Source organism: Candidatus Lernaella stagnicola (assembly GCA_030765525.1).
Lineage (GTDB): Bacteria > Lernaellota > Lernaellaia > Lernaellales > Lernaellaceae > Lernaella > Lernaella stagnicola.
The window spans coordinates 288,358-346,028 of sequence record JAVCCK010000038.1 but is presented as its reverse complement, the minus strand read 5'-3'; the positions used below and the strand labels follow the sequence as shown (position 1 = coordinate 346,028).

48 protein-coding genes (1 of these 48 running past the window's edge) are annotated in these 57,671 nt (G+C 61.8%); 18 read left to right on the top strand and 30 right to left on the bottom strand.

What is annotated here, in order from left to right; translation table 11 throughout:
• Positions 1-359: 359 nt before the first annotated feature.
• From P9L99_18540 to P9L99_18525, 4 genes are all read right to left on the bottom strand, one after another.
• Positions 360-827 carry a hypothetical protein gene (locus P9L99_18540; protein MDP8225367.1) on the bottom strand — a complete coding sequence of 156 codons (468 nt, stop codon included), beginning with the start codon at positions 825-827 and terminating at the stop codon, positions 360-362.
• A 49-nt stretch (positions 828-876) separates the two neighbouring features.
• Complete coding sequence (locus P9L99_18535; GenBank protein MDP8225366.1) at positions 877-1,506, bottom strand: DUF1566 domain-containing protein; 630 nt, start codon at positions 1,504-1,506, stop codon at positions 877-879.
• 45 nt (positions 1,507-1,551) lie between these two features.
• Positions 1,552-3,276 (bottom strand): acyl-CoA dehydrogenase, encoded by a 1,725-nt coding sequence (locus P9L99_18530; protein ID MDP8225365.1) that lies wholly within the window; start codon positions 3,274-3,276, stop codon positions 1,552-1,554.
• A gap of 112 nt (positions 3,277-3,388) precedes the next feature.
• Entirely contained in the window at positions 3,389-4,237 is an 849-nt protein-coding gene (locus P9L99_18525; protein MDP8225364.1) for a hypothetical protein, read from the bottom strand.
• Positions 4,238-4,528: 291 nt separating this feature from the next.
• Between P9L99_18525 and hydG the strand changes: the two genes are divergently transcribed.
• Together hydG and P9L99_18515 are read left to right on the top strand one after the other, a co-directional pair.
• Positions 4,529-5,926, top strand: coding sequence for a [FeFe] hydrogenase H-cluster radical SAM maturase HydG (gene hydG, locus P9L99_18520; protein MDP8225363.1), 1,398 nt, complete (start codon positions 4,529-4,531; stop codon positions 5,924-5,926).
• A 123-nt stretch (positions 5,927-6,049) separates the two neighbouring features.
• Positions 6,050-6,523: a GNAT family N-acetyltransferase gene (locus tag P9L99_18515; GenBank protein MDP8225362.1), complete on the top strand. Its 474-nt coding sequence runs from the start codon at positions 6,050-6,052 to the stop codon at positions 6,521-6,523.
• A 21-nt stretch (positions 6,524-6,544) separates the two neighbouring features.
• On the opposite strand, the gene P9L99_18510 is transcribed toward P9L99_18515, so the two are convergent.
• Complete coding sequence (locus P9L99_18510) at positions 6,545-6,946, bottom strand: AhpC/TSA family protein (protein ID MDP8225361.1); 402 nt, start codon at positions 6,944-6,946, stop codon at positions 6,545-6,547.
• A 220-nt stretch (positions 6,947-7,166) separates the two neighbouring features.
• On the opposite strand from P9L99_18510, the gene P9L99_18505 reads away from it, so the two are divergent.
• Positions 7,167-7,613 carry a GNAT family N-acetyltransferase gene (locus P9L99_18505; protein ID MDP8225360.1) on the top strand — a complete coding sequence of 149 codons (447 nt, stop codon included), beginning with the start codon at positions 7,167-7,169 and terminating at the stop codon, positions 7,611-7,613.
• Here the strand turns inward: P9L99_18505 and larA are convergent.
• Both larA and P9L99_18495 read right to left on the bottom strand, forming a co-directional pair.
• A complete protein-coding gene (larA, locus tag P9L99_18500) occupies positions 7,603-8,871 on the bottom strand; it encodes a nickel-dependent lactate racemase (GenBank protein ID MDP8225359.1) in 1,269 nt (422 codons plus the stop codon). The genes P9L99_18505 and larA overlap by 11 nt on opposite strands.
• Entirely contained in the window at positions 8,868-9,665 is a 798-nt protein-coding gene (locus P9L99_18495) for an SDR family oxidoreductase (protein MDP8225358.1), read from the bottom strand. The genes larA and P9L99_18495 overlap by 4 nt, the downstream gene beginning before the upstream one ends.
• Before the next feature lie 82 nt (positions 9,666-9,747).
• Here P9L99_18495 and P9L99_18490 point away from each other — a divergent pair, with 82 nt between their 5' ends.
• From P9L99_18490 to P9L99_18460, 7 genes are all read left to right on the top strand, one after another.
• Positions 9,748-9,966 (top strand): hypothetical protein, encoded by a 219-nt coding sequence (locus P9L99_18490; protein ID MDP8225357.1) that lies wholly within the window; start codon positions 9,748-9,750, stop codon positions 9,964-9,966.
• A 202-nt stretch (positions 9,967-10,168) separates the two neighbouring features.
• Entirely contained in the window at positions 10,169-13,516 is a 3,348-nt protein-coding gene (gene ileS, locus P9L99_18485; GenBank protein ID MDP8225356.1) for an isoleucine--tRNA ligase, read from the top strand.
• 131 nt (positions 13,517-13,647) lie between these two features.
• Positions 13,648-15,273 carry a hypothetical protein gene (locus P9L99_18480; GenBank protein ID MDP8225355.1) on the top strand — a complete coding sequence of 542 codons (1,626 nt, stop codon included), beginning with the start codon at positions 13,648-13,650 and terminating at the stop codon, positions 15,271-15,273.
• 34 nt (positions 15,274-15,307) lie between these two features.
• On the top strand, positions 15,308-16,708 hold the full coding sequence (locus tag P9L99_18475) for a C45 family peptidase (protein ID MDP8225354.1): 1,401 nt from the start codon (positions 15,308-15,310) through the stop codon (positions 16,706-16,708).
• A gap of 150 nt (positions 16,709-16,858) precedes the next feature.
• Entirely contained in the window at positions 16,859-18,940 is a 2,082-nt protein-coding gene (locus tag P9L99_18470; GenBank protein MDP8225353.1) for a hypothetical protein, read from the top strand.
• 115 nt (positions 18,941-19,055) lie between these two features.
• Positions 19,056-20,369, top strand: coding sequence for a heparan-alpha-glucosaminide N-acetyltransferase domain-containing protein (locus P9L99_18465; protein ID MDP8225352.1), 1,314 nt, complete (start codon positions 19,056-19,058; stop codon positions 20,367-20,369).
• 45 nt (positions 20,370-20,414) lie between these two features.
• Positions 20,415-22,577 (top strand): GDSL-type esterase/lipase family protein, encoded by a 2,163-nt coding sequence (locus P9L99_18460; GenBank protein MDP8225351.1) that lies wholly within the window; start codon positions 20,415-20,417, stop codon positions 22,575-22,577.
• Here P9L99_18460 and P9L99_18455 read toward each other — a convergent pair.
• Positions 22,574-24,022 carry a radical SAM protein gene (locus tag P9L99_18455; GenBank protein MDP8225350.1) on the bottom strand — a complete coding sequence of 483 codons (1,449 nt, stop codon included), beginning with the start codon at positions 24,020-24,022 and terminating at the stop codon, positions 22,574-22,576. The two genes, P9L99_18460 and P9L99_18455, sit on opposite strands and share 4 nt — an antisense overlap.
• A 102-nt stretch (positions 24,023-24,124) precedes the next feature.
• On the opposite strand from P9L99_18455, the gene P9L99_18450 reads away from it, so the two are divergent.
• The gene (locus P9L99_18450) at positions 24,125-24,832 is read left to right on the top strand and encodes an isoprenylcysteine carboxylmethyltransferase family protein (protein ID MDP8225349.1); all 708 of its coding nucleotides are present in this window, start codon (positions 24,125-24,127) and stop codon (positions 24,830-24,832) included.
• Here P9L99_18450 and P9L99_18445 read toward each other — a convergent pair.
• The 3 genes from P9L99_18445 to P9L99_18435 are packed head-to-tail and all read right to left on the bottom strand — an operon-like array spanning position 24,829 to position 26,269.
• On the bottom strand, positions 24,829-25,317 hold the full coding sequence (locus P9L99_18445) for a hypothetical protein (protein ID MDP8225348.1): 489 nt from the start codon (positions 25,315-25,317) through the stop codon (positions 24,829-24,831). The two genes, P9L99_18450 and P9L99_18445, sit on opposite strands and share 4 nt — an antisense overlap.
• On the bottom strand, positions 25,314-25,718 hold the full coding sequence (locus P9L99_18440) for a hypothetical protein (protein ID MDP8225347.1): 405 nt from the start codon (positions 25,716-25,718) through the stop codon (positions 25,314-25,316). Before P9L99_18440 ends, P9L99_18445 begins: the two co-directional genes overlap by 4 nt.
• Complete coding sequence (locus P9L99_18435; GenBank protein MDP8225346.1) at positions 25,703-26,269, bottom strand: hypothetical protein; 567 nt, start codon at positions 26,267-26,269, stop codon at positions 25,703-25,705. Before P9L99_18435 ends, P9L99_18440 begins: the two co-directional genes overlap by 16 nt.
• Positions 26,270-26,385: 116 nt before the next feature.
• Here P9L99_18435 and P9L99_18430 point away from each other — a divergent pair, with 116 nt between their 5' ends.
• Positions 26,386-28,155: a hypothetical protein gene (locus P9L99_18430; GenBank protein MDP8225345.1), complete on the top strand. Its 1,770-nt coding sequence runs from the start codon at positions 26,386-26,388 to the stop codon at positions 28,153-28,155.
• Here the strand turns inward: P9L99_18430 and P9L99_18425 are convergent.
• Complete coding sequence (locus tag P9L99_18425; GenBank protein ID MDP8225344.1) at positions 28,149-29,747, bottom strand: HEAT repeat domain-containing protein; 1,599 nt, start codon at positions 29,745-29,747, stop codon at positions 28,149-28,151. The genes P9L99_18430 and P9L99_18425 overlap by 7 nt on opposite strands.
• A gap of 108 nt (positions 29,748-29,855) precedes the next feature.
• Between P9L99_18425 and P9L99_18420 the strand changes: the two genes are divergently transcribed.
• Both P9L99_18420 and P9L99_18415 read left to right on the top strand, forming a co-directional pair.
• Positions 29,856-30,866, top strand: a complete 1,011-nt coding sequence (locus tag P9L99_18420; GenBank protein MDP8225343.1) for a GDSL-type esterase/lipase family protein — start codon at positions 29,856-29,858, stop codon at positions 30,864-30,866.
• Positions 30,866-31,396, top strand: coding sequence for a gamma carbonic anhydrase family protein (locus P9L99_18415; protein MDP8225342.1), 531 nt, complete (start codon positions 30,866-30,868; stop codon positions 31,394-31,396). Before P9L99_18420 ends, P9L99_18415 begins: the two co-directional genes overlap by 1 nt.
• A gap of 3 nt (positions 31,397-31,399) precedes the next feature.
• Here P9L99_18415 and P9L99_18410 read toward each other — a convergent pair whose 3' ends face one another.
• Complete coding sequence (locus P9L99_18410) at positions 31,400-32,467, bottom strand: saccharopine dehydrogenase NADP-binding domain-containing protein (protein ID MDP8225341.1); 1,068 nt, start codon at positions 32,465-32,467, stop codon at positions 31,400-31,402.
• A 281-nt stretch (positions 32,468-32,748) separates the two neighbouring features.
• Between P9L99_18410 and P9L99_18405 the strand changes: the two genes are divergently transcribed.
• Positions 32,749-34,044: a TrpB-like pyridoxal phosphate-dependent enzyme gene (locus P9L99_18405; GenBank protein MDP8225340.1), complete on the top strand. Its 1,296-nt coding sequence runs from the start codon at positions 32,749-32,751 to the stop codon at positions 34,042-34,044.
• A gap of 87 nt (positions 34,045-34,131) precedes the next feature.
• On the opposite strand, the gene P9L99_18400 is transcribed toward P9L99_18405, so the two are convergent.
• From P9L99_18400 to recA, 14 genes are all read right to left on the bottom strand, one after another.
• Entirely contained in the window at positions 34,132-35,520 is a 1,389-nt protein-coding gene (locus P9L99_18400) for a YdcF family protein (protein ID MDP8225339.1), read from the bottom strand.
• Positions 35,521-35,664 (bottom strand): hypothetical protein, encoded by a 144-nt coding sequence (locus P9L99_18395; protein ID MDP8225338.1) that lies wholly within the window; start codon positions 35,662-35,664, stop codon positions 35,521-35,523.
• A gap of 31 nt (positions 35,665-35,695) precedes the next feature.
• Positions 35,696-36,871 (bottom strand): iron-containing alcohol dehydrogenase, encoded by a 1,176-nt coding sequence (locus P9L99_18390; GenBank protein ID MDP8225337.1) that lies wholly within the window; start codon positions 36,869-36,871, stop codon positions 35,696-35,698.
• A gap of 29 nt (positions 36,872-36,900) precedes the next feature.
• The gene (locus P9L99_18385; GenBank protein ID MDP8225336.1) at positions 36,901-37,452 is read right to left on the bottom strand and encodes a hypothetical protein; all 552 of its coding nucleotides are present in this window, start codon (positions 37,450-37,452) and stop codon (positions 36,901-36,903) included.
• 152 nt (positions 37,453-37,604) lie between these two features.
• Positions 37,605-38,069, bottom strand: coding sequence for a S41 family peptidase (locus P9L99_18380; protein MDP8225335.1), 465 nt, complete (start codon positions 38,067-38,069; stop codon positions 37,605-37,607).
• Between the two features lie 12 nt (positions 38,070-38,081).
• Positions 38,082-39,017: a hypothetical protein gene (locus P9L99_18375; GenBank protein ID MDP8225334.1), complete on the bottom strand. Its 936-nt coding sequence runs from the start codon at positions 39,015-39,017 to the stop codon at positions 38,082-38,084.
• Positions 39,018-39,107: 90 nt separating this feature from the next.
• Positions 39,108-39,503: a VOC family protein gene (locus tag P9L99_18370; GenBank protein ID MDP8225333.1), complete on the bottom strand. Its 396-nt coding sequence runs from the start codon at positions 39,501-39,503 to the stop codon at positions 39,108-39,110.
• Positions 39,504-39,531: 28 nt separating this feature from the next.
• Entirely contained in the window at positions 39,532-40,521 is a 990-nt protein-coding gene (locus tag P9L99_18365; GenBank protein ID MDP8225332.1) for a SurA N-terminal domain-containing protein, read from the bottom strand.
• Positions 40,522-40,524: 3 nt separating this feature from the next.
• Positions 40,525-41,430, bottom strand: a complete 906-nt coding sequence (locus P9L99_18360; GenBank protein ID MDP8225331.1) for a peptidylprolyl isomerase — start codon at positions 41,428-41,430, stop codon at positions 40,525-40,527.
• Positions 41,431-41,511: 81 nt separating this feature from the next.
• Positions 41,512-42,519, bottom strand: a complete 1,008-nt coding sequence (locus P9L99_18355; protein ID MDP8225330.1) for a peptidylprolyl isomerase — start codon at positions 42,517-42,519, stop codon at positions 41,512-41,514.
• Positions 42,520-42,598: 79 nt separating this feature from the next.
• Positions 42,599-46,117, bottom strand: a complete 3,519-nt coding sequence (gene mfd / locus P9L99_18350; GenBank protein MDP8225329.1) for a transcription-repair coupling factor — start codon at positions 46,115-46,117, stop codon at positions 42,599-42,601.
• A gap of 63 nt (positions 46,118-46,180) precedes the next feature.
• The gene (locus P9L99_18345) at positions 46,181-47,056 is read right to left on the bottom strand and encodes a decaprenyl-phosphate phosphoribosyltransferase (GenBank protein ID MDP8225328.1); all 876 of its coding nucleotides are present in this window, start codon (positions 47,054-47,056) and stop codon (positions 46,181-46,183) included.
• A 36-nt stretch (positions 47,057-47,092) separates the two neighbouring features.
• Positions 47,093-48,304: a type IV pilus twitching motility protein PilT gene (locus P9L99_18340; protein MDP8225327.1), complete on the bottom strand. Its 1,212-nt coding sequence runs from the start codon at positions 48,302-48,304 to the stop codon at positions 47,093-47,095.
• Positions 48,305-48,310: 6 nt separating this feature from the next.
• Positions 48,311-49,384 (bottom strand): recombinase RecA, encoded by a 1,074-nt coding sequence (recA, locus tag P9L99_18335; protein MDP8225326.1) that lies wholly within the window; start codon positions 49,382-49,384, stop codon positions 48,311-48,313.
• 125 nt (positions 49,385-49,509) lie between these two features.
• Here recA and P9L99_18330 point away from each other — a divergent pair, with 125 nt between their 5' ends.
• A complete protein-coding gene (locus tag P9L99_18330; GenBank protein ID MDP8225325.1) occupies positions 49,510-50,322 on the top strand; it encodes a class I SAM-dependent methyltransferase in 813 nt (270 codons plus the stop codon).
• Here the strand turns inward: P9L99_18330 and P9L99_18325 are convergent.
• Complete coding sequence (locus tag P9L99_18325) at positions 50,304-52,013, bottom strand: metallopeptidase TldD-related protein (GenBank protein MDP8225324.1); 1,710 nt, start codon at positions 52,011-52,013, stop codon at positions 50,304-50,306. The two genes, P9L99_18330 and P9L99_18325, sit on opposite strands and share 19 nt — an antisense overlap.
• A 123-nt stretch (positions 52,014-52,136) precedes the next feature.
• Here P9L99_18325 and P9L99_18320 point away from each other — a divergent pair, with 123 nt between their 5' ends.
• On the top strand, positions 52,137-52,985 hold the full coding sequence (locus P9L99_18320) for a hypothetical protein (GenBank protein ID MDP8225323.1): 849 nt from the start codon (positions 52,137-52,139) through the stop codon (positions 52,983-52,985).
• Entirely contained in the window at positions 52,979-55,114 is a 2,136-nt protein-coding gene (locus P9L99_18315; protein ID MDP8225322.1) for a tetratricopeptide repeat protein, read from the top strand. Before P9L99_18320 ends, P9L99_18315 begins: the two co-directional genes overlap by 7 nt.
• Before the next feature lie 78 nt (positions 55,115-55,192).
• Here P9L99_18315 and P9L99_18310 read toward each other — a convergent pair whose 3' ends face one another.
• Positions 55,193-56,536 (bottom strand): neutral/alkaline non-lysosomal ceramidase N-terminal domain-containing protein, encoded by a 1,344-nt coding sequence (locus P9L99_18310; protein MDP8225321.1) that lies wholly within the window; start codon positions 56,534-56,536, stop codon positions 55,193-55,195.
• A 96-nt stretch (positions 56,537-56,632) separates the two neighbouring features.
• A protein-coding gene (locus P9L99_18305) for a hypothetical protein (protein MDP8225320.1) crosses the window boundary here: on the bottom strand, positions 56,633-57,671 show its 3' portion. It continues 530 nt past the right edge of the window; 1,039 of the gene's 1,569 nt are visible here — the last part of the coding sequence; its start codon lies beyond the right edge, outside the window; the stop codon is at positions 56,633-56,635.

The window sequence follows — 57,671 nt, the reverse complement described above, 5'->3', positions numbered from 1 at the left end:
GTCAGTCTGACCTCAACGTGGGTCATCTTGCAGTGGCTGCCCGCAGATAGTTGCCAACAGCCCGATGATGTTGACCAAGGGATCAAAGAAAATATTACATTAGCATGCCGCGGCGATCAACTTGCAACGCGAGAAAGTGCAAATTCCGGGGACAGGGGAAGGGGGTCCGGGGACAGTATATAGAAATTCATTGACCTTCCCGAAACCCGGAGACAAAAAACATCCCCACAATCATTGACCCGCCCTTTAGCCCACCAAGGCGATCGAGTGCAACGGCGGCTTGATTGCGGGTGTCGGGTTCTTCTGGCGGCGATAACGATACGGGTTTTGGCGGGCCGCCGCAAACAAAAGCCCGCGACCTACGGGCTTGCCGACCAACCCGGCGAAGACGGGCTCAGCACGCGTTGCAGCGGCGCGGCCGTCACCCAAATTTCCTTTTCGCCGAGTTGCGCGTGCAGGTATTCCTTGAAATCGGCCGCCGGTTTCAGCCACTCCTGATTGCGGGCGGGCAGATCAACAAAGAGAATCTCAATGTGATCGCGGGCCACCGCGCCGGTGTCTGCATTCAGCCAGGCGCCCTCGAACGTGGTGGGGTCACCGGGGCTTTTTGGGAACGTGGTTTTTGTGAAGCCGTCGGGGAAGCGCCGGGCGAACTCGGCGACCACGCCCTCGAGTTTGGCAAAGGTTGCCGCCTTGACCGGAATGAAAAACACAACGCGCACGCGCGGTTCGAGGCGCGCCTCGGTGGAAGGTTCGGCGACGGCGAGCGCCACCAGGCATGCAGCCAGCAGCACCCCGCAAAGTAGAGCCGGGACAAATCGTTTCATGGGATCACCTCACGCAAAATGGCGAGGCGATTGTAGCAAAGCCCGCGTGTTAGTTCAGGTCCCGCACCGCCAGGGCGCGAATGCGGTCTTCGGCTTCCCGGTGCATGATCGTCAGGTCGCCCTTGCTGAAGCCGACGGTCCAGGACATCTCGTCCCACCATGAGGCGACGTCGGCGACCCACACGTGGGAGCAACTCAGGTAGAAGGGCTCGGCGATGTGCACCGGAATGTAGCAACCGCTTTCGATGGTGCGGGATTCGTCGTAGAGCGCGGCCAATTCCCATTTGGTCGGCAGGCGCCAATCGTTTTTGCCGTCGAAGTGGAGATTCTGCGCCCAGGTTTGGGCGACGTAGTGGTTGATGTCTTCACCGTTATCGCATTGGGTCCATTCGAGGTCGCCGCGGATGACGGTGCCGCATTCGACGGGTGTTGAATCGTCGTTATCGTCATCGTCGGTTGTGTCATTATCATTGTCGTCGTCACTGAATGTGTCGTCATCATCATCGTCGGCGACCGAATTTGTGTCGTTATCGTCATCAATTGGTGTCGTATGGGTGTCGTCGTCCCCGGTTTCGCTGTTGTCATCATCGTCGTCACCGCAGGCGAAGGGCGGCAGTAGCAGGACAAGCACCACGAACAAAGCAACTCGACCGAGGCGGTTCGAGATTGGCGGCTTCATTTTCTACATCCATTCCGACGCGGCGAACAAACGCGCCGCGCCCGCCTAATCAGTCATCGTGTAGGCGTCCTTGAGCGGATACACCCAATTGTTCCACATGCGGCCGTAGCGGTCGGCATCGACCACCGGTTTGCGGATCATTTTCATGCAATAAGCCATTTGAGCTTCGGTGCTGCTCGGCTTGTTGTGCACTTGCAGGGCGAACTCCGAAAAGTCTCGCACCAGGAAGTCGAAGATCTGGTCGACGTGGTCGTCGTCGAGGCCGTGGATTTTCGCGTTCTCCAGAATGAGGTGCCCGTAGACCACCAGGGTGAACAGTTCGCCGATGGCCAGCAGGAAATCGATGTCCATCTTTTGCGCATCGGTGGGCCCGGCGGCGAAGAGGGACTCTTTGAAGATTTCGATTTGCTCTTTGAAAACGCGCAGGTTGGGCGTGTCGTAAAGCACGTAGGCTTTTTGGTAATCGCCGAACTGAATTTTCCCCAGACCCTTCGCCGGCCCTTGGTCGAAAAGGAAATCGTCGCTGGTGGTTTGGTCCTGCGTGTCCAGCGGCGGGAAATCTTGCGGGTTGAACAGGTAGTTGGGCATAAACTTCAGGATGAGCGCGACGTTGACGTGCACCGTGCCTTCGAGTTTGGGCAGGGCGCGGATGTCGCGCGCGGCCATTTCGAAGTAGGTGTCTTTTTCGAAGCCCTTGGCGGCGATGACGTCCCAAAGCAGGTCGATCACATCTTCACCCTGCGTGGTGACCTTCATTTTTACCGCCGGGTTGAACAGCATGTAGCGACGATCTTCGGGCGAGGCGACGCGCATGTAGTCGGCGGTGCGCAAGGCGAAAAGCTTCATCGCCACGAGGCGCGAGTAGGCGTCGACGAAGGCTTGTTTGACGTGCGGGAAATCGGTCACCCACATCCCGTAGAGGTTGCGGTTCGCGGCGTGATGAACGGCCTCGTAGAGCGCGTGGGTGCAGATGCCGATGGACGCCCAGCCCAGGTTGTATTTGCCGATGTTGACGGTGTTGAGCGCGCAATCCCAGGCGAAGGGGCCGCGAGCCAGGATGTCCTCTTCGGTGATCGGGTAGTCGTTGAGGGCATACTCGGACACGAAATTCTGACTATTGACCACGTTTTGCACGCAGTCGTAGTTCTCGTGGTCGTAATAGGCGGCGAAGAAAACGTATTCCGAATCTTTCTTGATCGTGCCGTCGGGCTCGGCGATGCGGCCGAAGGTCGAGACCATGGCGGCTTCGTTGCCGTTGCCGATGTAGTACTTACGGCCGCTGGCCAGGAAGGTTCCGTCCGGCTGGGGCACGAGTTTCATCTCGGTGGAATAGATATCGGCGCCGTGGTCTTTTTCCGACAGGCCGAAGGCGAAGATGGCGCCCTCGTCGATGAGTTTGGCGGCTTTCTTCTTCAGCGCTTCGTTTTTCGTCATCCAGATCGGGCCGAGGCCCAGGATCGAGACCTGCCAGGTGTACCAGTAAGGCAAACCGTAGAACCCGAGAATTTCGTTGAATTCACAAATGCGGTAGGTATCCCAGCGTTTATCAGGGTCGCCGTCGGCGTAGTCGGCCGGCGTCAGCAGGGTGGCGAAGAGTTTCTCGTCCCGTTGAAAATCGAGGAAATCGCGATACCACACACGCTGGTGATCGTCTTGCTTGATTTTGGCCAGGCCCTTGCGCTCGAAGAAATCGATGGTTTTAAGCATGATTTCGCGCGACTTTTCATCCGGATACGCGCGGGTGTGTTTCTTGGGGTTAAGCAGAATCATGGTCGTCCCTATCCCTTCCAAACGGCTAATTGATTGGTCATTTCACGGTTAACGCCGGACCGCACTTTAGCATGAATTCCTTCGTCGATGAAACTCCGGCCACGCGGCGGACTCAGCAACCACAGGCTCCTTGGTCATCGTCATCGTCGTCGTCGCTCGCTCTGTCGTTGTCGTCGTCATCCACCCCGTCGCTATCGTCGTCCACGCCGGCGCTGTCGTCGTCGTCGGTCGTGTCATCGTCGTCGATTGTGTCGTCGTCGGCCGTATCGTCGTCGGCGGTGTCATCGTCGGTGACGTCGTCGTCGAAATATGGTTCTTCGTCTTCCAGATCGCAGAAGCCCGGCGGCATGATATCGGCCGTCCACGTGGACTCGCCGACCCATTCCCAGCTTTCGTAATCATCTTCGTCGACGTCGGGCCAGCATTCCTCGCATTCCAGGAAGGTGAAGGAGCCCGTGAACTGCGAGATAACGCCCTTCTCATCGACTTGCGATGCCGCGCCCTCCACGAACGTGGCGAAATACGTCATCCCGCTGGTGTTGGCGGTCATGAACCAGATGTCGTGGCCGTTGTGGCGGCCGGGGCCGCGTTCCAGCAGGTCTTGCACCATGTCGGGCCACAACAACTTGACCGACATGATGCCGGAGCCGTCTTGGGGCGTCAGTGTCGTTTGGATGTCGTCCCAGAACGTCCCGGTGAAACCCTGCCAATTGCTGCGATAGCACCGGCCCAGCGAGTGGCCGTGCATCGGCGTTTCCGGATCGCAGGCGTCGCCGAGGGCGTCGGTATCCTCATTGGCCTGCAAGGGATTGTACTGCTCCGGGCAGTTGTCTTCCTCATCGGCGATGTCATCCCAATCCATGTCGTTGCAGACCTGCGCGCCGATGAACAGCGCCGATAGTGCCGCGAGTAACAGGAAACTGGTGAGTCGGTATGGACGTTTGTGGTTATCGCGTTTCATATCTCCATCCCCCTCTTCTGCAATATCGAGCCGGCCTGTCGGCAGATTTGCCCCGCCGGGTCTTCAAAAGAAAACGATGCGTACATCTCGCGTGGAAAGGTAGGTCGTTTTTTTCTCCCCGGCGACCAATTATACGTTCTTTCTCGATGATTGGAAAATGCCCAAATGCGCAAGGCGAAGGGGAATTGGCTGGTTCGCGATCCGGTGATTCGCGCCTGTACAACGCGCGGCGAATCGTCTATCTTTTCACACCGGGGACGGTCGAGAAACGTTGTAGAACGGAGTTGAAAAATGAGTACGACCGCGCCCGAACTGCAGCCCTCCATCGACGAAACCCGTATTTTCGAAACCTTGGCAAAGCGCGAGAAGAGCGCCACCCGCGTGCTTGAAGTGCTGGCCAAAGCCGCCGAGCTCAAGGGCTTGGAAGCCGAAGATGTGGCGGTACTTGTCTCGGTGAGCGACCCAGAACTCATCGCCGAACTGTTTCAAACTGCCCGCCGGGCTAAGGAAACAATATACGGCCGGCGTCTCGTACTATTCGCGCCGTTGTACATTTCCAACCTCTGTTCCAACGAATGCCTGTACTGCGCTTTTCGTGCGCGCAACAAGGAAGTGGCGAGGCGGACGCTAAGCCAAGAAGAGATCGCCCGCGAAGTGACCTTCCTTATCGAAAGCGGACACAAGCGCGTGCTGCTTGTGGCCGGCGAATCGTATCCGCAGGAAGGATTCCGCTACATTCTCAACGCCATCGAGACAATTTACAAAACGAAAAGCGGACCGGGCGAGATTCGCCGCGTCAACGTGAATGTCGCACCGCTCGAGGTTGAGGAGTTCCGCGAACTCAAGGCAGCGGAGATCGGCACGTATCAACTATTTCAGGAAACCTACCACCACGAAGTATACCAGCGGGTGCATGTAGGCGGAAAAAAGAGGGATTACCAATGGCGCCTCAGCGCCATCGACCGCGCCGTAAAAGCGGGCATCGACGACGTGGGCATCGGCGTCCTGTTCGGTTTGACCGACTGGCGTTTTGAGATTCTGGCGTTGCTGCAACACATCCGGCATCTGGAAGCGCGCTTCGGTGTCGGGCCGCACACCATCAGCGTGCCGCGCCTGGAGCCGGCGACGGGTTCGGATCTGGCGAGTCATCCGCCGCACGCGGTGTCCGATCTCGATTTCCGCAAGATCGTGGCGATCCTACGCCTCGCGGTGCCCTACACCGGTATCATCATGTCCACCCGCGAGACGGCCAACATCCGGCGCGAGACCTTTGCGCTGGGCGTCTCGCAGATATCGGCCGGCAGCCGCACCAATCCCGGCGGATACGCCGACGACGACGGCGACGACGGGCAATTCTCTCTTGGCGATCATCGCACGCTCGAGGAAGTGATTCGGGACATTGCCGGGCTGGGCTATGTACCGTCGTTTTGCACGGGCTGTTATCGCTTGGGCCGCACGGGCGGCGATTTCATGGACTTGGCGAAGCCGGGTTTGATCAAGGCACACTGCGATCCCAACGCGTTATCCACCTTCTTGGAGTACTTGCTCGATTACGGCACGCCGGAGACGAAGGCCGCCGGCGAGCAGGCGATCGCCGATTTTATGGTCGATATGGATGAGGTGCCCCTCAAGCGGGCCGAGGCGATGCTGGCCAAGATCCGCGCCGGACAACGCGACGTGTTCTGTTAGCTCGCCTTTTGGATTGTCCGGCCGGCGTGGGTTTCTCGAAGAAAAGAGGTCGATCACCACGAGGCCATGAAAAAAGACGTACCCCACGGAAAACGCCGATCACGCCGTAAGGAGAAAAGCAGTATGTCGGACATCACCATACGAGCCGCGCGGCGCGGCGACGCCAAAACGCTGGCCGCCAACAACCAGGCCATGGCGTTGGAAACCGAAAATCTGGAAATCGAATGGGACACCGCGCTGGCCGGGGTGAACGCCGTGCTCGAAGAACCCAGTCGCGGTTTCTACCTCGTGGGAATTCGCGGTCTGGATATCATCGGGCAATTGATGATCACCTACGAGTGGAGCGATTGGCGCAACGGCGACGTGTGGTGGATCCAATCGGTCTACATCGCCCCCGAAGCGCGGCGCACCAAGTTCTTTACGGCGCTTTACAACGCGGTGCTACGGCGCGCGCACCGGGCCGGCAACGTCGTGGGCATCCGCCTGTACGTCGATCGCCGCAACAAGCGGGCGCAGGCGGCGTATGGGAAGATCGGTATGCGGCGCAGCGCTTACTGGATGTACGAATCGCTCTTCGAGCATAACGTCAAGAAGTAGTTGCCGGTCGCGGAAACCGGTTCAAGACAGCGCGGCCAACACGTCCGCGGGATCGGCGTGGTCGCCCGCCGTTTGGCTCACAAAGGTAAAGAGCGCACCGGCCGCCGGGGTGATGACAAACACGCCGCCCTGCTGCCACGGGTCGCCCATGGTCGCGCCCTGGCGAAAGCCGCCCCGAAGGGCTCGAATGCCGTTCAGCAAAGTTTTCGGGTGGAGCGTCGCGCCTAGATCGCGCCGCAAACCCGCGGCGGCGTAGGCCTTCAGGGCGGGATCGACAAGCACGCGGGCGTCGAGCGGGGCGTCTTCCAAAAACATGCGGGCGTGTTGCGGCTGACCGCTGCCGACCACGGCAAGTTGCGCCCCACGGCGTTGAATTTCGGGCAGCACGTCGCGCAACTGCGCGACCTGTTCACGACAGAACAGTCACCCAAAATGGCGAATGAACACCAACACCGTCGTCTTGTCGCGCCAGGCGTCACCCAAGCGATAGGGGCGTCCCTCGGTATCCAATACGGTGATGTCGGCCAGCTTCTTCAAGTCCATCACAATTGCCTCCGCACGATGCAAACCCTATGGTGAATCTAACGTTGCTTCGAAATGAGGCAAACCGCAACTAGGGTAGCCGTTCGACCGGGAGACGCCGATGATGATTCGTCCTTACCACGAAAGGGATTGCGAAACGGTGCTCGACATCTGGTACCGGGCCTCGCGCGTCGGCCATCCCTTCATATCGGACGCGGAATTACGGCGCCAGCGGGAAGAAATCCGCACCGTGTATATCCCCAAGGCGGCGCAGTGGCTGGCTGAGATCGACGGGCGTGTCGCGGGTTTTATTGCGATGCTCGGCAATTTCATCGGCGGGTTGTTCGTCGATCCCGGATTTCATCGCCGCGGGGTGGCTAGTTCTCTGGTGGATTTCGTGCGCCGCAGCCAGCCGTGCCTGACCGTTGAGGTGTTCCGCGACAACCACATCGGGCGGGCGTTTTACGAGCACTGCGGCTTCGTGTTGCTGCGTGAACTCACCAACGAGAACACCGGTTTACCCGCCATGATTTTAGAAATCGGTGGCGAGGCCTCGGCTACGGAATAAGCACCGGCACGGTTTGAAAGCCGTCGGGCAGCACGGCGACATCTTGACCGGCGGCCTCTGCAGCGAGAAAGGCGTCGAGCTGGGCAATCGGCTCGCATTTCACCGCGCGAATCACTTCCGCATCCACGTCGGCATAGATCGCCACACGCGCCTGCTCCAACACGGCGGCGAAGATTTGCGCCTGCCAGCCGTCAATCACCGGCCCCGGCTGGGCGTCGAGCCACGCCAGGATGTCGCCGGGTTTATCGCCGATCTGCATGATTTCGGCGAAGGGTTGATGAATGCCGAAACCGTCTGAGCATTCGGCGCACAACACGATCCAGCCCCCCGGCTCAACCAGCCGCGCCGCTGCCGCGATTCCCTTGACGGCCTGGTACAGATTCTGGTCGAGCGGGTAGCCGCAGTTGGACGTGACCACCACCGGGAAACGGCGGTCGACCGCAACGAATGACGTGCGCCGCACCCATTGGCACGCCGCGGCGTGGGCGGCCCCGGTGTCGCCGGCGAAAAACGCCTCGGGTTGCTGGTGCTCGTTCAAGGCGACCTGCACCGCGAAATCCGGCGGCGATAAGGCGACCAATTCATCGACCAGGCGGCGAATCGGGTTCTCGGCCAGCGTTCCCCACGTGCTGCGCGGGTCGGCAATCAGTTCCGGCCGGTGCGCCGCGAGGATGGTTTCGATGCCCGCCACGCCGGGCACGACGGCCTTCGCGCCGCCTGAAAAACCGGCGAAGAAGTGCGGTTCGACCAAGCCGATGACGAGGCGCTTGTCCGCCTCAAGATAGCGGCGGTTCAGCCACAACGGCGTGCCGTCCGCGGCTTGGCCGACGCGGCGCAGACCTGATTCATCGAAGGCGTCGTGGTTTTCGATGCGAATGGCGTCGTCGAGCGCCGGGCCGAACATGCTGCGCAATTCGTCTGGGGTGTTGGCGCGATGGGCGCCGTTGCCCAGCAAAATCGTCACCTGCTCGGGCGGCACGGGCAGTTCCTCCAGCAGCCAAGGAATCACGCGGTCATTGGGCAGCGGGCGCGTGCCGTCGGCGGTGACGATCACCACGCGGTCGCCGGGATCAATCAGGTCGGCCAGGGGCGGAGACGAAATCGGGCGCTGTACGGCTTGCCTGAACGCTTCGCGACCGGCCGCTTGCTCTTCGCCGTCGGGCCGACGCAGCACGGTCCAGTCGCCGGCGGATTCCGGCACACGCAGGGCGACTCGGCCCTTGCCGAAACACACCGGTATGGTCTTCCGGACGATCACGCCTGCCTCGAGTCGGCGAGCCGGTCGGTGACCCAAGCCACGAGCGTGGGCGAAAAGCGTTTGGCCAGGGCCGTGAATTTCCCATCGAAGCCCGGCACGATGAGAAACTGGTTTTTGCGCATCCCGCGCAGAAGGTCATCGACGACCCGGTCGGTGGTGAGCACCTTGGCCGCCCCGGCGATGGCCTCGGTCTCGGGCGGTTTGCGGCGGTTTTCGGCCGCCAGCATGGGGGTGTCGGTGTCGGGCGGGCACAGCACCGAGACGCGAATACCGAAGCGGCGCATTTCGGCGCGCAACGATTCGGAAAGGCCGACGACGCCGAACTTCGAGGCCGCGTACGCCGAGTAGCCGAACACGCCGAGCAGGCCGGCGACCGAGGCGACGTTCACGATGTGTCCGCCCTTGGCTTTCATGGCCGGGACCAGTACGTGGCAGGTGTTCCAGGTGCCGTAGAGGTTGATGCGCACCGTTCGGTCGAATTCGTCGTACTCCAATTGTTCAAAGTAGCCCGGATACGAAACCCCCGCGCTGTTGACCAGAATGTCCGGCGCGCCGTGCTCCGCGACGGCCTCGGCCAGCACCGCTTCGACTTGCGGGCGATCGGCGACGTCCATTTCGAACATCGCCCCGCGGTCCGGCTGGTCGAGGGAATCCAGCGCCGTGGCGAGCGCTTCGCGGCGGCGGGCGAAGAGCACGACGGTGGCGCCCCGCGCGTTCATGCGTTGCGCGACAGCCAGGCCGATGCCGCTGGAACCGCCGGTGATAAACGCCAGTTTGTCTCGCAGGACGGTCATCTCTATAGTCTCCGTGACGCGGTTCGCGTGTTGCGTCTGGTATTGGTATCATTTTCCGACCCTCGATGAAAAGGAGTTGTCGATGCACGACGACGTATTCGTGACCAAGGACGATACGCAGGTGGCCGAGCGGAAATTCTGTCCGCTTCTCAAGACCAAATGCATGGGCAATGAGTGTCAGTTCTGGGTGCGCGATTACATGGAAGACCGCCGCACCACCCGGGTGGACTGCGCGGTAGCCATGATCGCCACCGCCCTGACCGACGAAGCGCTGGCCAAGCTGCAAGGCGGAAAAAGCTGACGCCAGCCCCGGCTTTCGCCTCGGGGCCGAAATAAAACGTCGTCCGGAGCCCAGCGGCAGGAATCGGAATTCCGCATTGAACCCGCGGCCGGTTTTGCTTATAAATGTCTGTTTTATATAACGGTCCGTCGCCGGACGACATTCCGGCGGGCGGCGTACGTGCCGAGGACCGCGAGCCATCGTGAATTGGAAGGAAGATTTGATGAACGACGAAAAAGACAACACCGCGAGCACCGAACCCCGGTACGGGAAAGTCGATACCTGGTTCGATATCGTACCCCTCGAGAAAGAAATCCAGGCTTTCTGGGACGAAGCGGGTATTTTCGAGAAGTTGCGCCGCAAAAATGCCGGCAGCGCCAAGCGCTTTTCCTTCCTCGACGGCCCCATTACCGCCAACAACCCGATGGGCGTGCACCACGCCTGGGGTCGGACGCTCAAAGACGTCTATCAGCGCTATTTCGCCATGAACGGCTGCGACCAACGCTACCAGAACGGTTTCGATTGCCAGGGCTTGTGGGTCGAAGTGGAGGTCGAAAAGGAACTCAATCTGCACGGCAAGGACGAAATCGAGGCCTTCGGCATCGACAACTTCGTGGAAGCCTGCAAAGCGCGGGTCCGCAAGTTTTCGGGGATTCAGACCGAGCAGTCCATCCGCCTCGGCCAATGGATGGACTGGGACGATTCGTACTTCACCATGAGTGATGAGAACAACTACACGATTTGGTCGTTCCTGAAGAAATGCCACGAGCGTGGCAAAATTTACCGCGGCACGGACGTGATGCCGTGGTCGGGCGAATCGGGCTGCGCGTATTCGCAAATGGAAGTCGTCGAGGGCCGCAAGCTCGTGGCGCACACGGCGCTCTTTTTGCGTTTTCCCCTCCGCGGGCGTGACGACGAAAACCTGCTGGTCTGGACGACAACGCCCTGGACGCTGACCTCGAACGTCGCGGCGGCGGTCAACGTCGATTTGGAATACGTCAAGCTGAGGGAAAAGCGCTCCGGCCGAGTTTACTACTTCGCGGCCGAGAACCTCGAATACCAGCGCCAGGAACGCCAGTTCAACGAGAAGAAGGAATGGGTCGAGGGCGTGCCGAAGCTCAAAACCATCGCCCAACTGTTCAACGAACGCGGCGGGTACGAAATCCTCGGCTACGTCAAAGGCGCGGAACTGGTCGGCTTGGAATACGACGGCCCCTTCGACGAACTGGAAGCGCAGAACATCCCCGGCGGCTTCCCCTTCGAGCGCGAAGACGTGACGATCAGCGGCGTCCAGGCACACCGGGTGATCGACGGCGGTCGCGACAACTTCGGCAACCCGATTGTTGTGGCGGGCGAGGGCACCGGCATCGTGCACATCGCGCCCGGCTGCGGCGATATCGACCACGAAATCGGCAAGGAACTCGGCTTGCCCGACATCGCGCCGCTCGACGGTGAGGCGAAGTTCCTGGAACCCTTCGGACCCTTCGCGGGCCGGGACGCCATCGCGCCCGACACCGTTAAGGCGGTGCTGGGTTCGCTGCGGGATAAGGACCTGCTGGTCGCCACCGAGCAGTATCCGCACATCTACCCGCACTGCTGGCGCAAGGGAAACGCGCTGGTCTTCCGCCTGGTCGACGAGTGGTACATCAACATGGACTGGCGCGACGAGATCAAGAAGATCGTCGACGATATCCGCTGGATTCCTTCCTGGGGCCGGGAGCGCGAACTGGAATGGCTGACCAATATGAACGATTGGATGATCTCCAAGAAGCGCTATTGGGGCCTAGCACTACCGATCTGGGTTTGCGAGAAGTGCGAGAATTTCGAGGTCATGGGTGGATACGAAGAACTCAAGCAGCGCGCTGTGGCGGGCTGGGAAGAGTTCGAGGGTCACTCGCCGCACCGGCCGTGGATCGACCAAGTGAAGATTCAATGCCCGGAATGCGGGGGCGTCGCCCACCGCGTGCCGGATGTGGGCAATCCGTGGCTGGACGCGGGCATCGTTCCGTATTCGACGGTGCACTACAACGCCGACCGCGAGTACTGGGCCAAGTGGGTCCCCGCCGACCTCGTGCTGGAGAGCTTCCCGGGCCAGTTCCGCAACTGGTTCTACTCGTTGCTGGCGTTGAGCACGATGATGGAGGGCATCGCGCCCTTCAAGACACTCAAGGGCTACGCGCTGATGCGCGATTCGCACGGCGAGGAAATGCACAAATCCAAGGGCAACGCCGTGTGGTTCGACGACGCGGCCGAGCGCGTGGGCGCCGATGCGCTGCGGTGGATGTTCATCAGCCACGACCCGCAGGCCAACCTCAACTTCGACTGGGATCAATTGCGGCAGATTCGCGGCAAATTCCTCAACACCTTGTGGAACAGCTACAGCTTTTTCGTGAACTACGCGCGGATCCTGGGTTTCGTGCCGGGCGGGCCGGAAACGCCCTTCGCCCAGCGGCCGGATTTCGACCGGTGGATCCTCACCGAGCTGCAGAAGACGATCGAGGCCTGCCGCGGCGCCTACGAGGATTACAACGCCCGCAACGCGGTGTTGGCGATTGAAGGCTTCGTCGCGGATCTTTCCAACTGGTACATTCGCCACAATCGCCGCCGTTTTTGGGGCACGATCGAAGATGTCGACACGCGCACGGCGTTCGAGACCCTGTTCGAATGTCTGGATGTGCTGCTGCGTTTGGCCGCGCCGGTCATTCCTTTCCTGACCGAGGCGATGTACCGCAACATGGTGCGCGCCGTGCAGCCCGACCAACCCGAGAGCGTGCATCTGTGCGATTTCCCGCAAGCCGACCCGGCGCGCCGGGAAGATCAACTCGCCGCCGACATGAAGGCCATCATCCGTCTCAACAGTCTGGCGCTGTCGGCCCGCGAGTCGAAGAAAGTCAAAGTGCGCCAACCGTTGGCGCGCCTGACTGTCGGCCCGGCCGACGAAGCGGAGAAAAAGGCCGCCGAGCGTTTCGCCGCAATGCTGCGGGACGACCTGAACGTGAAGGAACTCGAGGTACTCGACCCCGACGCCCCGAGTCCGCTGACGTATTCGGCCAAGCTCAATTTCAAAACGGCGGGTCCGAAACTGGGCGCGCACGTCAAAGCGGTCGCCGCGGCGGTGAACGACGACAACGAGGCGATTGTTCGCGCGATGCGTGGCGGGGCCGAAGTGGTCACGGTGACGGTGGATGGCGCCACGGTCAGCTTGGATCGCGCGGATGTGCTTTTGCAGGGCGAGGCGCCCAATGAGCAGGCGGTGGCCGAGGAATACGGCACCTGGGTTTCGTTCGACGCGGTCATCACCGAAGACTTGCGCCTGGAAGGCTTGATGCGCGACGTGCTGCGCAAGCTGCAGGTATTGCGCAAAGACGAGGGTTTGGAGATCGAAGACCGCATCACGATGCGCTGGTCCACCGCGTCGGCGGACCTTGAGACCGTGATGACGAAGTATCAGGAATTGCTGGCCGAGGAACTGCTTGTTGTGGAGATGGTTCAGCAGGCCGATCCGCCCGACGCCGCGACGATCAAGGTGGCGGGTCAGACGATAGAAGTGTCGATCAGCAAAGCTTCGTAAGGCGGCGTCGCGCCGTCTCGATCCGTTCTATAAAACGAGTCTCAATCGGCCGTTCGGCCGTGATCCGGATAACGGTCCCGGCGGTTTTGTGCTACAGTCCCGCTGTTTGCGATTCGGTTATGGGGGATAAAATGAAAGCGTTCAGCCTCGGACTTATCGTGTTGTTTTTTGCCGTTTTATGTTTGTTGATCATCCCCAACATCGCTTGCGACGATGATGACGACGACGATAACGATAACGACAACGATGACACGACGCCCGCCGACGACGACAACGACGATAACGATACGTCTGATGACGACACCGGCGACGACGATACCGGCGACGACGACACCGCCGGCGACGATGATACGGCCGGCGATGACGATACCGCCGGCGATGACGACGTCACGCCCGATGACTACGTGGCACCCTGGCCACAAACCAACATCGAGCCGCGCGACTACGACGAATCCGGCGAAGCGGGGCAGTTGCGCGACAAAGCTGGAGACTACGACGACTGGCACCTGACGTGGCACCAACCGGACCACGGCAGTTGCGTCCATTGTTATTTCGCCGACGACACCTACGCGGAGGTGACGGGCTATCACGGGGCGGGTGACAGCACGATCTGGACCGGCACCTATCTGGGCGCGCAGGCCATGCGGTATTGGGTCACCGGGGACGAGCAGGCCAAGCAGAACGCCATCGCCAAGGTGGTGACTCTCGACGGGCATTTGCACGTCACCGGGCGTCCGGGTTTCATTTCACGCTTTTGGGGATCGCAGGACATGCTGCCCTATCACGGCGGCGACACGTGGTGCGACAACAACGATCGCTGCCACAAGGTCGATTCGGGGCCTTACGCGGGCGATTTCTGGTTTGGCGAAACCAGCCGCGACCAATACACGGGCTGGTTCTACGGCATGGCGGTTGGGTACGACTTGATTGACGACGAGCCGACGCGGGAGATCATCCGCGACGATGTAACCGAAGTGCTCGACACACTGATCGCGGACTTTTGGTTCATCCTCGATGAGGAAGGATTGCCGACCGACGCCGCGCCGCACGTGTTGCCGCCGATGCGCCTTTCGTGGCTGGCGATCGGCTATCACATCACGGGCGAGGAGCGTTTCAAAACCGAATTGCAGGCATGGTTGCGCGATTCGGCCCGGCTGAGCATCCGCGTGAATACCATCGCGACGTTCAACCGGTACGCACAGTATTTCGGGAACAACCTGGCGCACGAGAATTGGTACAACGTCTTGCGCCTGGGTCGGGTTTACTTTAGCGAAGACGATTACAACTTCCTGCTCAACGTTTTTGAAACCCAAGTGCACACCTTCACGCGGCTGTCGCACAACCCTTGGTTTGCAGGCATTTTCATCGGCGCGGGCGACTACACGCCGGGCAAGGATGATGAGTACCAAGCGCAGGTCGTCGAGGATTTGACCGACTTTCGCGATGCGCCGCTGGCCGAGTACTACGTGCCGGAGCGCGACCCGTCGACCTATACGCTCGATCCGCTTTCGGTGTTCTTCCATGACTTGCAGGTGCAGTTCCCCTTCCTGGGCGACTTGATGGGCGACATTTACTACCAAGCCAACGAACCGGTCACGGTGGATCTGCAATGCCCGGCCGGGTTCATGTTCCAGTGGAATCCCTACAACATTCGCGAATGCGGATCCGATACGCCGACCAAGGTGCATTCGGGTCACGACTTCCTGGCCGCCTACTGGATTAACAGCTATCACAAAGCGATCACAAAAGAGGACTGACGACGCGCGTCCGTCGTCGAATACGGGGTGAATCATGAGAAGAACCGCGACGTGGATTATGGTGATTGTCGCCGCGCTGATGTTGTCTCTCGCGCTGTTTGCTTGCGGGGATGACGACGACGATGACAGCGGCGACGGCGCCGGCGACGATGACGACGACAACGACGATACCGCGGCGGACGACGACGACGATAACGACGACAACAACGACGACGAGTGGACGCCGGTCGAGCCGCACGTCGAAATCTACGAAGGCTGGCAGATCGTCTGGTTGGCGGGCAGCGCCTACGACATGGGCCATCAGCAGGGCACGATGCTGCACGCGGAGCTTGGCGCGGGCATCGATTGGCTCGACCAGTACCATCTCATCGACATCCTGTTGCCGATCGCCCGTTTGCTCGGCTTGATCGACATGGCGGTCGACAATTCCTACCCGGATACCTTGGCCGAATGCCGCGGGCTTTCCGACGCGGCGGGCGATGTCGGCTTTACGATGGAAGTCTGCCTGCTCATGAATTTCGGCGACGTGCTCGTGGAATTCCTCGGCGAAGGCTTCCCGCCGGCGCTACGCGGCCCGGGTTGCACGCAGGTCGCAGCCGCCGGGGACGCCACGGTCGACGGCCGCCTCTACCACGCGCGGGGCCTGGACTGGAGCAAGATCGATTACCTGCTCGATTACCCGGTGATTTTCGTGCGGCAGCCCGACGACGGCATTCCGCACACGTTTATCGGTTTCCCGGGCAACCTCAGCCCTTATTCGGGCATGAACGCGGCGGGCGTTACCGTGGCGTCCAACGAAGCCGACCCGCTTAACAACACCGTGCACGACCGCTACGGCCGCAGCCACGTGCAGATGCAGGCGATGCTGCTGAAAACGGCAGGCAGTCTGCAAGAAGCGCAGGAGTTCATCCTTGCCCAGGATCACATGACCGTCGAGACCATCGTGGTGGCCGACGCGGTTGCGGGCGAGGCCGCGGCGTTTGAAATGACGGGCGTGGGCGTCGGCGTGCGGCCGCTGGAGCAGGGCGTGGTCGTGGCGACCAATCATTTCGTGGCGCCCGAAACCGAAGACCTGGACGCTGAACCGGCCGGTGCCTCGAGCCTCCGCCGCTTTACGCGCGCGACGCAGCTTTGCGGTCCGGACGGTGACGAAACTCATTGGGGCGAAATCGACCCCGGCGTGCTGATCTCCGTGTTGCGCGACCGGGTCAATCCCGACAACGGCGAAACCACGCCGCCCGGCGTGTTCGACAACGACGAAAGCATCGCCACCAACGGCGCGATTTATCAGATGGTTTTTTCCGGCGAAGACCTTTGCTTTTGGGTTTCCGGCGGCGAAATTCCGGTTCCCGAGCAAACCTTTGTTGGGTTTTCGCTTGGCGAGCTGCTCGAGCTGCCGGACGCGGTGGCCGTCGATCCACTTTTTTATGAGTGATCGATTTCGCTTGCGAAAAAGCGGCCCGGGCTTGGTTTCGCGCGACGCCGCCGGTTGACACAACTTGGCACTTTCGTTGAGATAGAAACCGGCGGTGTGTTTATTCCGATGTGATTTCAGCGTTTTCCTGCGCCGTGTAGGAGTCTTACCATGCGCTTAGTGCCGATTCTTCTTCTGTCGTTGATTCTCCTGCTCACTTTTTGTTTTGCCGCCTGCGGCGACGACGATGACGATGACAACAACGACGATAACGACATCGATGATGACGACGACGACAATAACGATGACGACAATGACACAACTCCCGCCACCGACGATGACGATACCGTCACTGATGATGACGATAATAACGACGACGACACTGCCGAGGAATGCGACAGCGGCTTGTTTTTGTCCTTCAACTTGACCGAAGGCGAGCGCAACGTGCCGTTTCCGTCGTTGACCTTCATGGAACGGGACGAGGACTCGCCGACCGGCTTTCGAACTCGCGTGGGCGACGAGTTGGTTACGTACCTCGCCGAGCTTTGGTTGTCCGTGCGCACGCTCTTCAAGGATATCGACGGCCTCGACGGCTTCGGCGTGACCTGCCCCGTGTGGTTCCACACCGCCGCCGAGCCGGACTTGTCGGGAATGTCCGACGGTGAACCCAGCCTGGACGACCCCATCTTTTGCGCCGTCTTGGAAGATGCCGAGCACGCGCATTACGGCGAGTTGTGGCGCGTCGACACCCTGTACCGGCCCCAAACCGGAGTGCTGGAACTGCGGCCGCATTTCCCCTTCCCGGAAAACACGACCATGGCGTGCGTCGCCACGACGAATTTGCGGCCGGAAGACGGCGACTGCTACGAGCGGCCCGCGCATCTGAGCTACGTGCTGAGCGACGCGGCCGACCCGGACGCGCCCGACGCGGCGATGCTCGAACCGCACCGGCAAAAATGGGCGCCTTTCCTCGCGGAACTCGAAGCGCAATACGGCGTCGCGCCCAGCGAAATTGTCGGCGCGTCCTTTTTTCACACCCAGTGGGTCAGCCGGGATCTGATGATCATTCACGAGAAGCTGGCCGACCGGGCGCTGACCGATCCGCCCACGCCGAGTGAATGGCGATACCTGGGCTACAACCATCCGAACGTCGATTCCATGTGGGAAACCGACTACCAGACCGTCGGCTGGCTGCACGACGGCAAGTTCGCCTACGACGCCGACAGCGAGCCGATTACCGGCGACCCCATGGACGTCACGGCGCGTTTGATGCTGCCGAAAAAAGGCATCAACGGGCACGAGGGTCGGTTCCCGGTGGTCATTTACGGGCACGGCATTCAGTCGAGCCGGGGCGAGCTCTCGACGATGGGCCGCACCGTGGCCGGGCAGGGCTTCGCGACGATTTCTATCGACTGGGTGTACCACGGCGCGCGCACCGATATCCCGGAATGGGTGCCCGAACCGCTGGAAGTGATCTATCGCTTCCTCCAGTTTTACAACGTGCTGGCGCCCTTGCAGTGCCGCGACACGTTGCGCCAGGACATCGCCGATTTGTACTGGCTCAAGCACTTGATCCGTGAACTCGACGAAGTGGACCTGGTCCCGTACGAGACCGGCGGCGATGGCATTCCGGACCTGGACACGTCCACGATTTACTACATGGGCCATTCGCACGGCGGCATTCACGGCGGAGTGTACGTCGCCGTCGAGCCGGACGTGGACACCTTCATGTTCAACGCCGGCGCGGAGAATTACCGCAAGATCATTACGGGCGCCTGGTACGGCGAAGTGCTCGTCGGCATTTTGAAAATCGTCGAGTTGTTCTCGGACGATCCGTTGATCGACAAGGTGGACTTCACACTCGACCTCATCAGCCACATTATCGAACCCGCCGACGGCTACGCGTATGCAAATCTCGTGATGAAGGACCCGCTGTTCGAACGGGATAACCTAAACCTCTTGCTGCAGATGGCGGCCTACGACAACACGCTGGGCGGCCCCGGCTGCTCCGAGATGGCACGCGGCATCGGCTTGACCTTGCTGGAGCCGTACCCCTATTTGATCGAGGACATACCGACTGCGCTGACGCCGGTTCAGGAGCCCGCGGTGTTCATTTTCGACACTCACGAGCATTCGATGATCTTCGGTTCGGGCGGCGAGTTTTACGAGGGCGCTCACAACCAATTGGCGACCTTTATGCGAACTGCCTACGACGACGGCGTGGCCACGATCATCAGTCCGCTAATCGAATAGCGCTATTGAGCGACGCATAAACCTGTGCCAATATCGCGGCTTGCAGGCCGGTCGTCTCCCCGCGCGTGTCGCACGCCGGAGACACCACAACATTTTGCTTGAGGAGACGATGGCCGTGGCCGCCAAACACATCCGCTATCCCGAAATCGATATGCTTAAAGGACTCGCCTGTGTGCTGATGCTGATCGGCCACGCGGTGCGGGTGGACATGCCGGCGCCGCGCGCGTTGGACAAAATCATCTTGTACATCATGGATTTCTCGGGCCCGATTTTCTTTTTCGTTTCGGGCATGAACGTGATGACGTTCCTCGAACGCAACCGCGACAAGCCCGGCTTTGCGGCCGACCGCTTTTACTACATGGCCGCGATTTTGCTGTTTGTGCTCGGCTATACCTACAACATCAACCGCGTCAGCCTTGCCTTTTTCGATATTTTCCAAGGCGTGGCGATGTGCACCATGGCCGTCTATTTTCTGATGCGCAGCAAACTGCCGACCTGGGCGCACTTCGCGATCATGGCGGCGGCCTTCGTGTTCTACACGCAGTTTCGCGTGCGCCTGCAACTGGATATGGTCATCCCCGATTTTTCGGCGCTCAAAGCGCAGATACCCTCCGGCGCCGATTTCATGGTGGCCATCAAACCTATCCGGACATTGCTAAGTGAACTCGGACCGATGCGGCGCATGCTGTTCGTTCACTTCAGCATGCTTCCGTGGGTCGTGTTTTTCTACATGGGCGCGTTGTGCTACCGCAGCTTGGTTTCCGGTTCGGGCAGCGAGCGGCCGTGGTGGATTCTGTTCAGCGTGTTGTTTGCGGCGGGGCCGGTCGTGCACTTGGTCGACGGCGGCCGCGTGTTTCCGCAGATGTTTCTCGACAGCTACCTTGACCTGATGATTCGCGGCATCCCGAGTTACGTGCTGATCACCGTGGGCGGCGCGGGGCTGTCCTACTTGCTGGCGCGGCGTTTCTACAAGGGCGCGAAGGCCTACACCAACCGCGCGGTGAAGTGGATGTTTGCGCACCTGGAGACTCTCGGCAAGGAAAGCCTTTTGTTTCTGGTCGTGCACTGGTGGGTGATCGCCACGGTCCGGCTGCCGATCATGGTCGTGGCCAAGCGCGGCGGGCTGGGCGAGGCGTTGCCGTGGGCCGAAGAGTATTCGCGCGCGATCATCGTCCTGGTCGCCACGCTGTTTTTCGTCCCCTTCTTTGCCGCGATTCGCAATCGTTGGGACCAGGCGAATCGTTACGGCCTCAAGATGGGCCTCTGGATGGGCTTCGCGATATTCTGCGCGCTCCTCTTTTTGCCGTTTTCGCCCTTCTTGTCCAACTACGCCAGTTACGGCTCGAGCTTCGGCTTCGCGTTTTTGTACCCCTACCTGAGACGGCGCCTGCGCGCGCGATATACGCAGTTGCCGCCCGCCGCTGCCTGACGCATCTTTGACCTCCAGGCGGCATTGGGCGACAATCGCCGAACCATGACCGCGAACAAACCCCATCACCGCGCCGAATGGCGGCCGCTGGCCGCGTTGTTCGTAGTGAACGTGCTGCTGGTCGGCCTGCCTTTTCTCGTTCCGGACAATCCGGGTGGCGACTGGTACAAGGGCCCGCTGGTCGACCCGGTCTCGCCCTACTCGACGGCCGGGGGCGTGCGGATGCTCGGCGCGTGTCTGGCCGCGCTCTTGGATCTGACGGCGCTGTTCGTCTTCGGCGGCTTCGCGCTCTTGCGTAACCGCCTGCGCGATCGCCGCTGGCTTATGCCGGTGATCGGACTGGCCGCCGTAGGCCTCGCGCTGACGAGCGTGGAACTGGGCTTGCGCGCCTATCTCAACGCCAACGTCAAAACCATGTTTCTACCCGACCCGGTGCTGAACTGGCGGCTCGTTCCGAATCTCAAGGATTTCCACAACACGGTCGGCGGTGAGTACGTCACCACCAATTCGCTGGGTTGGCGCGCGCCGGAGCCGCCGCCCAACCGCGCCGCCGACGAGGTGCGCGGCCTGTTGCTTGGCGATTCCTCGGCGTACGGATTGGGCGTCGCCGAGCCTGAGACGATGGCGCGGGCGCTGGAACGCGGGCTGACCGCCGCCATGCCCGGCAAGCGGGTGACGATCTACAACGCCGCCTGCCCGGGGCACACGACGCATCAGGGGTTGAAACTGCTGCGCGAACACACCGAGCGGCTGCAGCCGGACCTGGTCGTCATTGCCTACAACAACGACCCGGCGCTGGAATTCCACACCGACCGCGAGCGCGAAGCCGCCGGCGGTGCGCAAGGGATGCAACGACTTCTATACCGCAGCCGGCTGTTCATTGTCCTGCGGCAGGTGCTGGTCGGTTTGTGGCGCGGGCAGGCCTTGGATTGGGAAGACCCCGGCGAAGTGCACCGCCGCGCGGTCGAGGGCAAACGCATGAAGCACCGCGTGCCGCTCGACGAATACGAGGACAACCTGCGCCGGATGATCGAATTCGCCCGCGAGAAGCGTTTCACGCTCGTGTTCGTGCGCATGCCGGTGAACAGGGAAATGGAACATTTCATCCCTCGTTTTTATGACGAGCGCTACCCGCAAGCACTGCTGGCGTTGGACCGAGACGGGGCGGCGGTCGTCGTGGACGTTGACGTGCGCTGGGAGGCCGACGGCGTCGTCGATTTCCTTCCCGGTCACCTCTTTCACCCCAACGCGGTCGGGCACGCGCTCATCGCGCGGGACGTGCTGGGCCGGTTGCGGCAGGTCGGGTTTGTCGCCGGGGATGTTCGAACCGCGTTGCCCTTGCGGTTGGGTTACAGCGCCATCACGCCGCTGCATACGTTGATCGGCGAAGTGCTGCGTCGAACCGATATCGCCCGGAAGCACGGGCTCGACGCAAGCTTTCGTGTTTTTGAGCGCGGCAGCGACCAAGCCGACGCAGCGCCCGAACTGGACGGTACGTTCACGACCGAATTGCCCGCCGTGCTTTTCCTCACCGCGCGACCCCGCTGGCGGATCGTCGGCTGCACCGGCGGCCTGGGCCGCATCGGGCTCGTGGCCGCAACGCCCGATGTCAAACAGATCGGTCAGCTACGCGGCGGCAAGATCGGCGTTCCCTTCGAATCGACGCCGCATGCCGACCTTACGCGTTGGCTGGCCGCCGCCGGCCTGAGCGCCCCGCGCGACGTGGCGCTCGTCAACCTCGGGATGCGGGACCACCGGCAAGCGTTGGCCGAGCGGCAGGTGAGCGCCGTGGCGACTTGGGACCCGTGGCTGACGGCATTGGCCCGTGAGGGCGGGCGATCGGAAGTGGTGTCCCGCCCGTTTTACTCCTTGTTGGTGCTGACCGAATCCTGGCTCGTCCGACACCCGCAGGGCCGCGAACGGTACCTGGCCGCGGTGCGCGACGCGCTGTTGTATGCCCGCGGGCACCGCGAAGAAGTGTTGGGGTGGGTCGTCGAACGAAGCGGTTTGAGCGAGCCGGTCGTCGCGGCGTTGTGGGAAGCGTCAGGTCGTCGGACGGGAGAGATCGATTTCGCCGTGCCGCCCGAGGCGGAGGAATCCCTGGCGCGCATGCTCGCGTTTTTCCGTCAGGTAAGCGTGCCCGAGATCGAAAACGACGAGCCGTGGTTGCGGCTGCGCGGTCAGATGGAAGCGACGCGCCGCGATTAAATGCGCCGCCCGCCCGCCGCGCGCATCAGCCAAACTTTCAGTAGCGACATCCCCCCCGCCACCGTGCGTTTCAACTCGACCCATGAGCGGATGCGTCCCAACGTGCGGACGAGTGTGCGGGGGTGGGCGTAGAAAGCGAAGTTGACTTTCTTGAACGCGTCGACGAGTTCGTGCTTGGTGAAGTGTTCGGTCCATGTCGTCGGCAGATCGTGGTCCGGCGTGGGATTGCGCATGAAGCGCTCCCACACATCGGCGGGCCACAAACCGCGTTCGACACCCAGCGCGAAGGACGGCGACTCGGGGTAGGGCGAAAACAGCGAGTACACCACGTAGTCGGGTTTGAGTTCCGCGATGAAACGCCGCGCGTCCAGAAGCTCCGCCATCTTTTTTTCGTGGGGCGAGCCGATGATCATATAGGCGATGGTCAGCACGCCCGCCTCGTGGGTGAGCGCGAACGTGCGGCGCACGTCGGCGATCGTCAGCTTCTTGTCCAGTGCCCGCAGGCCTTCGTCGGTGTAGGTCTCCACGCCGTAGTGGGCGCGTACCAAACCGGCCCGGCGCGCCACGGCGAGCATTTCGCTCGACACGTTGCGGCAGCCGCCTTTGAAGCCCCATTTCATGCGCACGTCGCGCCGCAGGATCTCCTCGGCAATGTCGATGACGCGTTGCTCGGTGATGTTGAAAATGTCGTCCACGAAATGCACTTCGCGGATGCCGTAGCGCCGGGAGCATTCTTCCAGTTCGTTCACGATGTGCGCGGCGCTGCGCGCGCGATAGCGATGCGGTACCGAGCAATAGATGCATTGAAACGGGCAGCCGCGGCTGCCGATGATCGTCGTCGCCTGCCGTTCCCGCATCGCCGGAGTGAAGTACACGCCGCGGGGCGCCCAGTCGCGGTCGGGCAGGGGCAGGTCGTCCAGGTCGTGGATCGGCTCGGCCACCTCGCTATGCTCGACCACGCCGTCACGCACGCGCCATACGCCGGGGATGCTCGACCACGCCTCTTCGTCGGCCAACGCGTCCAGCAACGCGACCAGCGGCTTCTCGCCGTCCCCGCACACCGCCGCGTCCACGCCGGGGAAGCTCGCCGCCGATTCCGGAAAAGCGTTGACGTGCGGCCCGCCCAGCACGATCTTCGCCTGCGGGGCGCCTTGGCGGGCGGCGCGAACGACCGCCGCGACGTTAGCCAGGTTGTGACTGTTGGCGGTGACGCCTACCAAGTCCGGCCCGGCGGCGGCGATACGACGAGCCATGCCGGTCTCGTCGGGTTCGTCGAGGCGGAAATCCACGACATTGCACGCGTGTGACGAGCGCGCTTTCACGTAGGCCGACAGGTGCATCACCTGCAGCGGCGGAAACATATGCGAGCCGCGCGAGTTGACTTGCTGCGGCACGCCGGCCCACACCTGATGACGGTTGGGCGGATGAACGAGCAGTGCTTTCATGGGCGTACGATAAGGTGCGGGGAGGCCTCAAGTCAAAACGAGAGATTTGCCAAACTCCGGCGACTCTGGTTAGGTGCAGAAAATATCACGTTGGGGAGGGTGATGCGGCCGGCGGCGAAGAGAATCAGTCTGCGCGCTTTCTGGGAAGCGATGCGCAATCCGCTCATCTACAAGAACTTCGCCATCCACCTGTTTGTGCTGGCGCCGGCAACCTTGGTGTTGGCTTACTTCGCCACGCGCCTCGATCATCATTTCGGCTGGCCGAGTCTGCCGCGCACGCTCGGGTGCTATGCGATCGCGGCCGCGTTGGCGGCGCTGGGCGGAGTGGTCGTCGCGTACAGCTACGCGTATTTGTTGATCCTCGGCGAGGGGTCGCCGGGGTCTCATCTCGGCGGGCCGCAGCGCTTGGTGACCGGCGGGCCCTACGCGCTGGTCCGGCATCCTTCGGTGATCGGCAAACTGCTCGGCGTCGTCGCGCTGGGCGTGGCGGTGGGTTCGCCCACGTTTTTGTTCGGCTTCGTGCCGGCGCTGCTGGCGTATTCTTTGTTGACCAACCGCTTCATCCAGGAGCGCTACACCGAGCGCGCTTTCGGCGAGAGCTACCGCGCCTACCGCGCCGCCGTGCCGATGATTCTGCCCGGCGCCGGAACGCTGTGGGCCGCGCTGCGCGGCAAGCTCGAACCCGTGGAAGTTGAAAGTGCGGACGCGCCCGCCGAGGCCATACCCCGCTACGAGTTGGCGATCTACCTCGTGTTGCTGGCGTTGATTCTGCTTGGCGCGTGGCGGTTCGTGGCGTGGATCACCGGCTAATCGGCCGCCAACCGGTGCCGGAAGTGTTCCCAATCTTTTGCAGATAGCGGTTGCGACGCGCGTCGCTCCAGCACGGCGTTCAACTGCCGGTTGGTCAACAGTGAGCCGATGGCCAGCGCATCTTCCATGGATGCCTCGTTGGCCTCGTGCCTCTGCTGGCGCACGGTGAGCAGCGCGTGGCGGTCGAGACGCATCTGCGTAACCAACGGCAACAATTGCGCCGCCTGCGCTTTGGTCACGGGCGTCTCGGTTTCCTTTTTCACGAGGTATATCAATCCGCGCACGACGTCATCCGCGGTGAGCCCGGCGACGGGCGAGGAGACCGGGTCGACAGGCGCGGGCGTCGGTTGGCTCAGGGCGACCGAATGGGGGATCACCACGAAGCGCGGCCGTGCGTCGCGCGCGTTGAGGCGAAGCAACACGAACACCTGCGCCGCCAGGAATACGAGGCACAGCGCGATAAAGATTCGTGGGCCGCGTGTCATGGCTGCGACCTTTCCGCCAACGCGTCCTGCAATTCGACGTACATCTGCCCTTCGTATTGATCGCGCACCAAGCGGTCGCGTTGACCGAGGATGAACAGCAGTTGATCCACGTTGACCGCGGCGCCGAGTAATTGGGCGTCACGCGCCAACTCCACCCGTAGGTGCGCGGCCTGGTCGGCGAGCGCGGCCGTTCGTTCATCGGGGCGGGGCGGGGGCGGTTCGCGGCCGGGTATCAACAGCGCTTCCTCCGGCGCGGGGCGGGTGAGTGGCGGGCGAATGGGCACCAGCACGGCGTCGCCGCTTCCCGTGGGCAGGGCCAGAAAGACGACCACCTGCGCGATTACCACCAGGCCCAGGGCAATCGCCAGGAGCCAGGGGCTGCTGATTATTCGAGACGCCATTTTGCCATCACCAACGTCCAGTAAGTGTTTTCGAAATGCCGGATCGAAATTTCGTCGCGGCCGTCGACCATCTTTTCGATTTGCTTCGGCGTGAGAACCGCCGCAGCGTGCTCGGCTTGCGCGGGCAAGGCGGATTCCAACTCGCGGATTTTTTCCTCGATCGCCAACAGCTCGCCGCGTCGTTCCATGGCGCGACCCAAGATCGGCAACAGGCGCGCCTTCTGTTCCTTGGTCAGGCCCAGCTCACCTTGCTGTTCGTCGAGGAAGATCAGCCCGCGCACGAAGTCTTCCAGGCTGACCGTGGGGCCCAGGCGACCGGCCTGTTGCAGAATGGTCATCGACTCGACGCCGGCGTTTTCCAGGTTGGGCGGCGGGGCGTCGGGACCGGGAGAGGTGTCGGCCTCGGGCGGCGGCGCGCCTTGGTCGACGACCAGCGGCATGAAGACCGGCACGCGGGCCTGGTCGGCGGCGCGGTGAATCAGGAAAAACGAAAAGGCCGCGCAAATCACCAACAAGACCGCCGCGAGGGTCCATCCGAGTTTGTCGTTCACGGTACACTCCGCATGGCTGTTCGAGAACAATCTAGCAGACCCGCCCCGTCACTAAAAGTTCGGCTGCTTTTGCCCGGCGCGGTTTTGTGCTTCACTACCCCGCGAAGGGGGAGGCTGTGACGAAGCAAAGGGACCTCGGGCAGCGGCTCGTGCCGCTATTGCTGGCGTTGATGATCGCGTTGCCCGCGTTTGTTGCGCCGTTGGCCGCCGGGCCGGACGCCGTGGCGGGTCACCGGCAGTCCGACGTTTACACGGCGCTTTGGGATATTGATTACGTCGCCGACAGCCTCGCCGATGGTCACCTACCCCTGCGTACGAACCGCATCGCCTTTCCCCGCGGCGGTCTGTTGTTCCCTTCCAAGCCGATCGTCGCCGCGATCGCCGCGCCGCTGCGAGCCGTGTTCGGGCTGAACGCGGCCTACAACATCACCGTGTGGCTGCTGCTGGCCGTCGGCTTTCTTGGCGCGTTTCGACTGGCCGAACGCCTTACCGGCAGCCGCGTGGGCGGCTTGGTCGCGGGCGTTGGTTTCGGCTTGTCACCCTTCATGACGTGTTACGCGACGGCTTCGGGCGCGACGGAGATACTCGGCCTGGGCTTCCTGCCGTGGGCGCTGCTTTACCTCGAACGGGTGGCCGACGGCCCCTCGCGCGGCGGCGTTGTAGGATTGGCGGTGAGCCTGGCGTTGACGTTGATTTCCGGGGCGTACGTCGCGGTGTTGGCGGCGGTCGCGCTGGCCGTGTGGCTGGTGCTGTTACCGTTTCGGCGAAAAAAAACTACCGGCGTCTCGCTCGACCGCGCGGGTTGGCTTCGCGTGGCGTTTGGGTTGCTCGGCGGCGCGTTGTTGGCCTCGCCCTTCCTTTTCGCGTTGGCGTGGACGCTGCGCTCGGCCGACTCCATGCTCGCCGCCACGGGTTTCGCCGCCATTCGACCGGCCCCGCCTTGGGTCGATTTCGCGCCGGGAGCTTCGTCGTACTACGCCGCCGGTCTTCTTGATTACTGGCGTCCGCACGTCGCGCGAATCGCCGAAGGCTCGCTGTTTGCCAAGACCGTGACGCTGACTTTCGGCATCACGATCCTCGCCCTGGCCGGTGTGATCTACCGCGCGCGGCAGGTCATGGGGTGGGTGATCGCGGCGTTGCTGCTGATGGTTTTGTCCACCGGGCCGTACCTGTTGTTGACGGCGAAGGTCGGTTTGCCGTGGCCCGCCAACCCCGTGTATCTGGCCGGATACTACCTGGTACCGCCGCTTCGCTGGTTCTTGGAGCCGTTTCGTTTCGGACAGGCGGCGATGCTGTTTGCGGCGCTCGCAGCGGCCGCCGGGGCCGCGGCGCTCGTCGAGAAATTCGGGCGCAGAGGTGGGTTTGTGGGCGGCTTGTGCGTGCTGGCGGCGCTGGTTGAGATCGCCTTGCTGGCCGCTCCGTTTTGGCGGGCTGACGACTTGGCGCGCGCACCGTCCAGCGAGGAAGTTACCCAAGCGGCGCGGCAGAGCGCGGGGGCGGTCGTCGAATTACCCTTTTTCGACCCGGAGAATCCCGACCTGCTGCGGCGCGACCGCTTCGCCAATCAGGTGTGGCATGGCCGCCCGATTGTTGACAGCATTACCGGTTTTCTGCCGCCCTTCGTGACGCGAAACGGTTTGCTGGCTCGTTTGGCGAAGCTTGAAAACGCGGGGGTCGAGGTCGACGTGCGGCAAACGGCGGCGCAGGGCGCGCAGGACTTACGTGCGGCGGGCGTCGCGGCTCTGGTCGTTGATGTGTGCGCGTACCGGCACATGCGTCCCGAAGCGGTCAATACCGTGAGACGCTTGCTCGAAGAGGGCGGAGTCGTTGCCGACGACGTCACGGTCATCGGTGAATGCACGAATCTGGTTCGGTTGAGTCACTGACCGAGGCGGGTGTTTTCGTCGGTATCGGGCGTTCCCAGGTGGAACATTTTGTGGCGCGCCACCAGAGTGTCTTTTTGTCCGAGGCTCCATAGAAACCAAAGCCAATCTTTCGTTTGTTTCGGGTCGGGCCGGGCGGTCCCGTTCACGTTCGCCAAGGCTCGGCCGGCCACGATTTTCCAATAGCCTAAATTCGTCTCCAACTTCGGTTTGATTGACGCCGCAGCCGTCGGATCCCCACTGCGTCCCAGCGCCCACACCGCCCAGTACTGCACGCGTTCGGCGCGGTCGTGCGTCGCCTCGGTCAACGCGGGATCCGACGCCTGAAAGGTGCCCATGGCGATGACGGCCTTCTCGCGCACAGCGGCGTCGGCGTGTTTTAGGAACGGAGCAACCGTCGGCGCATCAGCCGACGAACCGACCAACGCCAGCGACACGAGAGCGCGACGCAGGAATTCCGTATCCTTTTCCTTCAGCGCGGCGAGCAACACGGGCTTGCCTTTCGGCGAAGCGATGATGCCCAGCGTCGTGATGATCATCGCCCGCGTATCCGGATCGCATTTCGGATACAACTCGACCAGCGCTTCGGCGGCCTCCGGCGACGGGTGCAGCGCGAGCGACGACACCGCTTCTTTTGTCACTTCGCGGTCCCGATGGCCAAGCAACTCTACGAGCCGGCGCGTTGTGGTTTCCTTGCGGGCTTCGGCCTTGGCGTCCTCGGGCGGTGGTGGCTTGGGGATCGGCTCGCCGATTGCCGTGAAAAGCGACGCGCCGCCGCGTAGGGTTAAAACCTTCTTTACCGCGGTTTTCTCTTTGTCGTTCAGCTTGCGGTAGGATGCTGCGAGACGCTTCCGGTCTCGCCGCGCCATTTCCTCCAACGCCGCGATGATCGAATGCTGCACGAAGGAACTGGGTACGCGCAGGTGCCTCCACAAAGCGGGTAAGGCTTGTGGATCGCCCACGTGTCCCAACGACACCGCGGCTTGGCGAACGACGTCGAAATCAGCGTCATCGAGCGCGGCAGTGAGCGCGGGCGCGGCGGCGGTGTACTGCATGCGCCCCAACGCCCAAGCGGCTTTGAAGCGAACCGCCGCGTCGGTATCCTGCCGCAATCGTTGGATGAGGGCGGGCGCGGTAGCCGTGTCGCCCACGGCTCCGAGTGTTTCGGCGGCAAACAAGCGAACGTCGGCGTCCGGCGATTGCAGCCTGGCGCGCAGGGGTTGGGTGTCGCCCTTGGGCCAGGAACCGTCGGCGAGGAAAGTCCTCTGCCAAAACGCCAAGTTGTCGATGATATCCTGCGGATCGGTGTGTTTCTCCAGATCTTTCCACTGCGGATTTTTCGACTTCGTGAAAATCACCGCATATGCGCCGCTGCTTCGCGTTTCGAGGAGCCAACGGCATTGGTACTTCAACGCGGGCGGCGCGTCGGCTAGATTCTGGCTAAAGAGGTTCTCGCCGGTGAAGTTGTTTTGCGCGGCGTAGACTTCTAACATCGACGCGCACGCGAGGTTGCGGCGGTCGGGAATGCCGTCTCGGGTTACATCTTTCGCGACAGCCGGGGGGCCGCACGAGCAGCCGACGACGATCGCGAACATCAAAAGAATCCAACACCAGGAACGCATGAGACGATCATATAGCGTCGCCGCGCGGCGGGCAATTCCCCGCCCTTGGCGAAAGGCGGGCGGATGATTCAGAATAGGCCGATGTCATCGTCAGCGAAAAAAGTCTTAGTCGGCGTCGGCGCACTGGTGTTGGTGTCGGTGTTTATCTTGGGCGGTTGGGAAATCGCCCTACGCATCACCGCGCCGCAACCGGAGCCGAGCCGCCCCGATTTCGAACGTCTCAACCCGGATGTTGCGGCGGGAACGCGCCGCGTGTTGCTGGTCGGCGATTCTTTCGTCGAAGGCGTCGGTGTCTCGCCGCTGCAGCGCATCGGCCCGCGCGTCGAACATTACCTGGATGCGCAAGAGCCCGCGACGGTTCTCGCCGTCGGGCAGCCGGGGGCCGGGCAAGCGGCCGAGTTGCAGGCGATCGAGCACTACCTGTCGCGATGGCGGCCGGAGGTGGTCGTCCTGGTGTTCCTGCCCGCCAACGACGTGATGAATAATTCCTTTGAGCTGGAGCCGAAAAAGGACAAACTGTTTTATCACTTGGTCGATGGTCGTTTAGTGTTGAAGCCTGGGGTGGCTGCGCCGCGCGAAGATGGCGGTTCCCTGCGCGTCGTCGGAGAGATCAGGCGTCGGCTGGGATTCGCCCGGCAGAAGCAGGAACTGATCGACGCCGGCGAGGGAGTGCCGCTCGACTTTTGGGTGTACGCGACCAACGAAACTCCGCCCTGGCAGGAGGCGTGGCACGTGACCTACGCCTTGTTGGATCGCATACGCGAGCGCGTGGAGGCGGGCGGGGCGCAGCTTGTCATCGCCGTGGTGGGTGAGCGGTGGCGCGTCGATGCGGCGGCGTTTTTAGAATTGCTCGCGCGCTATCCGGAGATGCAGAAACACGCCTGGGACACGGCCCGACCGGCTAAGCGGATAACGCAATGGTGTGCCGATCACGGCGTGGCGTGCGTCGACCTCGGGCCGTCCTTTGCGGCGTTGAATGCCGGCCATTTGTTTTTACCGGACGGTCATTGGTCGGCGGCGGGACACGAACTGGCGGCGCTTCAGGTAGCGCGCGCTTTACATTCGGAACACGAAAGAGAAACGGGGGAGTAATGGGCATCTATCGATTTGAGGATCGCGTTCCGCAAGTGGACGAGAGCGCTTTTGTCGCCGAATCGGCCTTGGTGATCGGCGACGTGCGCATCGGCAAAAACGTCTACATCGGCCACGGGGCGATTCTGCGCGGCGATTACGGCACGATCATCATCGGCGACGGTACCGCCATCGAGGAAGGCGTGATCGTACACGCCCGGCCCGACGACAAGGCGGTGTTCGGCAAGCGCGTCACCGTGGGGCACGGCGCCATGATCCACAACGCGACGATTCACGACGACGTCACCATCGGCATGCGCGCCACGGTGAGCGATTATTCAGTGGTCGGCGAGTGGGCGATCATCGGCGAAATGGCGCTGGTGCGAAACAGCCAGCAGATTCCCCCGCAGGTCCGCGCCGTCGGCGTGCCCGCGCAGGTGATCGGCGAGGTGACCGAAAAACACCGGGCGCTTTGGGGCTACGGGAAGCAACTCTACGTCGAGATGGCCCGCCGTTATCAAGTGCCCGGCGCGTTCGAGCGCATCGGTTGAAATCTACACCGCGGGCGTGAACTCGGGTGCCGACACGCCATCCAATTCCAGCAGAAAATCCTTGCCGAACGCCAGCGACGGCGTCAGCGCGCCAGCCGGTGCGTTACCGGCCAGCACGTGTTGAACCGCCCGCACCACGGCATCGGCCGTCAGCGAATACGCTTCGGGCCCACGATAGGTCGCTGTCACGGACTTCCCCGCGGCGTTGGTGACGCGACCCCACACCTCACTGTGCGTGGCGGCGCGGGCTTCGGCGTCCGGACCCACGACCGTCGCCTGCACGAGGTGTTGCAGAGCGCGTCGCACGAAACGCGGCTTGAAGACCGGCGCCAAGAATTCGACGACGCGATACGCGCGCGCCGGGGCGGTCGTGTACACGGCGATATTCGGAATGCCCGTGCTTCGGTAAGCGGTGGAAATATCGCCCCACGGGATCGTCACCGTGGCGCGGCCGCCGCTGGGAAACGCGATGCGCGGCGTACGCCAAGCGGCGGGCACCGGTTCGAGCTTGCCGTCGCGCCGCACGACACTGCCGGCGGTCATGAATTCGATCATCGTCTTGAGCGTGCCGCGGCTGATCGACGTTCCCTTGCCGCCGAAGGCCGTGAACGCCAGCTCGAGTTCGACCGCGTCGGGCAGGGCGTCGGCGAGCATCTTGGCCAGGCAATCGGTGGACACGACATCGAAGCCGACGCCGGGGATGAGCGACACGTTGTTTTGCCTGGCTTCTTCGTCGAGCCGGAAGATCGACTCGAACACGACGAACTCGCCGGTGATGTCCAGGTAGTTGGTGCCGGTCGCCAGGCAGGCGTCGACCATGGCTTGCGAGGTGTGCACGTAGGGCCCCGCCAGGTGCGCGACGGCGGCCACGTCGATCAGCGCGTCGTGGGTTTTCGCGGGATCGTCCAGACTGAAGATGCGGTGTTCCAGGCCGTGTTTTTCGGCCAGGGGAAGGATCGCTTCGGCCCGGCGCCCGGCGAGTATCGGTCGCAGTCCGCGGCGCGTCGCCACGTCAATCACCAAGCCGGCAGTGTAGCCGTTGGCGCCGTAAATCAACCATTTGTCGCTCATGCTTTGCTCCGTCGTGGTTCGCTATAACCGATAAGACGCGTGGCCCGTCTGTCAATCCTTGTACGGCGCTTGCCAACGGGAAAAAAGCCGGTATTCTGGTTCTATGAAGTGTGAACACGATTACCGCGCCAATCCCGCTGAAATCACCTGCAAGTGGTGGTGGTGGCGGAGCTATGGCTGGCGCGGCGGTTTGTGATCCAAGCGTTTTAAAAACGAAAACACCAACCCACCGCGTCCGGCGGTGGGTTTTTTTATATCTGCCCGCCGCCAAGGAGAATGACATGCGTCCGATCAAATACTTGCTTCACGAGGATCAACTGCCGACCCATTACTACAACATCGTTCCCGACCTGCCCGAACCGCCGGCGCCGCCCCTGCATCCCGGCACGCGGCAGCCGCTGAATCCGAGTGACCTGGAACCGCTTTTCCCCATGGGCTTGATCGAACAAGAGGCCGAGGTGCGCCGCGAGATACCGATCCCCGAAGCGGTCCGCGAAGCCTATGCGCTCTACCGCCCTTCGCCTCTTTTCCGCGCCGCCCGCTTGGAGGAAGCGCTGGGGACGCCGGCGCACATCTATTTCAAGTACGAAGGCGTGAGCCCCGCCGGCAGTCACAAGACCAATACGGCCATCGCCCAGGCTTACTACAACGCGCAGGCGGGCGTGAAGCGGCTGGTCACCGAGACGGGTGCGGGGCAATGGGGCTCGGCGCTGTCGCAGGCGGCAAATCTCTTCGGCCTGGAGGTCGAGGTGTACATGGTGAACGTCAGCTATCAGCAAAAGCCCTACCGGCGCTCGATGATTCAAACCTACGGCGCGTCGATTTACGCCAGCCCCAGCAATCGCACGGCGTCGGGCCGGGCCATTCTCGCCGCCCACGCCGATTCACCCGGCAGCCTGGGCATCGCGATTTCCGAAGCCGTGGAGGAAGCGCTCGCCGATCCCCAGGCACGCTACTCGCTGGGTTCGGTGCTCAACCACGTGCTGCTTCACCAAACGGTCATCGGGTTGGAGGCGAAACTGCAGATGGAAATGGCCGGAGAGTATCCGGACGTGGTGATCGGCTGCCACGGCGGCGGCTCGAACTTCGCCGGCTTAAGCTTCCCTTTCCTGCGCGACAAGTTCGCCGGGCGGCCGGTGCGCGCCGTGGCCGCGGAGCCGACGTCCTGCCCGACGCTCACCGAAGGCGAGTTTCGTTACGACTTCGGGGACACCGCCATGCTTACGCCGCTGACCAAAATGTACACGCTCGGCCACGAGTTCGTGCCGCCGTCCATTCACGCCGGCGGCCTGCGGTACCACGGCTCGGCACCCTTGGTCTCGCACTTGCTGCACCTGGGATTGATCGAAGCGGTCGCTTTCGAACAGCGGGACGTTTTCGCGTCCGCGCTGCTTTTCGCCCGCACCCAGGGGATCATTCCAGCGCCGGAAGCGGCGCACGCGATTCACGCGGCCGTGGAGGAGGCGAAACAGGCGAAAGAAGCCGGCGAACCGCGGGTCATTCTGTTCAATTTGTCGGGTCATGGAAATTTCGACATGAGCGCTTACGACGCATACCTGGCGGGCAATCTGGAATAGAACCGACGAAAGGATACAACAACGGCCGGTCTGGATCTTTAATAGGAGCCCCATTCGTCGAGGGTCGCAGTGTTGGCCGCGGCGTCGTCAGGGGTCCAGCGGGTCGCTTGCGTCGGCGTACAACGACGTCGGATTCGGCAGGTAGCAGGAATCCGTTGGTGACAGTCGCCGGACGATGCGGTAGGGCAGGTAGCCCAACTCGTCCAGGCAGCGGTCATTCAACATGAACGTGATGTAAATCGCTTGAGCGAAGTCGGTGGTAATCAACGCCGGTCGATCGGCGGGAATGCCATAGCGAAGAATCGTCCGGGCCAGGTTGCGCAGATTGGTGGTCGTGTGCCGCGCATGGGGGTCGATCAGGATCGCATCCTCGGGCACGCCATAGGTCTCCATGACATACGCCTTCATCTGCACGGCTTCGGAATAGGGCGTCTGGTCGGGATGCACGTGGCCGCCTGAAAAAAGGATCAAGGGCGTCAAACCCGCCAAGTAACGTTCGACCGCCTTGTCGCACCGCCAGCGCCCGATGGGTGAAAACGGCACGTCGCCTATTTCGGGCCCTTGCCCCGGCACCAGCATCACCGGGAAGCGATAGGCCTCCCAGACGATCGACGGTATCCGCTCGGCGGCGGCCTGGTTTTCGCCCTCGATAAGTGGTTCGTAGCGACCCGCCTCGTCGCGATCGAGTTCCAACATCGCGCCGATCCCGATTTCCAGCAGCGGTTCGAAAAACGAGAAAGGATCCGGGTGCTCGTCGCACAGATCGTTGACCAAGTCGTCCAAGACGGCCGGGTCCAAACTGCGGGCATACGAATTGAAAACAGCGTTCAGCCATTGCGTCGCGTCCAGCCACGCCGAGGCCATCAATTGGGCGTCGGTCTCGGCGGCGTAGTATTGGAACATGCCCGAGGGCCGCAGGTGTGCGTCGACCAGGATGTCGTCCCTGCTTGGCGTCGTGAAAAGTCGAACCAGCTCGTCGGCCATCGCCTCGGTCGCCGGCGTCGACCAAAGCACGGCATCGGCGTAACAGTTGGAGTCCGGCCCGCAGGCTGCCGCCGCCGCGCGCAACTCACCGTCGCGTTCGGTCGAGATCGCGGCAATGGCGGGGTCGTCGGCCAGAGCGGTGGCGATCTCCGGCGCGGCCTGAAACACGGTCAGCAGGTAGAAGTTTTTGTCTTGTACCGGTTGCCCACTGGAAAAAAGCTCATAGGTGGGTTCGAAGCCGGCAAAATCGGGCGGTTCGTCAAGCTCGCATCGGGTCGGGTCCAACTCCGGGAAGACCGCATCGTCGTTGTCATCGTCGTCGTTATCGTCATTGTTGTCGTCATCGTCATCGTCATCGTCGTCGTCGTCGTCGATGGAATCATCGTTGTCGTCGTCATCATCGCCCGAATCGTCGTCGGTCGCGCAGGCCAGAAACGAAAACGCCAAAACGAGGGCGAGTAGGGCAAGCAATAACAACCGTAGATTTTTCATTTAACCTTCCCGCATTTTGTTGACCAGGTTGGTCGTGGAGCGGCCGGGCACGACAGTCACGCAAACGACGCGGCCGCTGCAGGCCTCGACGATGTCGGCACCGACGATCTCACCTTCTCCCCAATTTCCGCTTTGAACCGGCACGTTGGGTCGCCGGGCCGGCCATTTGGTTTGCCTAGAATGCTTTTTTCAGAACCTTCAACAGGTCTTTTTCATCGGCCTCGACGGGGTTGTGAATCAGCGAGCCGTCGTTGACCGCCACGTGGGCGATTTGCGGCAACTGCTCTTGGGTGACGCCCGCGTCGCTCAGGGTCGTGGGCAGGCCGCAAAGCTTGTGCAACTTGGCCTGCAAGTCGCGCACGGCTTGCACGGCGGCTTTGGCGCGGTCGCGCTTGCGTGTCGGAGCGTCTTTCACTCCCATATAGTGCAGCAACTCGGCGTAATTTCCCGCCGACTTGGCCAAGTTGTACTCCATGCCCCACGGCAGAAGAATGGAATTGGCCACGCCGTGCGGAACGTGGGCCACCGCTCCGGTAGCGTGGGCGATGGAGTGCACGATGCCGACCATGGCATTGGAGAACGAAATGCCGCCCATCAAGGCCGCGTTGGCCATGGCGAGGCGAGCGCTTTTGTCGTCCGGTTTGGTGATGGCCGTGGTCAGGTACTGAAAAACGAGTTGGACCGAGGCCGTGGCGAAGGCGTCGGACATGGGGTTTTTCTGTAAGTCGGCAAAGGCTTCAACCGAATGCGTCAGCGCGTCCATGCCGGTGGCGGCGGTGATGCGCGCGGGCATCGTGAGGGTCATTTCCGGATCGAGCAGCGCCAGGTGAGGGTACAGCTTATCGGAAATGAAGGCGCGCTTGATATTGATGTCCGTATCTTTGATAACCGCCGCCTGGGTCACTTCCGAGCCGGTGCCCGCGGTGGTGGGAATCACGATGAAGGGGCGCATTTGGGCTTCAATGCGATCCATGCCCTGGAATTTCATGAGGTCGTCGGTATCGGTGCTGATCACGATGTTGACGCCCTTGGCCGTGTCGATGGCGCTGCCGCCGCCCAGGGCGATGATGCAGTCGCAGCCCTTGTCGCGGTAAATACCGGCGACTTTATTGACGACGTGGTGGTCCGAGTCGATCGGGGTTTCGTCGAACACGGCCCCGATTTTCACTTGCGAACCTTCGATGGCCGCGCGCACTTTTTTCAGGAGCCCGGCTCCTACGACGCCCTTGTCGGTGATCAGCAGGGCTTTTTTCACGCCCAGCAGGCCCATTTCGTAGGGAAGATTCTGCAACGCCTGGTGCCCGCTGAGGATTTTCACCGGGCAATGAAACTCGTAGTAGTTCGGAATCACGGTTCGCTCTCCTTTTTCACGAAGCGGTGTTACGCCGCTTTTTTGCCGAGCTTCGCGGCCAACACGGGCACCAGCTTGGCGTAAACCTTCGCTTTGATCAAATAATTCTCACGAGTGAATTGCGGCACCCGTTTGAACGTCTTCTTGACAATGAATCCCGGGAACAGATAGGCCTGCACCAGACCCATCGTGCGCGAGATTTTCATCGTTTCGGCCAGATCGCCGATGACGATGAAACGCTTTTCCGCCGCCGCGGTGTGCGTGCCGATCTGGCCCGTGAACACGAGCAGCGCCGCGTCGAGATTCTTGAATAAAATGGCGACGTTCGGGTCTTTCATGCCGGTACCCAAATACCGCACGCCGCTTCCTTCTTTGACCAGTGAAATGTAGGGGCCGTGCGGCAGGATGCCCATCGAAAAGACCTCTCCGTCGGCCCAATCGGCGACCTCTCGCTGTACTTCCGGATCGAGCTTGGAGACGATTTCGAACGCGGCGCCCATCGCTAGAAGGGCTGTTTTCGCCACGAACATTTTCACATGGTACGTGGCGGTGTCGAGCCAATCAGTGGAACCTTGGTTCATGCGTGAAGTCCTTTCACGGTCACAACCAACCGAATTTAACTTTGTTAAGAATTGCATATGCCCAAGTGGGCAAAAGCTACCATTTTGGACGGGGTGGCGGCAATCCCCCAAAAAGCGGACTTTTGGTCGGAAATACGTCCGTTTAATCGCGGTTAGCGGGCGTCTTGAAGCGAACGAAGTAAGGCAATCGCAGCCTGAATTTGGGTGTCGATGCCGGCGGCCAGGTCGTCGGCATCCTGGACCACCTCGATATCCGGCGCCACGCCGAAACCTTCTATCTGCTTGCCCGTGGCGAGGTACTTGCGCTGCATTTGCGAATAGTAGAACGAGATGCCGGAATCCGGCAGCACTTCGTAACGCGGTGCGCCGGTGCCGCCGCACGAGGTGGTTCCCAGCAGCGTGAAGGTCGGCACATAGGACGCCGCAGCAGCGAAGAAATCCGCCGCACTGACGCAACCGCCGTTGATGAGAAACACGACGGGTTGCGCCGAGGGTGACGCGCCGGGCAGCACGGGTTCGGGAATCCAGAGCGTGAAGTCGTCGTGCGCCGGGCCGTTTTTGTACCGCACCGACACCGGGAACACGATGCGATCCAGGAACCGGGCCAGCACCGCCATCGCCACCAAGTCCTAGCCGCCGGTGTTGTAGCGGGCGTCGAACACGATACCGTCGCGGTCGGCGAAGGCGGCCATCGCCGCGTCCAGGTCCTCGAGAATGCTTTGCTGGTAACCGTCGCTGAGCGTCTGCAAGCGAATGTACCCCAGGTCCGTGTCGATGGGTTTGTATCGCAGCACGTATCCCGCCGCGTCTTCCAGAAAATCGACGAGCGGCTGCGCGGAGCACACCGAGGTACTGCTGCCCAGGCGCGGCACGGCCAGTTCCAGCACGTCGCCGTCGCGTTCGACTTCGTAGACGACCTCATCGGTTCCGGCGGCATACGCGTCCACGTGCGCCAGCCGATAGTAGTCGCAGCACTGGGCCGACGAGCAGCCTTGATAGCGCACGGCCTCGAGCAGTAGGTCGTCCGGGTCGGCCCCGTCGAGAGTCAGCACGCGGTCGCCGAGTTGCAGACCCGCGGCGTACTCCGGCGCCCGCGACACGTAGATGTCATCGCCGAGGCGCTCGAGGCAAACGCCGGTCGGCTGTTCGCCGGTTGACGCGTGGTACGCCCAGGTATGGCTGTCGTGCAGCAGGGCGGTCATTTCGGCGATCAACAATTCGAATTCGCGCCGGTCGTCTTCAGGAAAGGCGAAAGGTTCGTAGACGGCCCGCACGGCGTCCCAATCGACTTCCTTCTCGATGAAGTACGCGTAGCCCTCGTCCATAATTTGCCAGAAGGTCAGGAAATCCTCGTAGTACGGGCCGGGGGTGTCGTTGTCGTCGTTGTCATCGTCGTCGTTGTCATCGTCGTCATTGTCGTCGTCGTCGTTGTCGTCATCGTTGTTGTCGTCGTCATCGTCGTCGTTGCCGGGTGACGAGTCGTCATCGTCGTTGTCGCAGGCGATCACGGCGCCGATGAGAAGAAGGACGGTGACCAGGAAAAGTGTGACGGTCTTGAAACGCATGGATTCGCCCCCACGACGGACAATCAGCTCGCGCAAACCAAGGTGAAAATCCATCATAGTCGGGGCGGCTACCCGATTCAACGAAGCGGCCTAGAAGAAATATTCGCGCAACTCGTCGGGTACTTGTTCGACGTCGACTTCGAACAGTTCGAGCAAAACGCCGTCGGGGGCCGGGGCCATGATGTACTTCCACAAACCGAAGTCGGCGATCGGCTTGCGGAACGAGACCCCCGCCGCTTTCATTTTCTCCACGAGCGCCTCGAGGTCGTCGACCTGAATGCCGAGGTGGTGCACGGCGCCGCGGCCGGCGTCGTGCGGGGGCTGGTCGTAGAAGTGCAGGCGACCGCGGCCGAGTGTCACGAACACGTTGCGCGCGCCGGCCATGTCCACATCGAGTACGACTTTCCCGCCCAGCACGCCGCAATAGAAGGCGAGGCTCACCTCGATATCGGCGGCAAACAAATGCGCGTGATGGAAGTGGTTCATGACTTGCTCCGCTTCAGCGGACGCCGGTTTATTCTTCGGCGTAATTGACGCGGATATCGACGTACGATTTTTTACGCAATTCCGCGCCGAGCCGCTGCATTTCGGTGTCGGCCTGCTGCCGGCGCAGGATCATGCCGATTTTGTCTTGCACGGACTCAAATGGAACGGCGCCGGTTTCGCGCTTGCCCAACAATTTGAGAATGAAGAAACCGTTCTTGTCGCGGTAGATCGTCGAGAGGCCGCCGTCCGCCAGGGGCTTTACGGCCTTGCGATACACCGGTTTGAGTTCGGTGTCGATCTTGAATTCACCAAGCACGCCGCCGTCGGCCGCCGTCGGGCCCTGGCTGTGCTGCTTGGCCATTTCCTCGAAGGGCGCGCCGGCCAATATTTTCTCGTACACCTTGTTCGCGGTGGCGAAGGCGTTTTCCAGTTCGGTTTGTTCGGCGTCGGGCGCGATGTTGAAGCGAATCTCGGCGATCCGCACCACGGGTTCGGCCATGAATTCGTCGCGGTGGAGTTCGTAATACGCCCGGACATCTTCGTCGCGCACTCGCACCTTATCGCGCATGCGGAAGGACACGTAGCGCTCGCGCAGGATCTCCAATTTGATGCGATCGCGGAAATCCTGCATCGTCAGCCCTTGCTGGCGCAGCATGTTCTTGAGCATGTCGTCGGTGTAGTCGTTGGATTTCCGAACCTTTTCGATGTAGGCGTCGATTTCGCCGTCGGTAACTTCAATTCCCAACCGCGTCACTTCGCTCTCGATCAATTTGCGCTCGATGAGCTGCTGCAAAATCGCCTGCTTGAGCTCGGCGGCTTTCTTCTTGCGCACGTCGGTCGACCACTCCGGATGCGCATCGAAGATGCGGCCGATCTCCGGCCCGGCGATGGTCTCGATTTCGAAATACGTGATGATTTGATCGTCCACCACCGCGACGACGCGGTTATAGGGTTCGCCAGCCACCGCCACGACGGGCAGGGCGATTGCGATCAGCAAAAACGCCAGGATTCTGCGCACGCTTCACTCCTTTGTGGGGCCCGGCAATCGACGCCGGTCCACCGTGATGGTCGCCTGTTCCCGCAGGTCGCGCCGCAGCGCCCGCCACGCTTGGGTAGCCCGGCGCCGCCGTAGAACGTGTTCGATTTTGGGCCGCGCTTCCGGCAAGGTCAAGGTCTTGGCAGGCAAACGCTCCAAGACCTGAATGATGTGTACTCCGAAGGGCGACTCCAGCAGCGAACTGATTTCGCCGACCGGTAACGAAAACGCGGCTTCCTCGATATCCGGCAAAAGTTCGCCCCGCGTGACGAAACCCAAATCGCCGCCCCGTTTGGCTTCCGGAGCGATGGACGTTGCCGCCGCCACCTTAGCGAAATCGCCGCCGGTCAAAAGATCGGTCAGTGCCATGGTCGCCTGCGAGCGATCGGCGCACACGATTTGCCGCACGCGCGCTTGTTCCGGCAATTGAAACTCCTCGGGGTGCGCGGCGAAGTAGGCGGCGACCGCCTCCTCGTCCGGGGTCGTCGCACCCGACCGCTGCTCCACAATCCGTTCGATCAACAACGCCGTGTGAATCTGCTGGAAAAGCCACGCCGGATCACCCGCGGCGCGCTTGAAACGGTCGAGTTCCCAGCCCGCGTACATCGCGCGGATTTCCGCTTCGATATCTTGCCGTGACACGTCGATTCCCCGGCGCTCGCCTTCTCGTTCGAGCAACAGGCGATCGATGAAGAATTCGAGAAACGCCTGCCGCAAAGCCAGTTGCGCCGCCTCGTCCTCCGGCATCGAAACTGTGCCGCGGTCCCGCGCCTGCGCGAAAGCCGACTCGAACTCGGCCACCGAAATCTCGTGCTGATCGACCCGCGCCAGCACGCCCTCGGGCAGATCGTTTTTCGCGCGGCAGGCGCACAGCAGGATCAAGGCGACCAAACCGCAGGCCCACCAAACGGAAACGGGGTGGCGTCGGCCACCCCGCTGATAAAACTCGCGTCGATAAGGAATTATGAGATCTTATTCCTTTTTGGCTTTTTTGCCGCCCATGGCGGGCAGGCCGGGCATTCCGGCGGGGCCGGCGCCAGTATCGGGTCCGGCATCGACCTGCACGCCGTCGAGCATGTCCTCGTCAATTTTGACGGCCGCTTTCGAGCGAAGCTGATCCATGGTCGTTTCCATTTTGGTCTTCAGTTTTTCCTGTTTCAGGCGGCGCTCGATGGTGCTTTTGACTTCTTCGAAGTCTTTGAGCGTGGCGTCGGTTTTTTCTTCGAACTTGATGATGTTGAAGCCGCGCTTGTCGCGGAACACACCACTGATCTCACCCTTTTTGGTGATGGTGAAGGCGACGTCGTCGAATTCTTTGCCGCGCAGGCCCTTACGGACTTTCGGCAGCAGGCCGCCCTTCTTTTTCGAAGCGCGATCTTCGGAGTATTGCTCGACGACCTTCTCCCAGGAGGATCCGGCTTTCAATTTGGTGAGTGCCGCGTCGGCCTTCTTTTTGGCTGCCGCTTCCTCTTCGGCGGTCGCGTTGCGTTTCACGCGCAGCAGAATGAGGCGCACCTTGACCGTTTCCGGCGTCTTGAATTTGTCGGGATTGCTTTCGAAGTACTGTTTCATGTCGGATTCGGTGACTTCGATGTCTTCGTCGTAGAGGTCTTTCTTGACCATGCTGGCCAAAATGCCGCGGCGAATCTGCTCGATGCGCTCGACGAATTCGGCGTCCTTGTGCTTACCGCGCCGGACGGCTTCCTGATAGAACAATTCTTCCTCGACCAGCTTGTCGAGCAATTCCATTTTGCCCTTTTTGTCGGCGTAGCGCCGGCGATTGAAGGGCGGGATGCGCTTCAGGATGTTTTCGAAATCGGTCGTGGTAATCGTCGCATCGCCGACGGTGGCAATGGTCTTGCCCGATTTCTGAACGTTGGCGGGCCCGGCGGTCGATTGGCCCTGCTCGCAAGCCACGAGCGGCAAGGCGAACGCCACCGCAATCAGTAGGCTAATAATCCATTGGGAACGTTTCAGCATATTGAACCCCTTTCTGGCGAATCTAAACCCACATGAGTTAGGTTGAATTCCATCATTATATTGCTCGTTCCGAGCGCTCCTAACTAGCATAGTCACTTAGGCGTTGCAAGCCCCGGCGAAGATGCTCAAAGACGGTATCCTCCGATAAACCTGAGGTTTTTTGATACAACTTGCCTTCCGGAGTCATCGATAATGATTGCGCATTGGCCGAGACCAATTGCACGAGTTTGGCCGGCGTCACCGGCGTGGTGTCGTCGAACTCGAACGCGAGGTGATCGCCGCTGGCCTCGATCTTCCGGATCCGCAATTTTTCCGCCCAGCGTCGCAGCGAAACAATCTCCAGCAAGTTTTCCACCGCGCGGGGCAAGCGACCAAAACGATCGACCAATTCCTCGCGCAGTTGTTCGATTTCGGCGTTGTCGGCGGCGTCGGCGATGCGCTTGTACATCGCCAGCCGCAAGTGCACGTCGGAAACATAATCCTCGGGGAGATACGACGGCACCTTGATCGACACCTCGCATTCGATGCGTTCCTCGACCAACTCGCCGCGCAGGCGCGCCGTCTCCTCTTCCAGCAGCTTCGTGTACATATCGAAGCCGACCGCGCTGATGTGCCCCGATTGCTCGGCGCCCAGCAAATCACCGGCGCCGCGAATTTCCAGGTCGCGCGCGGCGATTTTGTATCCGCTGCCCAGCTCGGTAAAGGTGCGCAACACCGCCAGTCGCTTGTGCGCTTCAGGCGTCATCGCGCCGGTCGGCGGTACCAACAGATAACAATAGGCGCGGCGCTTGGATCGCCCGACACGGCCGCGCAGTTGATAAAGCTGCGAGAGGCCCAGTGCGTCGGCGCGGTCGATTACAATCGTGTTGGCCTGCGGGAAATCCAGGCCGCTTTCCACGATCGTCGTGCACACCAGGATGTCGAAATTTCCCTCGGAGAAGTCGATCATCAGTTTTTCGAGCCGCTTTTCGTCCATCTGACCGTGGCCAACGCCGATCCGTGCGCGCGGCACCAACTGCTTCACCCGCGCGGCCACCGAGTCCAGGCTCTTGACGCGATTGTGGATGAAAAACGCCTGCCCGCCGCGGGCGAGCTCGCGTTCCAAGGCTTCGCGCACGGTGTCGTCGTCCCAACGGGTGACGAAGGTGCGAATCGACAGGCGATCCTCGGGCGCGGTGTTGATGACCGAGAGGTCGCGGATCCCCGTCAAGCTCATGTGCAATGTGCGGGGGATGGGCGTGGCCGTGAGCGTGAATACGTCCACGGTTTTGGCCACTTTTTTGATTTTCTCCTTTTGGGCGACGCCGAAATGCTGCTCCTCGTCCACCACCAGCAGCCCCAGGTCTTTGTACTGCACGCGCTTGCCCAGCAGCATGTGCGTACCGACGACCACGTCGACGCCGCCTGCCTGGAGCGCCTCGATGGCTACCCGCTGTTTCGCCGCGTCGACAAAACGGCTGAGCATTGCGACCTTCACGCCGAACGGCGCCATCCTGGCGCGGAAATTCATGAAGTGTTGGAAGGCGAGTGTTGTGGTGGGCACAAGCACAGCGACCTGTTTGCCTGCCAGCACGGCCAAAAACGCGGCGCGCATGGCGATTTCGGTCTTGCCGAAACCCACGTCACCGCAAACCAGGCGGTCCGCGGGTCGTTCGTCGAGCATATCGGCCAGCACGTCGGTGATGGCGCGGGCCTGATCGGGCGTTTCGTCGTAGGGAAAGGTCGCTTCGAATTCGCGGTACATCTCATCGGGCGGCGGAAACGAGAAGCCGCGCCGCGAAACACGCTCGGCATACAACGCCAACAAATCCTTGGCCAGCAGCCGCGCCGCATGTCGCGCTTTCCGTTTCGTTTGAAGCCATTGCGTGCCGCCGAGGCGGTCGATCTTCGGCACGGTCCCGGTGCCCACGTAGCGCTGCACGGAACTCAAACGATCCACCGGCAGGTACAACCTGTCGCCGCCGGCGTATTCCACGTGCAGAAACTCGCCCGGCAAACCGGCGAATTCCAGCGGCTGGAGCCCGCGATAAATGCCCACGCCGTGCAGGGTGTGCACGACAAAGTCGCCGTCACGAAGATCGGCGAAGGAACTGAGCATCTCCACGCGGCGCTTGGCGTAGGTCTCGGCCCGCCGCCGCTCGCCGAAAATGTCCTCCTCGGTCAGCACCGTCAATTCCAGGCCGGCAATGGCGAAGCCCGCCGAAAGATCGCCGACCAGTACCGGCACTTTCACCAGCCCCTGGCCGCCGGAAAGCGCCGCGGCAAAGGATTGCTCCGGGCGCATCGCCACCGGCGGGGGGTATTCGGCCAGCAAGCGTTCCAGGCGGTCGGCGCCGCCGATCGTGCGGCTTACCAGAACCACCCGCGCCTCACCGGCTCGGCCGACTCCGATGATGTCGACCAGCGGCGCGAGCATTTGCGGCTCGTTGGCCCGGGCGAGAATCGTCTCGCGCAGGCTCTCAAAGGTGCGCACATCGAAATGAACCGTCTCGCCACCTTCCACATAGGCGTCGCGACCCACTGCCAAGCGGTGCAGGCCCGCAATCGACGCGTTGAGTTCATCGCGGTCGAGGTACAGGTCCTGGATTTCAACCGACAACTTGCCCGCTTCGCGCGCCCGTGTGTGGCGCGCCACGACGCGGTCGTAAAATTTATCGATACGGGCTTCCACCGCCGCGGGTTCGACGGTGACGACCAATCCACGCCCGCCGAAATGTGTGAAAAGTGAATCCAAACGCTCGTGCAAAAGGGGCGTGAAAAACTCGATACCGGGAAAGGCGATTCGGTGGGTCACTTCGTCAACCAACCGGTCGCGGCGCGGCTTCGGGATATCCTGCGCGTCGGCCAAGGCCTTGACGCGCAGCGCGAAACGGTCGGCGGTTTCCTCGCCCAGGTGGACATCGCTGCAGGCGTGCAGCACGACGTTTTTCAGATGCGCCCGGCTTTTTTGGGTCGTGGGGTCAAAGAGGCGGACCGATTCCACTTCGTCGCCGAACATCTCGATGCGAATCGGCATTTCGTAGGCGGGCGCGAAAATATCGATGATGTCGCCGCGCACCGCGACCTCGCCGACTTCCTCCACCAGCGGCACGATGCGATAGCCCATCGCCAGCAGATCGCCGACAAGTACGTCGCGCTCATACAAATCCGGCACGTTCACGCGCTGGCGTCCGCCCAAGAACACGTCTCGCGCAATAATACGATTCATCACCGCTTCGACCGGCGCCACGATGATCGGCCGGCGTCCGGCGGCCAGCGCTTCGAGCGAACGGGCGCGGCGGCTGAGAATCGAGCCGTGCGGGCTGATCGACTCGAAGGGCGCCACGTCGTAGGCGGGATACTCCATCAATCGCTTGGTTTCGGAGCCGTCGTCGGCGCGCAGGAAAAAGGCGAGATCTTCGCGTACTTGGTGGGCGAATTTCGAATCGGCGGCCAGAACCAGGGTGGGCCCGTCGAACTCCCGTAGCAGAGCGGCCAGCACGAGGGCACAACTTCCCCGGGCGAGACCGGCTGCCGCCAAACGCGGCGTGCCGCTCCGAAAGGCGTCGATCAGTGCGTCGAGCGGCGGGTATCGTCGCGACCCGGCCAGCTCTTTCATGCCTGCCTCCCTAGCTGCAAGGGCGGGGAGTGTAACAATCGCGGGCGGGAATTTGAAGCCCGGTTAGACGTAGTAAAGCACGACGACGACTGTGGCAAACCACAGCGCGATGTTGATGAGGATTGGCGGGTCGGTCAACAAGGTTTTCGTGGGGCTGCCGCCGCTGTCCTTTTGGTGCACTAAGTAGAGGTAGCGAAAGATGCCGTAGAGGACGAAGGGAATCGTCAGCGGCAGATAGCGGGCGTTCTCGCCGAATTGCGTGATGGTTTCCTGGTTCGTGGTGTACAAGCTGTACGCGAGCACGGTCGAGGCGGTCACCACGGCGATCATCTGGTCGAGGAATGTGATGTTGTATTCCTGCAGGATGCGGCGGTGACTGGTGGCATCTTCGGCCAGCAGGGTGAGTTCGTGCCGGCGTTTGCCGAAGCCCAGGAAAAGGGCCAGTAAAGTCGTACACACGACGACCCAGAAGCTGGTTGGCGCGTTGATCAGCGTCGCGCCGGAGATGACGCGCAGGTCAAAGCCGATGGCGATGCACATGACGTCGAGGATCACCACGTGTTTCAGGCGCTTGGAATAGGCGATCTGCAGGGCCAGATAGAGAAGACAGACCAGCGCGAAATCAAAGCCGACCTTGGTGGAAATCACGTTTAGACCGAGTGCGAGGCCGAAGGCGAGTCCTAAGATCCAAAACACGGCTCGCTGCGCCACATCCGCCGGCAGCGTCCCGGATGGGATCGGCCGCTTGCACTTGACCGGATGCTTGCGGTCGCGCTCGACATCGGCCAGGTCGTTGATCAGATAGACCGCGCCGGATACCAGGCAGAACGCTACGAATCCGCCGCAGGTGACCAGCAAGCTCGTGCGGTCGAACACGTTGCCGGAAAACACGAGCGCTGGAAACACCATAAAATTCTTGACCCACTGGCGCGGGCGCATCGATAGCAAAATGGGGTGGAGATATTGCAAGTCTGGTTACTCCGAGAAGCGCTCGATCAAATCGTTCAAGCCCCCGCCGCCTTCATCGTCGTCGCCGCCTTTCTTCTTTTTCTTTTTTTCTTCGCCTTCGCGGTATTCGTCGTAGGAGGCTTCGTCGGAACCGGAAACGCCCTGCAGGCGCAACCGCAAATCGCCGGGGTTCGAGGCGTTTTCCAGCGCCGCTTGCACGGAAATGAGTTTGGTCGTAACCAACTGCAACAGGCTCATATCGAACGACTGCATGCCGTAGGTCGTGTAGCTTTGCATCATGACGTCCGGAATGTCGCCGGTCTTTTTCGGCTCCTTGATGCACTCCCGGACGCGCGCGTTGGCTACGAGCACTTCCACGGCGGGCACGCGGCCGCTGTCGTCGGCGCGCGGGATCAGGCGTTGGCACATGATGGCTTTGAGTGTTGTGGAAAGCTGAAACCGAACCTGGTTTTGCTGCTCGGCCGGGAAGACCGCCAGGACGCGGGCGATGGTTTCCATCACGTCGGTTGTGTGCAGCGTCGAGAAAACCAAGTGGCCCGTTTCGGCGGCCAGCAGTGCCGTGGCGATGGTCTCGTAATCGCGCATTTCGCCCACGAGGATGACGTCGGGGTCTTGCCGCAGGGCAGAGCGCAAAGCGTTGAGGAAGCTGTTGGTATCGAAGCCGACTTCGCGTTGACTGACGATGCTCTTCTTATCGCGAATTAGAAACTCGATCGGATCTTCCACCGTGATGATGTGCTCGGTGCGGCTGGCGTTGATGTGGTCGATCATCGCGGCCAGCGAGGTCGATTTTCCCGAGCCGGTGGCGCCGGTCACGAGCACCAAGCCGCGTCGTTCCTCGCAAATCTTGTCGATAACCGTCGGCAGGTTGAGGTCTTTGAAATCGCGAATGTGGTAGGGAATCGTGCGCATCGCGATGGCGATCGAGCCGCGTTGCCGAAACACGTTGACGCGAAACCGGCCGATATTCGGCACACTGTAGGCCAAGTCGATTTCGTTACGATCTTTAAACACCGCGACTTGGCGTTCATCGAGCATCATTTCGGCCACGCGGGCCACTTCGTCGGCGGACAGCCGCGGGTGCTTGTTCAGGTCGTGCAGCTTGCCGTTGATACGAAACACGGGCACGTGGCCGGGCTTGAGGTGGATATCCGAGGCGTTGTTGGTTACCGCGGCGGAAAGCAGGCGGTTGATATCCAAGTGTCCGGCGACGGCCATGAGAGCTTACTCCTCCGCGTCTTCGGCTGGTTCCTCGCGGCCCAGGACCTCCAGGCCCCCGGCCGTGGCCATGATTTTCTCGTGCACTTCAGCGGCGACATCGGGATTGGCCTCGAAAAACGCCTTGGCATTTTCCCTGCCGTGACCGATGCGCGTCTCGCCGTAACTATACCACGCCCCGGACTTTTCCAGCACGTCGGCGTTTGTGCCCAGGTCGACCAATTCGCCGGAATAACTGATGCCTTTGCCGAACACGATGTCGAATTCGGCTTGGCGGAACGGCGGCGCGACCTTGTTTTTCACGACTTTTACCCGCGCGCGATTGCCCAGGACGTCTTGCCCGACCTTGATCGAACTGATGCGGCGGATATCCAAGCGCACCGAACTGTAGAACTTCAACGCGTTGCCGCCCGGCGTCGTTTCCGGATTGCCGAACATCACGCCGATCTTAATGCGGATCTGGTTGATGAAAATCAACAGCGTCGAGCTTTTGCTCAAGATCGCCGTCAACTTGCGCAAGGCCTGGCTCATTAAACGCGCCTGCAAGCCGACGTGCGTGTCGCCCATTTCGCCTTCGATTTCGGCCCGCGGCGTCAGTGCCGCCACGGAGTCGATCACGATCACATCCACCGCACTGGAACGCACCAACACCTCGGTGATCTCCAGCGCCTGCTCACCCGTGTCGGGCTGCGACAAAAGCAAATCCTCGACGTCCACTCCGAGCTTGCGCGCGTAAAGCGGGTCCAGCGCGTGCTCGGCGTCGATAAAGGCCGCGACGCCGCCGAGCTTTTGCACTTGCGCCACAACATGCAACGCCAGCGTCGTTTTGCCTGACGACTCCGGACCGTAAATCTCGCACACGCGCCCGCGCGGCAGACCGCCGACACCCAGCGCGATGTCCAGCCCCAGCGAGCCCGTCGACACGGATTCGACGTTGACGAGCGGCCCGCCGTCGCCCAAGCGCATGATCGCGCCCTTGCCGAACTGTTTCTCGATCTGGCTGATGGCTTGCTGGATCATCTTCCGACGCTTTTCCGCTTTCTTTGTGAGTTCGCTATCGTCTACTTTTTTGTCGGTCATCAAACACTCCTTTGGCCCTACCTTGCGGGGAATGACGGATCATATCAAGCTGCGTATCGCCGGGCAACGTCCAGGACCGTAGTTTCGCTATTAATTGCCTCATGCCCGCACCGTAAGGTACGCCGATGACAGATCAGGTCACGACCGATCCTCTCTACCACGACCCCGAGGCCTACGATATCGCCTACGGCTGGAACTCCCTGCCCGAAACGCGGGCGTTGGTCGGCGCGGCGGAACACTTGCTTCGCCGGCCGGTGCGCCGTGCGCTGGAAGTGGGGTGCGGCAGCGGGCGGGTACTGCGCGACCTGGTCGATCTGGGCGTGGATGCCGTCGGTCTCGATCACAACCCGCGACTGCTCGACTACGCCCAACGCCGGCTGGATGAAACCGAGCGCGACGCACTGCTCATACGGGGCGACATGCGCGCGTTTCGCTTGGCCAAGCCGGTCGACCTCGTGCTCGCGCCAATCAACGGGATCGGCTATTTGACTGATCCCGGCGACACGGACCGCCACCTGGACGCCGTGGCGCGCAACTTGCGGCCCGGCGGCGTGTATATCGTCGAAATATGTTTCGGACCGGTCGAGCCCGAACTCATCGGTCGCCGCAAACCCTGGACCTTCACGCGCGGGCGCACGCAGGTCACGGCGGATTTCATCTTGCGCGAGGTCGACCAAGAGCGCGGCTGGGGCATGTTTGAAGCTTCGCTACGCGTGCGACGGGGCGGTGAGAGTACCGAAATCGTCGTCCGCCATACGCTGCGGATATGGGACCAACCGCAGTTTTACGCAGCCATCGAACGTAGCCCCTTGCGGCTTGCCGAACTACGCCGTCGCGACGAAACGCTTACACCAATCGACGCCGCCGCGCCGCTCACCTTCGCCGACGATAACGTTTTCGTCGTGCTGCAACGCCCGCGTTACTTCTTCACACCGTAAGGCGGCGGAAGAACCGGCGGCTTGGTGGGCTTGTCTTGCGTGCGCTGCAATTCGATTTCCCGCACCAGCAGGCTGGGCGAAACCGTGCTGACCGGCACGTACCCCGACTCGGCCCCGCAGTAGCCGTTGAACACGTCGATATCATCCCCGGCGGCGATGACCTTGCTCACCGACAACAGGGGCGTGCCGACCACTTCGACGCCGCGCACGAGTTGTTCTTTGCCGGTTCGGGCGTCGACGCGGTACAGCATCACCGGGCGATTGGCGAAGGCTTGAAAGTTGAACTGGTCGGTCGCCGTCTCGCCACCCATCCCCGAACGCAGCCACAGGCCGTAAGGCTTGTTCGCCTTTCGCGCCAATTTGAGAAGCTCACGCTTGAGTTTGTCGGTGGACATCGTTTTCCGCGACCGCACGAGCAAATTACTCATCCGGCTGATCGGCCGATAGAGTATGGAGGCGCGGCCGTGGCCGTTGCTGACGTCGAAGCCCTCGATCGGCGTGCGCGAGCGTAGAAAGTCGCGCAGCACGCCCGCTTCGACCAACGTAACCCGCTGCGCCGGTCTGCCTTGGTCGTCAAAGGCGTAATGGCCGTTAAGATCGCGGCCGGCGGCGCGCCGCAGCGTGGGGTCATCGACCAGGTCCAGAAAGGTCGGTAGGATCTCTTGCCCGATCTTGCCCTTGAAGGTTTTTCCCTCGTCGATACCCCGCGTGCGATCGCCTTCCAAGCGGTGGCCGATGGCTTCATGGAAAAAAACGCCCGCCACCGTCGGGTCCAAAATCGCCGGGCCGGCGTAGGGTTCGAGCACGGGCGCGAGGCGCAGGTCGAGCAGATCGCGAGCCATTTGCCGCACGCCGTCCAGGACTTCCTCGGGTTTGGGCATGCCGGCGGCCGAACGCGCGTAACGCGCATAGGAATGCTGCAGGGTCATGCCGTCCTTGGCCAAGGCGGCGGCGCCGGCGATGAACGCGAAGTGGTATACCCGCGTCACCACGACGCTGCCTTCGGTGTCGATCAGGTAGCGGGTGATCCACTGCGCCTGCAGCCGCGCTTCGGTGTCCAGTAGTTCCGGATATTCCAATAGGATCAAACTGGCGCGGCGCACGGTATCGCGCCAGAGGTCTTTGTCGATGCCGATCTCCAGTGGCGCGTCGACATGCCGGGCGGGTTGTTCGTGCGAGAAGTCGTCGAGTCGCTTATCCGGGTCTTCGCGGTAGACCAGCCGCGCCTTTTTCGCCAGGTACATGGCCAGCGCGTTCTTGAATCGCAGGTCGGTCAGGCGCCAAAACTGACCGCGAATCGCGTCGGTTTCGTCTTCGATGGGCAGGTCGACGTAGTTCATGTAATTGAAGGTGTCCAGGTCGGGATCGAAGCTGTCGAATTCCGAGCGCGTCGAGGTGTTGTCGAAAGCGTAATCGCCCACCCTCACTTCCACGGCGATTTGCCGCGTGCGACCGCCGCCGTCGTCGAAAAGCGCCCCGCACGTTCCCGTCACGTAAAAGCCGCGGGTTTCTTGGAGGCGATAGGCCAAATAATAGGGCGCCACGTAGTCCGGTAGCTGCAGCGATTCCTGCGACCGTGCCAGTTCGGCTTGCATGGCCGCCAGGATCGGATCATCCGCCGCCATCGTGGCCGCGATGGCCAACGAACTCAGCAACACTATCGAAAACAAAAAGAGCAGGCTTTTGCGCATACGAACCTCCGTTGGTCTAGAGGATAGTATAACCACCGCGTACGGGGCCACCGGCCGGTTTCTCGGCTGGCACGCGATGGTTATTGTGGTAAAGTCGCGCGATGAAAAAGAGGGAGAGCGACCGTGACAGCACCAGAAGAATACTCCGAGGAAATGCGCCGGGCGGTCTACCGAAAAATGGACGAATTGTGGACGGAAACCGAGCCCGGATCGTTCACCGTGGCCTATTCCGGCGGTTTGGACAGCACAATCGTGGCCTGGATCATGGGCAAGCGTTACGCGGGCGAAATTCATCTGTGGACGCTCCACCACAACTACGGCAGCCTTTTCGTGCGGTGGTCGAAAAAGCACGCGCAGGACATGCAGCGCATCTTTGGCGCCAAGCGCGTCTTCCACACGATCAACAACGTCAGCAAAGACTTTCAGCGGCTGACGCTCGACCATTTCTGGGCGGATTTGCGCGAATACGGACACTTCATTTGGTGCCTCGGCTGCCAAACCAGCATGATGGCCGAGATCATTGCTTACAACCTGATTCGCGGCATTCCGCGTACGTTTATGTGCAGCAGTGTCGGCGGTGAATACGCGGTAATGAGTATGCCCGCCACGCGAAAAGCCAAAGCCCGTATCTATCGCAAATACGGCATCGATTACCGTTTCCCCTTGCTGGAGATAAGCATCACCAAGCCCGAAGAGCGATTGCTCATGCAAGACGCCGGCATGTGGGTGGGGTACCAGTTCCGACGCGGCGTGCACGGCGTGCAACCGATTTGCATTCCCGGCCTGCAGCACCTCGGCGACGTGGTGCTCGACATGCACACGGCGTATCCGCCGGAAAGGGTCGAAGCGTACATCGAAAGCCGGGAACCGCTCATCCACGAAATCGTCACCGAACGATTGCGAGCCGCGGGCGTCGACCTCGACGAAGCCGTGGCGCGCAACGAGGAACAACTCAAAAACAAGATATGGTAAGGCGATTTACCCTCGCATGGTTGGCCCTGGCCCTGTTGACGGGGACCGCCTGGGCCGAACCGACAACCCGCACGTGGGCTTGGGGCGCGGCGCCGGGCGTGCCCGAGCGCGTGCTGGCGCCTCTAACCCGCTGCGCCCCCGCGGCCGTCGAGGCCAACGGGCGTTTCGCCATCGCCGTTTCGCCCACCCGCACCGGCGGTCCGGTCTTCACCGCCTTCATGAAAGAGCAGCAAACCGAGCGCGGCGTGTTGCTCGACTACCAATACGACGGCAAGCGCGAAACGCTGCACGTCTCCCTGGTGGACCAGCAAGGCAAAACGCTGCGCGAACAGACCGAGATCCTCGGGCGGGGCGAACATAGTCCCTGCGACGCGGCGGCGCGAGCGGCGTGGTATTTGGATCGCAAACCACTCAATCCGGCCAGCGTGAAACTGCTGGGCGGCGCGCGCGAATACTGGCGCGACGGGCGCTACGAAGAAGCCAACGAAAACTATCGGCGCATCGTCGCCATCGACATTCATGCCTACGCCGAAAGCCGCGAGGCGGGCGACATGTGGCGGCAGGCGGGCCGCGATGACGTGGCGCTCGTGTGGTACCAAGATGCCATCCGGCGCAACCGGCATGACTTTGAAGCATACTTACGCCTCGCCCGTTTGTACGGCGACGCCCGGCAGGAAGAGGATCAGCGGCAGGCTTATGAACAAGCCCTGGCCATCGGGCCGCGTCCGCCCGCGTTGCTTGCGGAAGTGGCGCGCTTTTATGCCGCAACCGGCCGCTTGGTGGAAGCGCAGGCCCTATGGACCGAAGCGGCGCAACGGGCCCCCTGGGACGGCGAAATCATCGTCGAAGTGTGGCAGATCGCCGAACGCAACGGAGATTACGCCGCCGCCGCGTGGGCGCTCGAACGCATCCTGGAAATGGGCGGTGACGACAGCCACCGGCGTCTGCTGGCTCACTACCTGCTGCGCAACGGCAACTATCCGCGGGCCGAAACCGAGTTGAAGGGATTGCGCGATCGCTACCCCGCCGACGCGCAACTGCGTCAGGACTACGTAACCTTGCTCGTGGAAACCGGCCGTTATGACGAAGCGCTGCCGATCCTGCACGCTCAGTTAGAGCAACGCGGGGATACGCTCTGGGCGCTGGAAACCGCCGGGCGAATCTATTACCGGAAGCGGCAATTTCAGACGGCCATTCCTTTGCTGGAACGCGCCGCGAACCTCGCGCCCGCCGACGAGAGTGTCGAGCAGTTGCTAACCAAGGCGATCGAGTTTTCGGGCGATAAAAGCCTCGCGTTCGCCCACCTCGAAAAAAGTCTTTTCGACTCCGCCGCGCTTTCCACCGCGCGCCTGCAGCGCTACGCATCGCTGGCCGTCGAATTGGCCGAAACCGAACGAGCGCTGCGAACGCTCCGACGACTTGCCGCCGCGAAGCGAAGCAGGACGGACCGCCGTTTGGTGAACATCATCCGCGCCGGGTTGCTTGAGCGACTCGGACGGCGCGAAGAAGCGCTCGCCGTCTACGAGCAACTGCTGACCCGTCGACACCGCGAGCCGCGGTTGCTTTTCGAACTGGGTCGCCTGCGCTTCGCCGCCGGGCGCACGGACGCAGCGCTGGTGGCCATGCGCGAGCTTTCGTATTCCACTCAGGACGGCAAGTTGTTGCTGACCGCCGCCGCGCTGTGCAAACACCACGAGCAAGGCGAAGCGGCCCTCGATCTTTATCGCGCGGCGCGCCTGGCCAATCCGGACGATCCGCTTGACGGGTTGTTGTATCTGGAAAATCTGTTGCTGCGTGGAGTCGACGACGACAACGACCGCCTCGTGTACGAATTGCACCAGAGTGTGCAGCAAGAAGACCAGCGCGAGTTGCTGCTATGGCTGCAGCTCTATCACTATCGGCGCACCGGGCGTGAGAAGGAGTACCGCGAATTGCTGCCGTTCGTGTTGCGCTTCGTCGCCTCGCGCGAGACCACCCGCGTCGAGCTCAGCGAATGGCCCGCCGCCGTGCGCGAGCATTTTGACGGCGAGGCGGCCATAGAACTGCTGGCTTTGATCGAAGTGTTTTCCCGCCGTCAGGATCCCAAGACTTTCGCCAAGCAGCGCAATCTCAAAGTGCCTGGGTGGTAACAAGAAACGACGCTCGGGCCTGCTTTCCCGCCGGTTGGTTCACTCATGCTCGACGGCGATCACGCGGCGCGCACGCCTCTACCAATCCGATTGCACGACCATCGCCGCGGGCTGCAGCGCTTTCTTTATTTTCATGACCGTGTCGCGACCCCAAAAGCTGGCGCCCGCCGCGTAGCCGCCTTCATCGTACACCGCCGGCGTGGCGAAGTAGCCCATGTACCCATTGACCGGCCCGGCGGTGAGGCAGTGGAAGCCATCGTTGCAGAGCGTCTCCAGCGAACGCGCGGCCAGCGTCGTCGGCTCGCCCGGAGCGCCCAGAATGACGAAGTGCCCGAGTCGCACCGCTTGAAACGGCTGGTCCGGCCGTAGATAGACAACGCGCGAGAAGCCGCGATGCATCGGCATGCCGCCCAGCGGTTGCAGTTCCACTTGATCGAACACCGCACGATTCGTGAAACCGGCGACAACAGCGTCACGCAGGGGCTTGGTCTGCGGCAGTCGCGCGATCACCGCCGCGGCCATCTGGGAGCCGTATTTTTCGGTGTCTTTGATTTCCTGTTCCGGCGTGCTCCAATCCGGCGTCGGGGCGGCATCACCCAGCGCGCCGTTGACGAACATCGAGACCGTATTCTCGCCTAATTGCTTTTCGATTTCCCGGTTCATGACCCCGGGCCAATCAGCGGAAATTTGTAGGTTGTCCGGAGACAGCACTGTCGGGTGCGACGCAAAGTGAACCAGCGCGCCCAGCGGTTTTCCCTCCGGCGTCGTGATGTGAAAGACAGTCAGCCGCCGGTCGGTTTGGTATTTTTCCGGGTTCGGCTTCACGCCCTCGACGGTGCCGACGGCCACATCGAAGGCCGGGTCGCGCCGGCTGCGGTTCATGTCCGCCAACTCCGACACGTCGTACTGAATTTGCGCGGGTTGCTGCTTGCGTTTGGCTTCCAGCACCGCCGTGACGATGCCGTCCACGACCTGATTGAGAATTGCTTCGTCGAAGGGGCCCATCAGCGCGGCGGTGATCCACCGGCGGTCGTATGCCGAGGGCGCGGCGTGGGTGTGGGTGGCGGTGATCATCAGATTGTGTTCGCCGAAGCCGTGCGGCTCGAGGCGGGCCACGGCCATGTCCCGCACTTCGCTGTTGACGAAGCACAAGTCCATCGCGAGGATCGCCAATTCGCGTTTGCCGGGGTCGGTGATCACCATGGCGCGGGCGTAGATCGGGTCGAGGACGCCGGTGGCCGGTTGTTTGCCGCGCCCGGCGTACCCGTTGAGCGTTATCGACATTGCCTGCGGGTCGGGCGTCAGGTCGACTTTCGCCATCCCCACTTGGAATAGGGCGGCTTGACCGGCCGGTGTCGGGGCCCCGGAACCGAGCATCACCATCGCCATGACGAGCAGCGCAACGAAACACGTGCGTTTCATGAGTCCTCTTCCTTGTTGTTTCACGGGCCTCAATATAAGAATCCCGCCGGGCGATGTCGCGCCGACGGGATCCGTGATGGCATACCGAAAACGATTTTACAGATCAAATTCGTCGATGATCTTTGCCACGATCTTCAACTCGTCGATCAGTTGCTGTAACAGGATGCGGAAGTCGTAGCGGCCGGGCTCCCAGAACAGCGGCGAGACGTCGAAGGTGCCGTCTTCCGTCCAGGCGATCAGCAGGTCGACGATGAAATCGAACGAGCCGAGGTTGAAGCTTTCCAAAATGCCGGTCAGCAGCTCGATCTGTACCGGTTCGCGCTCCAGCAAATTCGCTTCCATCGCGCGGGCGAAATCGCGGATGGCCGCGCATTGCGCCTTGGTCAGCACGATATCGTCGAAGCCCGGCAGCGTCCACGTTTCGTTGTCGTCCCAATTGAAGTTATTGTTATCGTCGTCGTAATGCAGCGCCTTGCCCAGTTGCCGATCGTGATCGACGAACATGAAGTCGAACATGTCGGCGATGGAGCCGAAGCCGCGGCCGATCGCCAACCCGCCTTGCTTGACGTTCTCGTAAGCCCACGGCTCGTCGTACACTGTAAAGCCGTTGGGGTAGATCGGGTCGTACAGGAGAATCTCCATCGAGACGATCGCCGCGTCGACAAATTCCTCCGCGCCCTGCGGGTTGCCGTAGTTGAAGTTCAGGTCGAAGTTCGGAAAGTTCATCTCCAACTGGACCGATGTGGCCGTCAGCAACAACACGTGGAAGAAGTTCCCCAACGCGCGCGACAGATAAAGGAAGCCGTGGTCGTAGCGTCCCTCGAGATTGATCTCCAACGGCGGGTCGACCAGGCTCCAGTAGTAATCTTCCAGATCGTATTGGTAGTCGTTAGGCCGCTCCAGCAGAAACTTGCTGTACTCGTCGATTTGCGGCGGTACGAAGATGCCGATCTCACGGAAGAGAATCTGCACGCCGACGGTCGTGTGCTCGAAACAGGTGCGGTCCTGGCCGTTGCAGGATCCCAGGCTTTCCAGGTAGCACTTGCTGTGCCGCTCGACATAGGCGTGGGGGCAATGCGTGATGCATTCCTCGACGGTGAAGGTGACCGGCGGGACGATCTTGCCGCAGAAGTCC

Coding starts and splice junctions, on each gene's coding strand:
- mfd (MDP8225329.1), bottom strand. CDS start 46,117: ATGAAAGAGCTGGCCGGGTCGCGACGATACCCGCCGCTCGACGCACTG.
- P9L99_18425 (MDP8225344.1), bottom strand. CDS start 29,747: ATGTTCGCGATCGTCGTCGGCTGCTCGTGCGGCCCCCCGGCTGTCGCG.
- ileS (MDP8225356.1), top strand. CDS start 10,169: ATGAACGACGAAAAAGACAACACCGCGAGCACCGAACCCCGGTACGGG.
- P9L99_18455 (MDP8225350.1), bottom strand. CDS start 24,022: ATGAAAGCACTGCTCGTTCATCCGCCCAACCGTCATCAGGTGTGGGCC.
- P9L99_18470 (MDP8225353.1), top strand. CDS start 16,859: ATGCGCTTAGTGCCGATTCTTCTTCTGTCGTTGATTCTCCTGCTCACT.
- P9L99_18370 (MDP8225333.1), bottom strand. CDS start 39,503: ATGAACCACTTCCATCACGCGCATTTGTTTGCCGCCGATATCGAGGTG.
- P9L99_18385 (MDP8225336.1), bottom strand. CDS start 37,452: ATGAACCAAGGTTCCACTGATTGGCTCGACACCGCCACGTACCATGTG.
- recA (MDP8225326.1), bottom strand. CDS start 49,384: ATGACCGACAAAAAAGTAGACGATAGCGAACTCACAAAGAAAGCGGAA.
- P9L99_18355 (MDP8225330.1), bottom strand. CDS start 42,519: ATGCTGAAACGTTCCCAATGGATTATTAGCCTACTGATTGCGGTGGCG.
- hydG (MDP8225363.1), top strand. CDS start 4,529: ATGAGTACGACCGCGCCCGAACTGCAGCCCTCCATCGACGAAACCCGT.
- P9L99_18405 (MDP8225340.1), top strand. CDS start 32,749: ATGCGTCCGATCAAATACTTGCTTCACGAGGATCAACTGCCGACCCAT.
- P9L99_18400 (MDP8225339.1), bottom strand. CDS start 35,520: ATGAAAAATCTACGGTTGTTATTGCTTGCCCTACTCGCCCTCGTTTTG.
- P9L99_18535 (MDP8225366.1), bottom strand. CDS start 1,506: ATGAAGCCGCCAATCTCGAACCGCCTCGGTCGAGTTGCTTTGTTCGTG.
- P9L99_18450 (MDP8225349.1), top strand. CDS start 24,125: ATGCGGCCGGCGGCGAAGAGAATCAGTCTGCGCGCTTTCTGGGAAGCG.
- P9L99_18530 (MDP8225365.1), bottom strand. CDS start 3,276: ATGATTCTGCTTAACCCCAAGAAACACACCCGCGCGTATCCGGATGAA.
- P9L99_18440 (MDP8225347.1), bottom strand. CDS start 25,718: ATGGCGTCTCGAATAATCAGCAGCCCCTGGCTCCTGGCGATTGCCCTG.
- P9L99_18325 (MDP8225324.1), bottom strand. CDS start 52,013: ATGCGCAAAAGCCTGCTCTTTTTGTTTTCGATAGTGTTGCTGAGTTCG.
- P9L99_18480 (MDP8225355.1), top strand. CDS start 13,648: ATGAAAGCGTTCAGCCTCGGACTTATCGTGTTGTTTTTTGCCGTTTTA.
- P9L99_18540 (MDP8225367.1), bottom strand. CDS start 827: ATGAAACGATTTGTCCCGGCTCTACTTTGCGGGGTGCTGCTGGCTGCA.
- P9L99_18515 (MDP8225362.1), top strand. CDS start 6,050: ATGTCGGACATCACCATACGAGCCGCGCGGCGCGGCGACGCCAAAACG.
- P9L99_18345 (MDP8225328.1), bottom strand. CDS start 47,056: ATGCGCCCGCGCCAGTGGGTCAAGAATTTTATGGTGTTTCCAGCGCTC.
- P9L99_18415 (MDP8225342.1), top strand. CDS start 30,866: ATGGGCATCTATCGATTTGAGGATCGCGTTCCGCAAGTGGACGAGAGC.
- P9L99_18330 (MDP8225325.1), top strand. CDS start 49,510: ATGACAGATCAGGTCACGACCGATCCTCTCTACCACGACCCCGAGGCC.
- P9L99_18315 (MDP8225322.1), top strand. CDS start 52,979: ATGGTAAGGCGATTTACCCTCGCATGGTTGGCCCTGGCCCTGTTGACG.
- P9L99_18310 (MDP8225321.1), bottom strand. CDS start 56,536: ATGAAACGCACGTGTTTCGTTGCGCTGCTCGTCATGGCGATGGTGATG.
- P9L99_18375 (MDP8225334.1), bottom strand. CDS start 39,017: ATGCGTTTCAAGACCGTCACACTTTTCCTGGTCACCGTCCTTCTTCTC.
- P9L99_18505 (MDP8225360.1), top strand. CDS start 7,167: ATGATGATTCGTCCTTACCACGAAAGGGATTGCGAAACGGTGCTCGAC.
- P9L99_18445 (MDP8225348.1), bottom strand. CDS start 25,317: ATGACACGCGGCCCACGAATCTTTATCGCGCTGTGCCTCGTATTCCTG.
- P9L99_18490 (MDP8225357.1), top strand. CDS start 9,748: ATGCACGACGACGTATTCGTGACCAAGGACGATACGCAGGTGGCCGAG.
- P9L99_18340 (MDP8225327.1), bottom strand. CDS start 48,304: ATGGCCGTCGCCGGACACTTGGATATCAACCGCCTGCTTTCCGCCGCG.
- P9L99_18495 (MDP8225358.1), bottom strand. CDS start 9,665: ATGACCGTCCTGCGAGACAAACTGGCGTTTATCACCGGCGGTTCCAGC.
- P9L99_18420 (MDP8225343.1), top strand. CDS start 29,856: ATGTCATCGTCAGCGAAAAAAGTCTTAGTCGGCGTCGGCGCACTGGTG.
- P9L99_18410 (MDP8225341.1), bottom strand. CDS start 32,467: ATGAGCGACAAATGGTTGATTTACGGCGCCAACGGCTACACTGCCGGC.
- P9L99_18525 (MDP8225364.1), bottom strand. CDS start 4,237: ATGAAACGCGATAACCACAAACGTCCATACCGACTCACCAGTTTCCTG.
- P9L99_18475 (MDP8225354.1), top strand. CDS start 15,308: ATGAGAAGAACCGCGACGTGGATTATGGTGATTGTCGCCGCGCTGATG.
- P9L99_18460 (MDP8225351.1), top strand. CDS start 20,415: ATGACCGCGAACAAACCCCATCACCGCGCCGAATGGCGGCCGCTGGCC.
- P9L99_18380 (MDP8225335.1), bottom strand. CDS start 38,069: ATGGCGGTGCTGGCCCGGTTCCTGGATCGCATCGTGTTCCCGGTGTCG.